Origin of the sequence: Pseudomonas xionganensis (assembly GCF_009763245.1) — a bacterium.
GTDB lineage: Bacteria > Pseudomonadota > Gammaproteobacteria > Pseudomonadales > Pseudomonadaceae > Aquipseudomonas > Aquipseudomonas xionganensis.
Genome location: NZ_WKJZ01000001.1, coordinates 1709076 through 1752371, shown reverse-complemented (window position 1 = coordinate 1752371; position 43296 = coordinate 1709076). Strand labels below are relative to the sequence as shown.

The 43296-nt window shown below is 63.8% G+C and carries 44 protein-coding genes, 1 tRNA gene and 2 pseudogenes (1 of these 47 cut by a window edge); 26 read left to right on the top strand and 21 right to left on the bottom strand.

Translation table 11 applies throughout. The features are described from left to right. From GJV18_RS18575 to GJV18_RS08060, 4 genes are all read left to right on the top strand, one after another. Nucleotides 1-22, top strand: a tRNA-Met gene (locus tag GJV18_RS18575); it begins 155 nt to the left of the window's first position. Between the two features lie 131 nt (nt 23-153). Further along, a complete protein-coding gene (locus GJV18_RS08070) occupies nt 154-702 on the top strand; it encodes a cytochrome b (RefSeq protein ID WP_160344276.1) in 549 nt (182 codons plus the stop codon). Between the two features lie 175 nt (nt 703-877). After that, complete coding sequence (gene rimO / locus GJV18_RS08065) at nt 878-2206, top strand: 30S ribosomal protein S12 methylthiotransferase RimO (RefSeq protein WP_160344274.1); 1329 nt, start codon at nt 878-880, stop codon at nt 2204-2206. Nucleotides 2207-2272: 66 nt separating this feature from the next. Then, nucleotides 2273-2695, top strand: coding sequence for a hydrogenase (locus tag GJV18_RS08060; protein ID WP_160344272.1), 423 nt, complete (start codon nt 2273-2275; stop codon nt 2693-2695). A gap of 12 nt (nt 2696-2707) precedes the next feature. Here the strand turns inward: GJV18_RS08060 and pfkB are convergent, their stop codons facing one another. Further along, nucleotides 2708-3637 carry a 6-phosphofructokinase II gene (gene pfkB, locus GJV18_RS08055; protein WP_160344270.1) on the bottom strand — a complete coding sequence of 310 codons (930 nt, stop codon included), beginning with the start codon at nt 3635-3637 and terminating at the stop codon, nt 2708-2710. 104 nt (nt 3638-3741) lie between these two features. Between pfkB and GJV18_RS08050 the strand changes: the two genes are divergently transcribed. The 3 genes from GJV18_RS08050 to GJV18_RS08040 all read left to right on the top strand — a co-directional run bounded on the left by GJV18_RS08050 (nt 3742) and on the right by GJV18_RS08040 (nt 7229). Continuing rightward, nucleotides 3742-4410 (top strand): hypothetical protein, encoded by a 669-nt coding sequence (locus GJV18_RS08050; protein WP_160344268.1) that lies wholly within the window; start codon nt 3742-3744, stop codon nt 4408-4410. An 87-nt stretch (nt 4411-4497) separates the two neighbouring features. Then, a complete protein-coding gene (gene gap / locus GJV18_RS08045) occupies nt 4498-5496 on the top strand; it encodes a type I glyceraldehyde-3-phosphate dehydrogenase (protein WP_160344265.1) in 999 nt (332 codons plus the stop codon). 113 nt (nt 5497-5609) lie between these two features. After that, entirely contained in the window at nt 5610-7229 is a 1620-nt protein-coding gene (locus tag GJV18_RS08040; RefSeq protein ID WP_160344263.1) for an NAD(P)/FAD-dependent oxidoreductase, read from the top strand. An 89-nt stretch (nt 7230-7318) separates the two neighbouring features. Here the strand turns inward: GJV18_RS08040 and GJV18_RS08035 are convergent, their stop codons facing one another. From GJV18_RS08035 to GJV18_RS08005, 7 genes are all read right to left on the bottom strand, one after another. Then, complete coding sequence (locus tag GJV18_RS08035; RefSeq protein ID WP_160344261.1) at nt 7319-7651, bottom strand: Na+/H+ antiporter subunit G; 333 nt, start codon at nt 7649-7651, stop codon at nt 7319-7321. A 155-nt stretch (nt 7652-7806) separates the two neighbouring features. After that, a complete protein-coding gene (locus GJV18_RS08030; RefSeq protein WP_160344259.1) occupies nt 7807-8076 on the bottom strand; it encodes a K+/H+ antiporter subunit F in 270 nt (89 codons plus the stop codon). Continuing rightward, on the bottom strand, nt 8061-8573 hold the full coding sequence (locus tag GJV18_RS08025) for a Na+/H+ antiporter subunit E (RefSeq protein ID WP_233280081.1): 513 nt from the start codon (nt 8571-8573) through the stop codon (nt 8061-8063). The genes GJV18_RS08030 and GJV18_RS08025 overlap by 16 nt, the downstream gene beginning before the upstream one ends. Beyond that, entirely contained in the window at nt 8570-10075 is a 1506-nt protein-coding gene (locus GJV18_RS08020) for a monovalent cation/H+ antiporter subunit D (protein ID WP_160344257.1), read from the bottom strand. Before GJV18_RS08020 ends, GJV18_RS08025 begins: the two co-directional genes overlap by 4 nt. After that, entirely contained in the window at nt 10075-10401 is a 327-nt protein-coding gene (locus GJV18_RS08015; RefSeq protein WP_160344255.1) for a Na+/H+ antiporter subunit C, read from the bottom strand. The genes GJV18_RS08020 and GJV18_RS08015 overlap by 1 nt, the downstream gene beginning before the upstream one ends. Continuing rightward, nucleotides 10401-13193, bottom strand: coding sequence for a monovalent cation/H+ antiporter subunit A (locus tag GJV18_RS08010; protein WP_160344253.1), 2793 nt, complete (start codon nt 13191-13193; stop codon nt 10401-10403). The genes GJV18_RS08015 and GJV18_RS08010 overlap by 1 nt, the downstream gene beginning before the upstream one ends. 748 nt (nt 13194-13941) lie before the next feature. After that, nucleotides 13942-14406, bottom strand: coding sequence for an outer membrane lipoprotein (locus tag GJV18_RS08005; protein WP_160344251.1), 465 nt, complete (start codon nt 14404-14406; stop codon nt 13942-13944). Nucleotides 14407-14592: 186 nt separating this feature from the next. Between GJV18_RS08005 and GJV18_RS08000 the strand changes: the two genes are divergently transcribed. After that, a complete protein-coding gene (locus tag GJV18_RS08000; protein ID WP_160344249.1) occupies nt 14593-14829 on the top strand; it encodes a hypothetical protein in 237 nt (78 codons plus the stop codon). A gap of 102 nt (nt 14830-14931) precedes the next feature. Here GJV18_RS08000 and pdxH read toward each other — a convergent pair whose 3' ends face one another. The 3 genes and pseudogenes from pdxH to GJV18_RS07985 all read right to left on the bottom strand — a co-directional run bounded on the left by pdxH (nt 14932) and on the right by GJV18_RS07985 (nt 17534). Then, complete coding sequence (gene pdxH, locus GJV18_RS07995; RefSeq protein WP_160344247.1) at nt 14932-15579, bottom strand: pyridoxamine 5'-phosphate oxidase; 648 nt, start codon at nt 15577-15579, stop codon at nt 14932-14934. 77 nt (nt 15580-15656) lie between these two features. Beyond that, nucleotides 15657-16274, bottom strand: a pseudogene (locus tag GJV18_RS07990) (OmpA family protein); the annotation flags it as partial. Between the two features lie 114 nt (nt 16275-16388). Beyond that, entirely contained in the window at nt 16389-17534 is a 1146-nt protein-coding gene (locus GJV18_RS07985; RefSeq protein ID WP_160346041.1) for a serine hydrolase domain-containing protein, read from the bottom strand. Nucleotides 17535-17734: 200 nt separating this feature from the next. Here GJV18_RS07985 and mbhE point away from each other — a divergent pair, with 200 nt between their 5' ends. From mbhE to mnhG, 6 genes are read left to right on the top strand one after another with little or no spacing between them, the layout of a single operon-like run. After that, nucleotides 17735-20455 (top strand): hydrogen gas-evolving membrane-bound hydrogenase subunit E, encoded by a 2721-nt coding sequence (mbhE, locus tag GJV18_RS07980; RefSeq protein WP_160344243.1) that lies wholly within the window; start codon nt 17735-17737, stop codon nt 20453-20455. Beyond that, nucleotides 20455-20859, top strand: a complete 405-nt coding sequence (locus GJV18_RS07975; RefSeq protein ID WP_160344241.1) for a sodium:proton antiporter — start codon at nt 20455-20457, stop codon at nt 20857-20859. Before mbhE ends, GJV18_RS07975 begins: the two co-directional genes overlap by 1 nt. Continuing rightward, the gene (locus tag GJV18_RS07970) at nt 20856-22352 is read left to right on the top strand and encodes a proton-conducting transporter transmembrane domain-containing protein (RefSeq protein ID WP_160344238.1); all 1497 of its coding nucleotides are present in this window, start codon (nt 20856-20858) and stop codon (nt 22350-22352) included. Before GJV18_RS07975 ends, GJV18_RS07970 begins: the two co-directional genes overlap by 4 nt. After that, entirely contained in the window at nt 22352-22849 is a 498-nt protein-coding gene (locus GJV18_RS07965; protein ID WP_160344236.1) for a Na+/H+ antiporter subunit E, read from the top strand. Before GJV18_RS07970 ends, GJV18_RS07965 begins: the two co-directional genes overlap by 1 nt. Continuing rightward, nucleotides 22846-23160 (top strand): monovalent cation/H+ antiporter complex subunit F, encoded by a 315-nt coding sequence (locus tag GJV18_RS07960; protein WP_160344234.1) that lies wholly within the window; start codon nt 22846-22848, stop codon nt 23158-23160. Before GJV18_RS07965 ends, GJV18_RS07960 begins: the two co-directional genes overlap by 4 nt. Continuing rightward, a complete protein-coding gene (mnhG, locus tag GJV18_RS07955; protein ID WP_160344232.1) occupies nt 23153-23494 on the top strand; it encodes a monovalent cation/H(+) antiporter subunit G in 342 nt (113 codons plus the stop codon). Before GJV18_RS07960 ends, mnhG begins: the two co-directional genes overlap by 8 nt. Before the next feature lie 8 nt (nt 23495-23502). On the opposite strand, the gene dinG is transcribed toward mnhG, so the two are convergent. Beyond that, entirely contained in the window at nt 23503-25647 is a 2145-nt protein-coding gene (gene dinG / locus GJV18_RS07950) for an ATP-dependent DNA helicase DinG (protein ID WP_160344230.1), read from the bottom strand. Between the two features lie 116 nt (nt 25648-25763). Here dinG and GJV18_RS07945 point away from each other — a divergent pair, with 116 nt between their 5' ends. Then, a complete protein-coding gene (locus GJV18_RS07945; RefSeq protein WP_160344228.1) occupies nt 25764-26228 on the top strand; it encodes a CopD family protein in 465 nt (154 codons plus the stop codon). A 42-nt stretch (nt 26229-26270) separates the two neighbouring features. On the opposite strand, the gene GJV18_RS07940 is transcribed toward GJV18_RS07945, so the two are convergent. The 4 genes and pseudogenes from GJV18_RS07940 to GJV18_RS18630 form a co-directional block, all read right to left on the bottom strand. After that, nucleotides 26271-27032 (bottom strand): collagen-like protein, encoded by a 762-nt coding sequence (locus tag GJV18_RS07940; protein ID WP_160344226.1) that lies wholly within the window; start codon nt 27030-27032, stop codon nt 26271-26273. Next, entirely contained in the window at nt 27025-27330 is a 306-nt protein-coding gene (locus tag GJV18_RS07935; RefSeq protein ID WP_160344224.1) for a DUF1145 domain-containing protein, read from the bottom strand. The genes GJV18_RS07940 and GJV18_RS07935 overlap by 8 nt, the downstream gene beginning before the upstream one ends. Before the next feature lie 243 nt (nt 27331-27573). Beyond that, a complete protein-coding gene (locus GJV18_RS07930) occupies nt 27574-28329 on the bottom strand; it encodes an OmpA family protein (protein WP_407692336.1) in 756 nt (251 codons plus the stop codon). Between the two features lie 99 nt (nt 28330-28428). Continuing rightward, nucleotides 28429-28782: pseudogene (locus GJV18_RS18630) on the bottom strand (OmpA family protein); the annotation flags it as partial. A 553-nt stretch (nt 28783-29335) separates the two neighbouring features. Between GJV18_RS18630 and GJV18_RS07920 the strand changes: the two are divergent. Beyond that, nucleotides 29336-29833 (top strand): DUF6231 family protein, encoded by a 498-nt coding sequence (locus tag GJV18_RS07920; RefSeq protein WP_160344220.1) that lies wholly within the window; start codon nt 29336-29338, stop codon nt 29831-29833. A gap of 4 nt (nt 29834-29837) precedes the next feature. After that, nucleotides 29838-30311: a YchJ family protein gene (locus GJV18_RS07915; protein ID WP_160344218.1), complete on the top strand. Its 474-nt coding sequence runs from the start codon at nt 29838-29840 to the stop codon at nt 30309-30311. Nucleotides 30312-30347: 36 nt separating this feature from the next. Here GJV18_RS07915 and GJV18_RS07910 read toward each other — a convergent pair whose 3' ends face one another. Then, nucleotides 30348-30911, bottom strand: a complete 564-nt coding sequence (locus tag GJV18_RS07910; RefSeq protein ID WP_160344216.1) for a hypothetical protein — start codon at nt 30909-30911, stop codon at nt 30348-30350. Nucleotides 30912-31023: 112 nt separating this feature from the next. Here GJV18_RS07910 and GJV18_RS07905 point away from each other — a divergent pair, with 112 nt between their 5' ends. The 5 genes from GJV18_RS07905 to nadE all read left to right on the top strand — a co-directional run bounded on the left by GJV18_RS07905 (nt 31024) and on the right by nadE (nt 36013). Then, nucleotides 31024-31518, top strand: a complete 495-nt coding sequence (locus GJV18_RS07905; RefSeq protein ID WP_160344214.1) for an LEA type 2 family protein — start codon at nt 31024-31026, stop codon at nt 31516-31518. Between the two features lie 6 nt (nt 31519-31524). Further along, entirely contained in the window at nt 31525-31722 is a 198-nt protein-coding gene (locus GJV18_RS07900; RefSeq protein WP_160344211.1) for an SEC-C metal-binding domain-containing protein, read from the top strand. A gap of 7 nt (nt 31723-31729) precedes the next feature. Beyond that, on the top strand, nt 31730-32191 hold the full coding sequence (locus tag GJV18_RS07895; protein WP_160344209.1) for a DUF2489 domain-containing protein: 462 nt from the start codon (nt 31730-31732) through the stop codon (nt 32189-32191). A 93-nt stretch (nt 32192-32284) separates the two neighbouring features. Beyond that, nucleotides 32285-34822: a penicillin acylase family protein gene (locus GJV18_RS07890; RefSeq protein ID WP_160344207.1), complete on the top strand. Its 2538-nt coding sequence runs from the start codon at nt 32285-32287 to the stop codon at nt 34820-34822. Nucleotides 34823-35185: 363 nt separating this feature from the next. Then, nucleotides 35186-36013: an ammonia-dependent NAD(+) synthetase gene (gene nadE / locus GJV18_RS07885; protein WP_160344205.1), complete on the top strand. Its 828-nt coding sequence runs from the start codon at nt 35186-35188 to the stop codon at nt 36011-36013. 244 nt (nt 36014-36257) lie between these two features. Here the strand turns inward: nadE and dcd are convergent, their stop codons facing one another. The 3 genes from dcd to GJV18_RS07870 all read right to left on the bottom strand — a co-directional run bounded on the left by dcd (nt 36258) and on the right by GJV18_RS07870 (nt 38708). Beyond that, nucleotides 36258-36824 (bottom strand): dCTP deaminase, encoded by a 567-nt coding sequence (gene dcd, locus GJV18_RS07880; RefSeq protein ID WP_160344203.1) that lies wholly within the window; start codon nt 36822-36824, stop codon nt 36258-36260. Between the two features lie 205 nt (nt 36825-37029). Beyond that, complete coding sequence (locus tag GJV18_RS07875; RefSeq protein WP_160344201.1) at nt 37030-37821, bottom strand: hydroxypyruvate isomerase family protein; 792 nt, start codon at nt 37819-37821, stop codon at nt 37030-37032. Then, nucleotides 37818-38708 (bottom strand): NAD(P)-dependent oxidoreductase, encoded by an 891-nt coding sequence (locus GJV18_RS07870; protein ID WP_160344199.1) that lies wholly within the window; start codon nt 38706-38708, stop codon nt 37818-37820. Before GJV18_RS07870 ends, GJV18_RS07875 begins: the two co-directional genes overlap by 4 nt. A gap of 125 nt (nt 38709-38833) precedes the next feature. On the opposite strand from GJV18_RS07870, the gene GJV18_RS07865 reads away from it, so the two are divergent. From GJV18_RS07865 to phnE, 4 genes are read left to right on the top strand one after another with little or no spacing between them, the layout of a single operon-like run. Next, nucleotides 38834-39685 carry a putative selenate ABC transporter substrate-binding protein gene (locus GJV18_RS07865; protein ID WP_160344197.1) on the top strand — a complete coding sequence of 284 codons (852 nt, stop codon included), beginning with the start codon at nt 38834-38836 and terminating at the stop codon, nt 39683-39685. Further along, nucleotides 39682-40485, top strand: a complete 804-nt coding sequence (locus GJV18_RS07860; protein WP_160344195.1) for a phosphonate ABC transporter ATP-binding protein — start codon at nt 39682-39684, stop codon at nt 40483-40485. The genes GJV18_RS07865 and GJV18_RS07860 overlap by 4 nt, the downstream gene beginning before the upstream one ends. Then, entirely contained in the window at nt 40479-41306 is an 828-nt protein-coding gene (locus GJV18_RS07855; protein ID WP_160344193.1) for a PhnE/PtxC family ABC transporter permease, read from the top strand. The genes GJV18_RS07860 and GJV18_RS07855 overlap by 7 nt, the downstream gene beginning before the upstream one ends. Next, the gene (phnE, locus tag GJV18_RS07850) at nt 41303-42079 is read left to right on the top strand and encodes a phosphonate ABC transporter, permease protein PhnE (protein WP_160344191.1); all 777 of its coding nucleotides are present in this window, start codon (nt 41303-41305) and stop codon (nt 42077-42079) included. Before GJV18_RS07855 ends, phnE begins: the two co-directional genes overlap by 4 nt. Here phnE and GJV18_RS07845 read toward each other — a convergent pair. Beyond that, entirely contained in the window at nt 42076-43041 is a 966-nt protein-coding gene (locus tag GJV18_RS07845; protein ID WP_160344189.1) for an integron integrase, read from the bottom strand. The genes phnE and GJV18_RS07845 overlap by 4 nt on opposite strands. Nucleotides 43042-43296: the final 255 nt, after the last annotated feature.

Below are 43296 nucleotides of genomic sequence, written 5' to 3'. Positions count from 1 at the left end.
TCAAATCCGGCTCCCGCAACCAGATACTCAGAAAAGGCCACTCAATCGAGTGGCCTTTTTTGTTTTAGCTCCGCGGATACCTGCAGAGGCTTCAGCTCGACTTAAGCTTGGCTCGCGAGAATGGCATCTCCTTTCTCTCAGAGCCCATGAAGCATGAACTGGAAAAACACCGCGACCCGCTATGGCAACCTGTCCATCGGCCTGCACTGGCTGATGCTGCTGTTGATCATCACCGTCTACTGCAGCATGGAATTGCGCGGCCTCTTCCCCAAAGGCAGCGACGGGCGCACGCTGATGAAGCTGACGCACTTCACCCTGGGCATGACCATCTTTAGCCTGGTATGGATTCGCCTGATAGCTCGCCTCGGCGCCCCCAAACCGCGTATCCAGCCAACCCCGCACGCCCTGCAGGACACCGCCGCCAGGCTGATGCATTGGGCGCTCTATGCCCTGATGATCGTTACCCCCATGCTCGGCTGGCTGTATTTCAGCGCCGAAGGCAAGTCGGTACCGCTGCTCGGCCTGGAGCTGCCGGCCCTGCTCGACAAGAATCACGACCTGGCCGAGAACCTCGAACATTGGCACATACAGATCGCCCAGCTTGGTTACTGGCTGATTGGTTTGCATGCGGCCGCAGCCCTACTGCATCACCATGTGCTGCACGACAATACCCTGCGCCTGATGCTGCCACGCCGCCGATAAACCTCAGGCCCAATGCACGACTGGCCAGTCCCGGGCCGCAGCGAGGCCGACCCAGGCATCGCACAATGCTCAAGAGGGCTGGCCAAGGCCTGGACAGATCGCTAGAATTGCGCACTTTTTGATCAGCGGCGCAACCAGCGCCCGGCATCCCCTGTACGCGCCTGAGGTTACCTGCATGTCCACCCCCACCACGCCGAAAGTCGGATTCGTTTCTCTGGGTTGCCCCAAGGCCCTGGTGGACTCCGAGCGCATCCTGACCCAGCTGCGCATGGAAGGCTATGAAGTGGTGCCGACCTATCAGGATGCCGATGTGGTGGTGGTCAATACCTGCGGCTTTATCGACAGCGCCAAGGCCGAATCCCTGGACGTGATCGGTGAAGCAATCAAGGAAAATGGCAAGGTCATCGTCACCGGCTGCATGGGCGTGGAAGAAGGCAGCATCCGCGACGTACACCCCAGCGTGCTCTCGGTCACCGGGCCGCAGCAGTATGAGCAGGTGGTCAATGCCGTGCATGAAGTGGTACCGCCACGCCAGGACCACAACCCGCTGATCGATCTGGTGCCCCCCCAGGGCGTCAAGCTGACCCCGCGCCACTATGCCTACCTGAAGATTTCCGAAGGCTGCAACCACAGCTGCAGCTTCTGCATCATCCCGTCGATGCGCGGCAAGCTGGTCAGCCGCCCGGTGGGCGAGGTGCTCAGCGAAGCCGAGCGTCTGGTCAAGGCCGGGGTCAAGGAACTGCTGGTGATCAGCCAGGACACCAGCGCCTATGGCGTGGACATGAAGTACAAGACCGACTTCTGGAACGGCCAGCCGGTCAAGACCCGCATGACCGAGCTGTGCGAGGCACTGTCATCCATGGGCGTCTGGGTGCGCCTGCACTATGTCTACCCCTACCCCCATGTGGACGAGCTGATCCCACTGATGGCCGCCGGCAAGCTGCTGCCCTATCTGGACATTCCCTTCCAGCACGCCAGCCCGAAAGTGCTCAAGGCCATGAAGCGTCCGGCCTTCGAGGACAAGACCCTGGCGCGGATCAAGGCCTGGCGCGAGATCTGCCCGGAGCTGACCATCCGCTCGACCTTTATCGTCGGCTTCCCAGGCGAAACCGAAGAAGACTTCCAGTACCTGCTGGACTGGCTGAGCGAAGCCCAGCTGGATCGCGTCGGCTGCTTCCAGTACAGCCCGGTGGAAGGCGCCCCGGCCAACGACCTGGATCTGGACGTGGTACCGGATGAGGTCAAGCAGGAGCGCTGGGAGCGCTTTATGGCCCACCAGCAGGCCATCAGCGCCGCCCGCCTGCAACTCAAGGTTGGCAAGGAGATGGACGTGCTGATCGACGAGGTGGATGGCGAAGGCGCCGTGGCCCGCAGCTACGCCGACGCACCAGAGATCGATGGCAGCGTGTTTATCGACTCCACCGCGGTCAAGCCCGGCGACAAGGTGCGTGTGCGCATTGTCGATGCCGATGAATACGACCTGTGGGCCGAGCTGATCGGATAATCCACCCGCTCCGGGCGATGCACGTTCAACTACCCTGAAGTCAGTTGAATGCCCCACGAGGTTCCCATGCATCGCCCATTGCTGCGCCATGGCTTTATCCTGATCCTGCTGGCGCTGCTTTCCGGCCTCGCCATCCCGAGCCTGAGTATTCCCCGTCTGGGGTTGTCCGCGCATACCATCGGCATCCTCAGCGGCACCCTGCTGATCGCCATAGGCGCCATCTGGAAGCAGTTCAGGCTGGGCAGCCGGCAACAATGGCTGATGTATTGGGCCTGGTTGTATGCCAGTTATGTCAACTGGCTGGGATGCCTGCTCGGGGCCACCCTGGGCGCAGGGCAAACCACCCCGGTGGCCGCCGCAGGCACCCAGGGCGCGCCCTGGGCGGAAAGCCTGGTGGCAGGCCTGCTGATCAGTGTGGCCCCGGCCTCCCTGCTCGCCATTACCCTGGCCCTTTGGGGCATACGCGGCCAAGCGCCCGCCCAGGACTAAGCGCTTGCGCGCTCAACCCTGCATCCAGGCAAACAAGCGCTCGGCATCTTCACGGCGGCACAGCTCAGTACCCGCGGTCATGATCGCCGCACTGCCGGCGGCTACCCCATAACGGGCCGCTTCCAGCAGGTCGGCGCCAGAGACCAGCTTCAGCGTCAAAGCTGCCACCATGCTGTCACCAGCGCCCACCGTGCTGCGCTTGCGCACCGTGGGGGCGGCGATGGTGGCGCTGTGCTCGGCACTGACCAGCAGCGCCCCCTGGGGCCCCAGTGACACCAGCAAAGCCTGGCACTTGCCCGCCGCGATCAGTTCACGGGCAATACCCAGCAGCTGGGTGGAGTCGAGAATATCCTCCCCCACCGCGGCGCTGAGCTCATCGATATTGGGCTTGAGCAGAAACACCCCGCCGATATCCAGCACCTGCAGCAAGCCGTCCCCCGAGCAGTCGACGATGCAGCGTACGCCCCGCGCCTTGGCCGCGCCCAGCAAGCGCGGCATAAAGTCACTGGCCAGGCCCTCCGGCAGACTGCCGCTGACCACCAGATACTCGGGGGTCGGCAAGGCCTGCACAGCGGCCAGTAGCTGCTCCTGTTCCACTTCGCTCAACCGCGCCCCCGGCATGATCAGCCGATACTGCTGGGCGCTGGCCAGCTCGGTGAGGTTCAGGCTCTCGCGGGTCCACTCCTGAATGGGCAACGCCTGATGGTTCACGCCACAGGCATCGAGCAGCTGACCCAGATGCTCACCGGTGGAACCTCCCGCCGGATAGAGGGCCAAAGCCCTGCCACCAAGGATATGAATGGCCCGCGCCACATTGATCCCCCCGCCGCCGGGGGCATAGCGGGGGCGCTGGCAACGCAGCTTGTCATCCGGGTACAGACGCGCCACCTCGGTGGCCACATCCAGGGACGGACTCAGGGTCAGGGTGACAATGCCGCTCATCGGCGTTTCCTTCTTTTGCCCACTTCCCACAGCGTAGCGCCGCCATGCCTTGCCCTGCCACCTGAGCCGCGGGTAACGTGGCCGCATTTTCCAGGAGACCTGTCATGCACCCGAGTCGTTTCTGCCTCCTCGCCCTGCTGCCGCTGTTCACCGGCTGCCAGTTGCTGGCACCGGGCACACCCAGCCAGCCCAGCCCAGCCCCGCGCCTGCAGGGTGAAATCAGCCAGGCTGGCAGCCAGCTGCTATTCCGCCCCTGCCTGGAGCAGCGCCACTTTGTCCTCAGCGATACGGCCAACAGTGCACTGCTGCGCAACAGCCAGAGCCTGCTGAGCGACGGCCACAGCGTGCTGTTCGCCGATCTGCGCGGCACCCTGAGCGCCAGCGCGGAAAACAACCACGATGGGGCACTGGCCGTCAGCCAGGTGTATCGCCTGCAAGGTGAAGGCCATGGCTGTGAGGATGCCAATTTCAAGCAGACCCTGCTGCGCGCCAGTGGTCACGAACCAAGCTGGAGCCTGCGCGTCGGCAGCCAGGGCATGGTGCTCCACCGCCCCGGCCAGGAGCCGCTGGCCCTGCCCTATCTGGAAGAACAGCTGCCCGAAGGCCGTCTGCACTTGAGCAGTGAAGCCAATGGCCAGCGCCTGGGTCTGTGGCTGACCCCGCAGACCTGCCGCGACAGCATGAGCGGCGCCGTACAGCACCTCAGTGCCGAGCTGCGCCTGAATGACCAAGTGCTGCGCGGCTGCGGCCACTTTGGCGGTGCCCGGCAATAAACCCATACATCTCAGCGGTGCCATTCGTCGGGCAAGCCTGCCGACCTCGCCTAAGCTGAAAGGACAAGAGCATAAAGGGGTATCAACATGCTGCGAGTTGCCATCAACGGATATGGACGAATTGGCCGGGCGCTGGTGCGCGCCTTGTTTGATCGGGATCTGGAGCACAAGATCCACCTGTGCGCCATCAATGACCTGGGTGACCCTGCCACCCTCACCCACCTCACCCGCTTTGACTCGACCTTCGGTCGTTTCGCCGCCCGCGTTTCGCAGCACGATGACCTGTTGCAGATCGACGGACAGTCGATCCACCTGCTGCGTGAGCGCGAGGTGGTCAACCTGCCCTGGGCCGAACACGGCATCGATCTGGTGCTGGAGTGCTCGGGCAAGGTGAAGAAGCGTGAGCAGGTCGAACAACACCTGACCGCCGGCGCCTCTCGGGTGCTGCTTTCCCACCCCATGGACAGCGCCGACCTGACTGTGGTCTACGGCGTCAACCATGAGCTGCTGGGCAACCAGCAGATCGTTTCCAACGCCTCCTGCACCACCAACTGCCTGGCGCCACTGGCCAAGGTGCTGCACAAGGCAGTGGGTATCCGCAGTGGCCTGGTCAACACCATCCACGCCTACACCAATGACCAGAATCTGCTGGACAAGACCCACAGCGACCTCTATCGCGCCCGCGCGGCAGCCCTGTCGATGATCCCCACCAGCACCGGCGCGGCCAAGGCCATCGGCCTGGTGATGCCGGAACTGGCCGGGCGCCTGGACGGCCTGTCGGTGCGCGTGCCCACGCCCAATGTATCGCTGGTGGACCTGAGCTTTATCAGCGAGCGCCCCACCACGCCCGCGGCCATCAACGCGGCCCTGCGCGAAGGTGCACTGCAACTGCCCCTGGGGGTCATGGAGTGCAATGAACTGCCGCTGGTATCCAGCGACTTCAATGGTCACCCGATCTCCTGTGTGGTCGATCTGAACCACACCCGGGTTCAGGGTGATCTGGTCAAGGTACTGGCCTGGTATGACAACGAATGGGCCTTCGCCAACCGCATGCTGGATGTGCTGCTAGCCTGGACCCGACCGTAGGCTCCTTGCCCCTGCTGTAACCGTTGCCCAGCGCCAGCTGGGCCGGTTCGCAGGTATAATCGCCGCCCTCTTTATTTGCCGGGTTGCCTCCGGCCTCATTGTGGACTGCTGCCATGCTGCGCATCACCGAACTCAAGCTGCCCCTCGACCACCCCGAGGAGGCACTGCGCCCTGCCATTGTTCAACGCCTGGGGATTGCCGATAGCGAACTGCTGGACTTCAGCCTGTTCAAGCGCAGCTACGATGCGCGCAAGCGTTTCGGCGAAATGCCCTTTATCTACACCATCGACTGCAGCCTGGCCGACGATGCCGCCGTACTGGCCCGTTTCGCCAATGACCCGCATATCAATCCGGCCCCGGATACCCGCTACAAGCCGGTCGGCCAGGCGCCGGCTAGTGGTCTCGATGAGCGCCCCATCGTGGTCGGGTTCGGCCCTTGCGGCATCTTCGCCGCGCTGATTCTGGCCCAGGCCGGCCTCAAGCCCATCGTACTGGAGCGCGGCAAGGAAGTGCGCCAGCGCACCAAGGACACCTGGGGCCTGTGGCGCAAGAACGTGCTCAACCCCGAATCCAATGTGCAGTTCGGCGAAGGCGGTGCCGGTACCTTCTCGGACGGCAAGCTGTACAGCCAGATCAAGGACCCCAAGCACCTGGGCCGCAAGGTGCTGGAAGAATTCGTCAAGGCCGGTGCCCCGGAGGAAATCCTCTACGTCAGCAAGCCGCATATCGGCACCTTCCGCCTCACCGGCGTGGTCGCCACCATGCGTGAAGAAATCAAAGCCCTGGGCGGCGAAGTGCGCTTCCAGCAGAGAGTCAGCGATCTGCTTCTGGAAGATGGGCAACTGCAGGGCGTGGTGCTGGACAACGGCGAGCAGTTACGCAGCCGTCACGTGATCCTGGCCCTGGGCCACAGCTCGCGCGACACCTTCCGCATGCTCCATGCCCGCGGCGTGTATATGGAAGCCAAGCCCTTCTCGGTGGGCTTTCGTATCGAACACCCGCAAGGCCTGATCGACCGCGCGCGCCTGGGCAAATATGCCGGCCACCCCAAACTGGGCGCCGCCGACTACAAGCTGGTGCACCATGCCAGCAACGGTCGCTCGGTCTACAGCTTTTGCATGTGCCCGGGCGGCACCGTGGTCGCCGCCACGTCCGAACCCGGGCGGGTGGTGACCAACGGCATGAGCCAGTACTCGCGCAACGAGCGCAATGCCAATGCCGGCATCGTCGTCGGCATCACCCCGGAGCAGGATTACCCCGGCGACCCCCTGGCCGGCGTGGAGTTGCAGGAGCGTCTGGAGTCCCAGGCCTATCTGCTCGGCGGTAGCACCTACGAAGCCCCGGGGCAGCTGGTCGGCGACTTTATCGCCGGCAAACCCTCCACTGCCCTGGGCAGCGTCGAGCCGTCCTACAAGCCTGGAGTAAAGCTGGGCGACCTGGCACCCTCGCTGCCAGGCTTTGCCATCGAGGCCATCCGCGAAGCGCTGCCGGCGTTCGGCAAACAGATCAAGGGCTTCGACCTCAGCGATGCGGTGCTCACCGGCATCGAAACCCGCACCTCCTCGCCTCTGCGCATCACCCGCGGCGAAGATCTGCAGAGCCTGAACACCAGAGGCCTGTACCCGGCCGGGGAAGGCGCAGGTTACGCCGGCGGCATCCTGTCTGCCGGGGTCGATGGCATTCGCGTGGCCGAGGCGGTGGTGCGGGATATGCTGGGCATAGTCGAGGCCTGACCTGGCGCCTCCCAGATACGAGCGGTAATGGGTTATGGCACCTCGCGCAATGCTGAATCAGCTGGCGCCTACCCACACCAGGTCCGCCACTACTGCTCCCAGGGCCGACCGCGGGTCTTGTCGCTCAGGCGCAGCTTCTGCTGCAGGGCGGCCTTGGCCAGCATATGGGCGCTGACCGGAGCAGTGATAAAGAGAAACAGGGTAATCAGCAGCTCATGCAGGCTCAGACCATTACCCTGATTGCTGAAATACAGCATGGATGCCACCACCATGCCGCCCACGCCCAGGGTGGTGGCCTTGGTCGGGCCATGCAGACGCATATAGAAATCCGGCAGCTTGTACAGCCCCAGGGCGCCGATCAGGGCAAACAGGCTGCCCAGCAGCAGGCTGATGGCCACCAGGCCTTCTATCCATGGATTCATTAAGCAGTCTCCGTAGAACGTGTTTACGATCTCGCGAGCTAGAGCCATGCAAGGCAAAAACAGGCGAGGAAGCGGAGTTTACGAGCTGTAAATGAGCATTCCGAGCCTGTTTTTAACGCAGCAGGGCCGACGCGCAGCAGATCGTAAACTCGTTCTCATTCGATGATATCGCCGCGCAGCAGATACTTGGCCACCGCCACCGTACCGACAAAGCCCATCACGGCGATCAACAGCGCCGCCTCGAAATACAGCTCCGAGCCCAGCCAGATGCCGAACAGCACGATCAGGGCGATGGCGTTGATATACAGGGTATCCAGGGCCAGGATGCGATCCGGCAGATCCGGCCCCTTGATCAGTCGCAGCAGAGTCAGGATCAAGGCTAGCGTCATGATCGCCAGACACAGGGGAATCACGTAGGCGAGCATGTGAACACCTCCTTGAGTGGGGCCTCGTAACGCTGCTTGATCTCACGGATCAGCGCCTCCTCATCGGCCACATCTAGGCCATGCACCAGCAGAGTCTTGCGATCATCGCTGAGATCGGCCGAGACGGTGCCGGGGGTCAAGGAAACGATACTGGCCAGCATGGTCAGGGCCAGGTCGTCTTCCAGTTCCACCGGCACCTCGACAAAGGCCGGGCGCAACTTGCTGCTGGAGCCAACGATCAGCTTGGCCACCTGCAGGTTGGCGAACACGATATCGCCAAGGATGCGCAGAAAAAACAGACACAGCTTGAGCGGCTTGTACAGGCGCGGTGTGCGCTCCCAGAACAGCTGGGTCAGCAGCGGAATCACCCAGCCGAGCAAGCCGCCCAACAGCCAGTGGCCGAAACCCAGGTCATTCATCAGCAGCAGCCAGATAAACAGCAGGCACAGGCTGAGCAGCGGCTGCGGCAACCAGCGATTGGCGAACAGGGTCATCATGGCCTTTCTCCTGCGGGCACCAGTTGCATATAGGGCGCCAGATCAAGCAACTGCGCCGCGGTAGCCTGCACATAGGCCAATACCGGCGCGGCAAAGAGCACCAGCAGCACGGCACTGGACAGCAGACCAACCGCTGCCAGAGTACGCCCGTCATCACGCTCGGCCCGTCCCAGCACGTCACGCCCGGTGCGCCACAACAATGTGCTGCCGGCACGGCTCAGGGCCACCAGGGTAAGCAGCCCCCCCAGCAACAGCACCGGCCACAGCAGCAGGGCCTCAATGCCCGGTGCCGCCGCACGCAGCAGCAGCAGCTTGCCGAAGAAACCGGAAAATGGCGGCAGGCCGGCCAGGGCAATGGCACCGATAAAGAACAGGGCACTGAGCAACAACGGCTGCAGCAACATCGGCCCCTGCACCAGATTGCCGGCCTTGTCGCCGCGCTGCCGACTGATCAGGTCGGCCACCAGAAACATCGCACCCGCAACCCAGGTGCTGTGAATCAGGTAGAACAGCGCCGCGCTCAGCGCCTGCTGTGTGCCCAGTGCCACGCCCGCCAGCAGGCTGCCCACCGAAGCCACCACCAGATAGGCCAGCAAGCCTTGGATGCTCGCTGCCGCCAGGGCCCCGACCACACCACAGAGAATAGTCAGCAGCGCCAGGGGCCACAGCCAGTCAGCGGCCAGATTGGCGATGCTGCTGGCCTGCTCGCCATAGATCAGGATGTACACCCGCATGATCGAGTACAGGCCGACCTTGGTCATGATCGCAAACAGCGCCGCCACCGGTGCGCTGGCCGAGGCATAGGCCCGTGGCAGCCAGAAGTACAGTGGCACAAAGGCGGCCTTGAGACCGAAGACCACCAGCAGCAGCAGACCCGCAGCGCCCAGCAGCGCCGCATCATCAGCCGACGCGGCAGCCACCTTGACCGCCATATCGGCCATGTTCAGGGTGCCGGTGATGCCGTACATCACCCCCACTGCCAGCAAGAACAGGCTGGAACCGAGCAGATTGAGCACCACGTAGTGGATACCGGCACGCACCCGCTCGGCGCCGCCACCATGCAGCAGCAAGGCATAGGAGGCGATCAGCAGGATCTCGAAGAACACGAACAGGTTGAACAGATCGCCCGTGAGAAAGGCGCCGTTGATGCCCATCAGCTGGAACTGGAACAGCGAATGGAAATTCTTGCCCCGGGCATCATCACCGCGCACCGCATAGATCAGGGCGAACAGCGCCAGCACGGCCGTAACCACCAGCAGCAGCGCACTGAGGCGATCAAGCAGCAGCACGATGCCAAAGGGCGCCTGCCAGTTACCCACGGCATAACTGTGTAAAGCGCCCTGGTCAGCCAGGCCCAGCAGGTAGGTGCCAATCAACAGCACCAGCAGGGTCGACAGCAGGCCCAGGCTGCGTTGCAGCGTCAGCGACAGGCGCGGGGCGAACAACAGCACGCTGCCGACAAACATCGGCAACAGAACCGGCAGGATCAACGCATGGTTCATCAACGCGGCTCCTTGCCATCGACATGATCGGTTTTCAGTTCACCCAGACCGCGCAGGGCCAGCACCAGAATAAAGGCGGTCATGGCAAAGCCGATCACGATGGCGGTCAGCACCAGAGCCTGGGGCAGCGGATCGGCATACTCGGCGCTACGGCCGATCACCGCCGGCATGCCGGTCTTCAGCCGGCCCATGGCAAACAGAAACAGGTTGACCGCATAGGACAGCAGGATCAGCCCCATCACCACCGGGAAGGTGCGCGCGCGCAGCAGCAGATAGACGCCGCTGGCGGTCAGAATGCCCAGGGTTGCGGCAAATAGCGCTTCCATCAATGCACCTCCTTGGCGGGGTCGTCCTGGGTCAGTTTGCCCAGGTTGGCCAGAATCAGCAGGGTGGCGCCGATCACCGTCAGGTACACACCCAAGTCAAACAGCATGGCACTGGCCAGCTCGATTTCACCGACCAGCGGAATATGGAAATGACCGAAGGTGGTGGTCAGGAAGGGATAACCAAAAATCCAGCTGGCCAGGCCCGTGACACCCGCCACCAGCACCCCGACACCGGCCAGTTGGTGATAATTGAGAGCCAGGCGCGAACGCGTCCACTGCACGCCATTGGCCACATACTGCAGGATCAGGGCAATCGAGGTGATCAGTCCGGCGATAAAGCCGCCGCCCGGCAGGTTGTGCCCGCGCAGGAAGATAAAGGCGGAAATCAGCAGCGCCAGCGGCAACAACAGACGCGACAAGGTGGCCAGGATCAGCGGATGACGATCCCGCGCCCAGGCGTGACCGTCGGCATCCTGCTTGGGCTGGAACAGTTGCAGGCCGCCGAGCAAGGCATAGATGCCCATGCCGGCGATGGCCAGCACGCTGATCTCGCCCAGGGTATCGAAGCCGCGGAAGTCCACCAGGATGACGTTGACCACGTTGGTACCGCCACCGCCCGGCACGCTGTTGGCGATAAAGTAGTCGGCGATGGTCTCGTAGGGACGGGTCAGCACCGCGTATACCAGCAGCGCCACCAGGGTGCCGAAACCGCCGGCCAGAATAAAATCGCGCAGACCACGCAGACTGCTGGACTCACCCGGTGTGGTGGGCGGCAGGAAGAACAGTGCCAGCATCAGCAGCACCATGGTGACCATTTCCACCGACAGCTGAGTCAGGGCCAGATCCGGCGCGGAGAAGCGCACGAAGGCCAGGGCCACCAGCAGGCCGACCACGCTGAGCATCAGCAGGGCCACCAGGCGACGCCGGTGGAATACCACGGTAATCAGCGCCGACAACGCCAGCATGCCCATGCTCAGGCCGGTCACCACATCCACCGGGCCCAGCGCCTGGGGCCCCTGCAGGCTGGACAGCGGCCCCAGGGCCACTGTCACCACCGCCAGGGAAGCCAGCAGCATCAGGGCCAGATAGCGTTGCAGCGAGCCGTTTTCCAGCAGCTGCGTGCACCATCTGGCCGCTGCAACCACCCCCTGCACAGCATTCTCGAACACCAGCTTGGCATCCAGCTGCGGCAAGCCGGCATACCAGCGAAAAAGCGGCTGGCGGAAGGTGTAGACCAGAATGCCGCCGATCAAGGCAATCACACTCATCAGCAGCGGCAGGTTAAAGCCGTGCCAGATCGACAGGCTGTACTCGGGCAGCGGACCGCCCAGGGTTGCAGACGCCGCCACGGCCAGCAGGGGCGCCACCGTGTAGGCCGGGACGATGCCCACCAGCAGACAGAGGAACACCAGCACCTCCACCGGCACCTTCATATAGCGCGGCGGCTCATGGGGCGGGTAATGAGGCAGGTTGACCGGCTCACCATTGAAGAACACGTCATGGATAAAGCGCAGCGAATAGGCCACCGAAAACACCCCGGCCAGGGTCGCACCAGCGGGGATCACCCAACTGAAGCTGCCCAGCAGGTGCTGGTTGAGGGTCTCGGTAAAGAACATTTCCTTGCTCAAGAAACCATTGAGCAAGGGCACCCCGGCCATGGCCGAGGCGGCCACCATGGCCAGCAAGGCCGTATGCGGCATGTACTTCCACATGCCATTGATGCGCCGCATATCACGGCTGCCGGTTTCATGGTCGATGATGCCGGCGGCCATAAACAGCGAGGCCTTGAAGGTGGCGTGGTTGATGATATGGAACACCGCTGCCACTGCGGCCAGGCGCGTATCCAGGCCAAACAGCAGGGTAATCAGGCCCAGGTGGCTGATGGTCGAGTAGGCCAGCAACCCCTTGAGGTCATGCTGGAACAGAGCCATGCCCGCCCCCACCAGCAAGGTGGTCAGGCCGGTAATGCTGACCAGGTAGAACCACCACTCGCTGCCGGCCAGGGCCGGGTACAGACGGGCCAGCAGAAAGACCCCGGCCTTGACCATGGTCGCCGAGTGCAAGTAGGCGGAAACCGGGGTGGGCGCGGCCATCGCGTGGGGCAGCCAGAAATGGAAGGGAAACTGTGCCGACTTGGTAAAGATGCCTAGCAACACCAGAATCAGCGCCAGGGGATAGAGTTCATGGGCGCGGATCGCATCACCGCTCGCCAGCACCTGGGACAGTTCGAAGCTGCCGGCAATCTGGCCAATCAGCAGGATGCCGGCGAGCAGTGCCAGGCCACCACCACCGGTCACGGCCAGAGCCATGCGCGCGCCCTTGCGGGCATCCGAGCGGCTGTTCCAGAAACTGATCAGCAGGAACGATGACAGGCTGGTCAGCTCCCAGAACATCAGCATCAGCAGCAGGTTTTCCGACAGCACCACCCCGAGCATGGCGCCCATAAACAGCAGCAGGAAGGCATAGAAGCGCCCCGCCGGCTCGCTTTTGCTCAGGTAGTAACGGGCGTAGAGGATGACCAGCAGGCCAATACCTAGGATCAGCAGGGCAAACAGAAAACCCAGGCCATCCAGGCGCAGGCTGAGGTTGATACCCAGCTCCGGCAGCCAGCTGTACTTGCTCAGCACGACCTCGCCGGCAAATACCGGGGCGCGCTGCTGCATCAGCAGGACCAGGCCCAGCAGCGGCGCCACAGCCGCGGCCGTGGCGCAGGCCGAACGACCCAGGCGCTCGGCCAGCAGCGGAAGAATCACTCCAAGGAATGGCAAAGCGATAATCAGCGCAAGCGCCATAGATAGAACCCCTTGTGCGCGCCCGCCAGTTCCCCGGCCACGGCTCGATTAGCATCCAAACTTCTGCAGGATCACCCCAACACCGGCCAACCCCAGAGGCCAGATTTGGGGCCGATGTGGATTATCCATATCTATCGATGGACTGTCATGGATAGAAACATTCAGAAAGGCAGAAAAGCCGCCGCAGCGCGACAGAGGCCTGAATTCTAGTCACAAAAAATGCCCGGGAGCCATTCTTGACGTCGCGCTGATACAGCCCGAAGGGCAGATGCCATTGATGTGCGGCCACAAAAAATCGCCGGGAGCGATTTTTAACGTCGCGCCGCAACGCTCCGCAAGGTGGCTGCAATGGATGGCGAGCCATTAAAAACTGCCGGGAGCAGTTTTTAATGTCGCGCAGCAACGGTCCGCAGGGTGGCTGCAGTGGATGGCGGGCCATAAAAAACTGCCGGGAGCAGTTTTTAACGTCGCGCAGCGACGGCCCGCAGGGTGGGCGCCATGGATGGCAGCCCATAAAAAAGGCTCTGTACCAATCATGTGTTGCATCAAGGATCGGCTCAGGCTTGGCGCCTGTAGGTAGGGTGCGCTGTGCGCACCAAGCTTGGCCGCGCAATAACGGTGCGCACGGCGCACCCTACAGATCCAACCCAGCCTAAATTCAGTGAAGCTGAGCGAACGCAACAGGCTATTGGGACATAGGCATAAAAAAGCCGAGCCAGCAGTTACTGGCTCGGCCTGTCACAAACACTCAATGGGAAACGCGGCTGGTGCCATTGACCGTCAGAATGCGCACCCGCTGCCCCACGCGGAAAATCTGGTTCGGCTCCACTTCCTGAACATAGGCCCGCAGGCTGCCGTCGTCCTCACGCACGGTGATCTCCACCCCCTGGGTACGCGTCAGCCCTTCTTCAGCTGCAGCCCCGAGCATGCCACCGGCTACCGCACCGATCACCGCCATTACCGCACTGCCGCGACCACCGCCGACCGAACTGCCGCCAATACCACCGATCACCGCACCGGCACCGGCGCCTATCGGGGTCTTGGTGCCTTCGATCTGCACCGGCCGCAGCGCCTCGATGGTACCCATGCGCACGGTCTGCACAGTGCGCGCCTCGGCCCTCGAATAGGTGTCGCCGGTCAGCTTCGATGCGCAACCGGCCAGCGCCAGCAGGCTCGCCAACAGCGCCGTCGTCATCATCATTGTCTTACGCATCGTGCAACCTCCATGGAATGTTATCGACAGCCATTAGACCGCGCCGTTGTCCACCTGTCATGGGCAAATTACGGCAAAACTTTACCCATTTGATTCATTACCCGGTCATGGCCACTACCGCGACATTGCGTCGCCTTCAGCACAGGTTCAGACTGGATTAGCTTACAGGGACTTAACGAGGAACTTATGGACTACCTGATCGTCGCACTCACCAGCCTGGCCGGCTTGTACTTCCACTGGTGGCTGTACGTCCGCATCAAACTATGGATGGCTCGCGATCTGGCGCTCTCCTTCGCCGGGGATAGCGTGGCCAAGCGTGGTTATATGCTCGACAGCCTGCAGCAGGCGCAGCACGCACGCCTCAAGGGCAAGGCCCTGCTGACCCACCTGGAAGACGCCGCGCAGCGTTATCCAAACAGTTAAAACACCGACAGCGCGTATGCGCTTGGGTCTTTCTCAGCATGGCACCCTTGGGGGCGCCCTCCGCCGCACCACGCAGCCCGGACGCCCAATCGGGTGCAAGCCTCAGGGCGCCAGACGCTCGCGCAGCCAGGCATTGCCCTGAAGGCGGTAGTTGAGGCGATCATGCAGCCGGCTGGCGCGGCCCTGCCAGAACTCGATGCGCTCGGGCAGCAGTCGGTAGCCACCCCAGTGCGGCGGGCAGTGCGGTGCACGGTCGAGAAAACGCTGTTCGGTTTCGGCCAACAGCTGCTCCAGTTCCTCGCGACCACTGATCACCTGGCTCTGCGGCGAGGCCCAGGCACCCAGACGACTGCCCAGGGGACGCACCTGGAAATAGGCGTCGGATTCTTCGGCCTTGACCCGTTCCACCTGCCCTTCGATACGCACCTGGCGCTCCAGGCTGGGCCAGAAGAAGGTCATGGCGGCAAAGGGCCGGGCTGCCAGCTGCTCGCCCTTGGCACTGTCGTAATTGCTGAAGAAGGTAAAGCCGCGCTCATCCAGGCCCTTGAGCAGCAGCACTCGGCAGTGCGGCCGGCCCTGCTCGTCCACCGTGGCCAGGGTCATGGCATTGGGTTCGACCGGCGGCTGTTCGGTTTTCACCGCGTCGGCAAACCAGTGCTGGAACAGGGAAAAGGGTTCGAGCGGGGCATCGGCCTCGCTCAGGCCATCGCGGGTGTAGTCGCGGCGCATATCGGCCAGGGTCTGGGTCATGGGCATATCCTCAGGCGGAAATGCCCACTAGCTTAACCCTGCCCGCGCCCTTTGGCTTGATCCAAAGCAAGGCGTTACGGCTTGCGGGCGGGTTTCTCGACCACAGCCACGGTGGCGGCCGGAGCCGGGGCGGAATACTTGGCCACCAGGGCGGCCATGGTGTCCTTGGCGGTCAGGATAATTTCCACGCGGCGGTTGAGGGCGCGGCCTTCGGCGCTGTCGTTGGCTGCACGCGGCATGTCCGAACCCAGGCCCTTGACCATCAGGCGGTTGGACTGCAGGCCGCTCAAGCGGAAGATCGAGGTCACGGCGCGGGCGCGCTGATCGCTCAGCTCGCGATTCTGCGCGGCAACACCGCTGCTGTCGGCATGCCCCAGCACCAGCACGGCCATCTTCGGGTCGGTTTCCAGCAGCTTGGCGACACGGGTCAGCGGACCCAGTACCGCCGGCAGCATCATATGCGGTCGGTCGGGGTTGAAACTGCCCTGCACCGGCGCCGTCACCACCAGGACATTCTCATGGCGATGCAACTCGAAATGACTGCCACTGATGGCGGCCTTGATGCGCGGCTCATAGTCATCCAGCCAGGCCTGGGTCTGTGCCGGCGGCGGCATGGGTACAGCGGCCACGGCAGCTTTTCTGGGCGCTTCGGAGCTGCTGCAGGCCGAAACCAGCAGGCACAGGGCAAAGGTCATGGAAAGTTTGGCAAGCATCGGACACCACGCATGTTGCAGATAAAAGAATCCGGGGCTTCGGACGCCGGGTTCCCCCACAGCCCCTCGTTGTGGTCAGCAGTGTAGCCGAGGCCGCTAGCAACAATCAGCCAACAAGCGCGCAAGTTTCTGCGCGCGGGGGTCCATTAAGACGAACGGCCCTAGATTGTTGGTGACAAAGCCGAAAGCCAGCTCCCGCTCGGGGTCGGCAAAGCCAATCGAGCCCCCCGCGCCGGGGTGACCGAAGGCATAGCGGCCCATGCCGTAGGTGGCATTGGCCACCTCGGGCTGATCGAGCATACAGCCCAGACCGAAACGGGTGCGGGTGAGCAAGGTCTTGTCCTCACCCACGGCATGTTCGCGGGTCAGTTCGGCCAGCAGCGCGCTGTCGAGCAAGCTGCCATCGAGCAGACCGCTGTAGAAACCGGCCAGGCTGCGGGCATTGCCATGGCCATTTGCCGCCGGCTGCTGCATGCGCCGCCACTCGGGCTTGTTGGTGCTGGTCATGATCGACGGCGGGTTGGTAAAGGCCCGCGTGCTCATGGCCGCCGGCTCGCTCATCATGGTCTTGAGCAAGCGCTGGGCAGCGGCGTCGCCCATATTGCCCTTGCCGCGCGAGATATGGGCGACGCGCTCAAACTCCGCGTCAGCCAGGCCCACATGGAAATCCAGCCCCAGGGGCTTGGCGGTGCGCGCCACGATGCTCTCCCCCGGCCCACGCCCTTCGACCCTGCGCAGCACCTCACCCAGCAGCCAGCCGTAGGTGATGGGGGCATAGCCATGGCCTTCGCCCAGGGGCCACCAGGGTTCCTCGGCGGCGAGGGCCGTGGTCATGGCCTGCCAGTCATACAGCGCTTCGGCCGGCAACATCTGGCGCAGGGCCGGCAACCCGGCCTGATGGCTAAGCAAATGACGCAGGCTGATGCGCTCTTTACCGGCGGCGGCGAACTCCGGCCAGTAGCGCGCCACCGGCGCATCCAGATCGAGCTTGCCCTCGCCCACCAGCTGCAACACGGCAACGGCGGTAAAGGTCTTGGTGCAGGAAAACAGGTTGAGCAGGGTATCGCTGTGCCAGGCCTGCTGGCCGTCCTTGTCCATCACCCCGGCCCACAGGTCCAGCACGGTTTCCCCGCCGATCTGCACACAGAGCGCGGCCCCACGCTCCTGGGGAGCGTCGAACAACGCGGCAAAGGCATCCTTGACCGCTTCGAACCTGAGATCGAAATAACCCTGAACCTGTATCACCTGCAGCGCCTCCTCAGCATGACCATCAATAACCGGCGCAGAGCATACCGCGCCCAAGCCGTGCAACGTTCTGAAACCTCACCGAATAGCCTGCGCATGGTTCGATTCACTATTCTCAATAGCAATCCACTTTCATTCTCTCCGATGTGCCTCTGCTTGCGCAGAGTGCCACTGCGCCGGGAAAACTGGAGATTGCCGTGCTCTATCTGCTGTGCCTGATTGCCCTGGCCGCCCTGTTGGCGCCGCTGCTGACCCGCATGCTGGGGCAGCGTGCCGGCCTGTTGCTGATGCTGGCGCCCCTGGCCGCCTTTATCTGGTTTGTCAGCCAGATGGAGGTCGTGGCGGACGGTGGCACCGTGCTGCAAAGCGTGAACTGGATACCGGCCCTGGGCATCAGCCTGAGCCTGCGCCTGGATGGCCTGTCGCTGCTGTTCGCCCTGCTGATCAGCGGTATCGGTGCGCTGATCGTGCTGTACGCCGGCAGCTACCTGTCTGGCCATACCCATCTCGGACGCTTCTACGCCTATCTGCTGATTTTTATGCTGGCCATGCTCGGCCTGGTACTGGCCGATGATCTGGTGGCGATGTTCGTGTTCTGGGAGCTGACCAGCATCGCCTCCTTCCTGCTGATCAGCTTCCAGCACGAAAAGGCCGTGTCGCGCCGCGCTGCCCTGCAATCGCTGCTGATCACCGGCGGCGGTGGCCTGACCCTGCTGGCCGGGCTGATCCTGCTCGGCAGCGCCACCGGCAACTGGCAGTTTTCCGCGCTCAGCGCCGAGCAGATCGAAGGCCATGTGCTGCTGCCGGCGATCATTATTCTGGTGCTGCTGGGCTGCTTTACCAAGTCGGCGCAGATTCCCTTCCACCTGTGGCTGCCCAATGCGATGAACGCGCCGACCCCGGTTTCGGCCTATCTGCACTCGGCGACCATGGTCAAGGCCGGTATCTACCTGCTGGCGCGGCTTAACCCGGTGCTCGGCGGTTCCATCGGCTGGGGCACCCTGCTGATCACCTTCGGCGCCGCCACGGCGGTACTCGGCGCCTTTCTGGCCTTTCGCCAGACCGATCTCAAGCGCCTGCTGGCCTACACCACGGTGACCGTGCTGGGCCAGCTGACCATGCTAATCGGCACCAACACCAGCTACGGCCTGCAGGCCTTCGTCCTCTATCTGGTGGCTCACTCCCTCTACAAAGGCGCGTTGTTTATGGCCGTGGGTGCGGTGGACCATGCCACCGGTACCCGCGAGCTGCACCGGCTCGGCGGTTTGATCCGCTATATGCCGCTGACCGGGGCAGCGGTGGCCCTGGCGGCGTTTTCCAATGCCGGCCTGCCACCCTTCTTCGGTTTTATCGCCAAAGAGTTCAAGTACAGCGGGCTGATGGAGATGGGCTCGATCGGCTGGGCCGTGACCCTGGTGATGATCCTCACCAATGCCCTGCTGTTCGCCGCCGCCGGCCTGGTGTTTGTACGCACCTTTCTCGGCAAGCGCGGCGACTACCCGCGCACGCCCCATGAAGTGAGCCTGCCGATGTGGTTGGGACCGATGCTGCTGGCCATTGGCGGCTTCCTGCTCGGCGCCTGGAATGCCTGGCCGGAAACCTGGCTGGTCAATACCGCCGTGCAGGCAGTGGCGCGCGGGCCGGTGGATGTGCATCTCTATCTCTGGGGCGGCATCACCCCGGCGGTGCTGGCCAGCCTGCTGACCATGACCCTCGGGGTGTTCTTCTACCTCTGCCGCGACCGCCTGCGCGCCCTGCTGGAGCGGGCCCATGCGGTGTGGAATATCAGCGGCGACCTGATCTGGGACCGCCTGCTCAAGCGTATCTTCCACCTTGCCGGGCTGCTCGCTGCGCGCTTCCAGCATGGCTCGTTGCGTCAGCACCTGGTGCTGCTGGCCCTGGCCGTGGGCGGTTTGCTGGCAGTGGGTCTGTTACCGGCGCTGCCACAGTTGTTCCAAGGCAGCTACAGCCCGATTTCCCTGCTTGGCCTGGCCGGCTGCCTGCTGGCCCTGGCCGGCGGCGCGGCGGCGGCCTTTCTGCCGGGGCGCCTGACCCTGCTGGCCGCCCTGGGCGCCTGTGGCCTGGGCCTGGCCCTGGTGTTTGTGGCGGTGAATGCGCCGGATGTGGCCATGACCCAGCTGATGGTGGAAACCCTCAGCCTGATCTTCCTCGCCCTGGTATTTCGCAAGATGCCCACGGTGCCGCCCAGCGGCGCCCGGGCGCCCTGGAAGCGCCGCCTGCATGCCGGCGTGGCGGTCCTCTTCGGCCTTAGCGTTACCGGCGCCCTGCTCCTGGCGGTAAGCCAGCCGCTGCCGGGCACTATCGCCCAGTGGTACCTGGACAACAGCCTGCCGGGCGGCCACGGGCACAATGTGGTCAACGTGATTCTGGTGGACTTCCGCGCCTTCGACACCCTCGGCGAAATCCTCGTGGTGGCCCTCTCGGCCCTGGCTGCCGCCACCCTGCTCGGCAGCGGCCAGCGCATCGGTGGCGAAGGCCGCGGCGAAGATGCCTTTACCTCACCCCTGCTGCGCCAGGGCCTGCGCCCACTGGCCTGGCTGATGTTGGGTGCGTCCCTGCTACTGCTCTGGCGCGGCCACAACCTGCCCGGCGGCGGCTTTATCGGCGGTCTGGTGGCGGCCTGCGGTTTGATCCTGCTGGTGCTGACCTACGGCCACGGACAGATTCGCCGGGTGCTGCCCGTTGGCCCGGCGCAGCTGATTGGCATTGGTCTGGGCATCGCGGCGCTGGCCGGCATCCTTGGTCTGCTGAGCGGCCAGGCCTTTCTTCAGGGTCTGTGGACTTTCCCCGGCGGCCTGCCGCTGGGTACACCGCTGCTGTTCGATGTCGGGGTGTTTCTCACCGTGTTCGGCTCCGCCCTGCACATGATCGACAAGCTGACAGGAGTGCGTCACTGATGGAATGGCTCGCCGCAATCACCACCGGGGGCCTGGCCGGGCTGGGCCTGTGGATGCTGCTGGACCGCAATCTCAAGCGCGTGGTGCTGGGGGTGGCGGTGCTGGGTAACGCGATCAACCTGGGGGTACTCACCGCCGGGCGCTTTATCGGTGAGCGCGCCGCTTTCGTCGAAGCGGGCAACAGTGCCGCTGCGGCCAATCCCCTTCCCCAAGCCTTGGTGCTAACCGCCATCGTCATCGGCTTCAGCCTGTTCATTTTTGCCCTGGCCCTGCTCAAGCGCACCCGCGAACTGCATGGCGACAAGACCACCGACTCGGTCAGCGCCATCACCGAACAGCCGGCGCCGGACTGGCATGCCGGCGAGCACGAGGCCGATGGCACCGGCGTGGAGGCACGTCGATGAATCAGGCATTACTCGTTGCCCCGGTGCTGATTCCGCTGTGCAGCCTGGTGCTGGCCCTGCTGCTGCGCAACCATCTGAGCCTGGTGCGGGCACTGAGCCTGGGCGGCACCACACTGCTGCTGGCGGTGGGGATCAAGCTGGTCTGGCTGGCCGCTGGCGGCACCGTGCTGGCCGGCCAGGTCGGCGGCTGGCAAGCGCCGTTTGGCATCAGCCTGGTGATCGACCGCCTGTCTGCGGTGATGATCGCCATCAGCGCCCTGATCGGCCTGGTCACTCTGCTCTATGGCGTGGCCCGGGACAGTGATACGCGGGTAGGCCGGGATTTTCACCTGTTCGTCCAGGGCCTGCTCACCGGCATCGGCGGCGCCTTTATCACCGCCGACATCTTCAACCTGTATGTCTGGTTCGAGGTGCTGCTGATCGCCTCCTTCGCCCTGATGGCCCTGGGCGGCGGCAAGCGCCGGCTGGCTGGGAGCATGACCTATGTGGCGCTGAACCTGTTCGCCACCCTGATTTTCCTGCTCTCTGCGGGCCTGGTGTATGGCGCCAGCGGTACCCTGAATATGGGCGAGCTGGCCGTGATCATGCGCAGCGGTGAGGCACCAGCGGGCGTCACCCCGGCGCTGCTGCTGATGCTGCTGTCGTTCGCCATCAAGGCCGCGTTGTTTCCGGTGTTCGGCTGGCTGCCGGCCACCTACCACGTGGCCCTGACCGCAGTATCGGCGATGTTCGCCGGGCTGCTGACCAAGGTCGGGGTGTACGCCCTGATCCGCCTGGTGACCCTGCTCTGGCCGGAGTATGGCCTGCCCCATCAGTTGCTGCTGTGGGTGGCCTGCGCCACCATGCTGGTGGGCGTGCTGGGCGCAGCGGCGCAGACCGAGGTGCGGCGCATCCTGTCGTTTCATATCGTCAGCCAGGTCGGCTACATGGTCCTCGGCCTGGCCCTGGCCACACCGCTGGCCCTGGCCGGCGCAGTGTTCTATCTGATCCACCATATCGTGGTGAAAGCCAACCTGTTCTTTATCGGTGGCGTGGCAGCGCGTATCTGCGGCTCCGAGCGCCTGGCCGATATGGGCGGGCTATACGGCCGCCTGCCCTGGCTGGCGCTGTTGTTCGCCATCCCGGCGCTATCGCTGGCCGGTATTCCGCCGCTGTCCGGGTTCTGGGCCAAGTTTCTGCTGGTCAAGGCCAGCCTGGATGCCGCCGCCTGGTGGGCCGCCGGTATCGCCCTGCTGACCGGGGTATTTACCCTGCTGTCGATGAACAAGATCTGGAACGAGGCCTTTCTCAAGGCCCACCCCAAAGGCGAAGCGGCCCTGCAACTGTCTACCAAGAGCCGCGCCGCCTGGCTCGGCATGGCCGGCCTGGCGCTGCTCACGGTGCTGATCGGCCTGGGTGCCGGCCCCCTGATCGACTACGCCATCGCCGCTGCCGAACAGTTGGGTAACCCAGAGGCCTACCTGCAACCCTTTAGCCCGGCAGGAGGTGCCTGATGTTTTTCCTGATCCATCTGCTCGCCAGCGTAGCCCTGGCCTGGGGGCTGGGTTTTGCCCACCTGGGTGGTGGCCTGACGGCTTTCGCCCTGCTCTATCTGCTGGCCCGTCTGCTGGGCCTGGGGCTGCCGCGTCTGAGCCGCTACGCCAGAAGCCTGGAGCTGGGCCTGTGGTTCTGCCTGTGGTTTATCGGCCAGATCCTGCTGGCCAGCTATCACGTCGCCAGCCTGGTGCTGGCGCGCCGGGTCGACGTGGCACCGGCGGTGCTGGCCTATCCGCTGACCCGGCGCGATGCCAACACGGCCACCCTGCTCGGCGCGCTGCTGACCCTGACCCCTGGCACCCTGGCCCTGGAATACGATGAAAGCAGCGGCCTGCTGTATATCCATGCCCTCGATGCGCGCCAGCCTGAAGACGTGACTCAGATGCTCAGCGAACTGGAACGGCGCCTGCTGGCCTGGCTGGATGCCAGCAAGAGCCAAGGAGTACAACCATGACCCTGCACCTGGCGGGCGCTGCCTGGGTATTGCCCTTGGCCGCTATCCTGCTCGCCCTTAGCGGGCTGATCATTATCTATCGCCTGCTACGCGGGCCGAGCCGGCCCGACCGCGCCGTGGCCATCGACGCCCTGACCCTGCTGGCGGTGGCGGCCATGGCCCTGACCTGCCTGATCGGCGGCCAGGCGGTGTTTCTCGACGTGGCCGTTCTACTGGCCCTGGTGTCCTTCCTCGGCACGGCGGCCTTTGCCTTTCTGTTTGACGATGCCTATTGCGCCACGCCGGTGAAACGGGAGAACGAGCATGAATAATCTACTGAGCTGGCTGGCCTCGGCCCTGGTACTGGCTGGTGCGCTGATTTCCCTGCTTGGTGCCATCGGCATTCTGCGCCTGCCGGACAGCTACAGCCGTATGCATGCGGCGAGCAAGGCCGGCGTGCTGGGCGCGGTATTGCTATTGGGCGCGGTGGCCCTGGCCAGCAGCGGCGAGCTGGCCCTGGAAGCATTGGCGGGTTTGCTGGTCCTGCTGGCCAGCGCGCCCCTGGCAGCTCACGCCATCGCCCGCGCCGCCCACCGCGCCGGGATCAAACCAGTGCTGGGGCCGCTGGGCGACGAACTGGAGCGAGATCAGCGCGAGGATCCATAAGCACCGCGTCAGTCAATTTGCCGACGAAACGGCGGCAGCGCATTAAGAATTGCCTTGCCGTAGCGCTGGGTGACCACGCGCCTATCCAGCAGGGTGATGGTGCCGCGATCGGCCTCGGTGCGCAGCAGGCGGCCGCAGGCCTGCACCAGACGCAGGGAGGCATCGGGCACGGCGATTTCCATAAAGGGGTTGCCGCCTCTCGCCTCAATCCATTCGGCCAGGGCCGCCTCCACCGGATCATCCGGCACGGCGAAGGGAATCTTGGCGATCACCACATGCTCGCAGTAGGCACCGGGCAGGTCGACGCCCTCGGCAAAGCTGGCCAGGCCGAATAGCACGCTTTCCTCACCGGAATCGACCCGCGCCTTGTGCTTGTTCAGGGTCTCCTGCTTGGACAGGTTGCCCTGGATAAACACGCGGCGACGCCAGTCGCGTTCCAGGCCGTCGAACACCTCCTGCATCTGCTTGCGCGAGGAGAACAGCACCAGGGTGCCGCGACTGCCCGCCACCAGGCCCGGCAACTCGCGGATAATCGCCGCGGTGTGCACCGCCGCCTCGCGGGGGTCGGCCTTGAGGTCCGGCACCCGCAGCACACCGGCGTCGGCATGGTGAAACGGACTCGGTACCACGGCGGTGACCGCCACCTTGGGCAGCCCGGCGCGCATGCGGTAGCGGTCAAAGGTGCCCAGGGCCGTCAAGGTGGCCGAGGTCACCAGGGCGCCATGGGCGACATTCCACAGATTACGGCGCAGGGTCTCGGCGGCCAGGATCGGGCTGGCGTTGACCTCGATATCGAACAGCGCTCCGCTCTCGGCCAGGGTCAGCCAGCGCGCCATGGGCGGGCTTTCTTCCGGGTCCTCGGCGGTAAAGGCCAGCCACAGCTCCCAGTTGCCCTTGGCCCGGGCCAGCAGGCTGCCGAACAGCGGATACCACTCCTCGGCCTGGTGGCTGGCGATGCCGTTGGCGCCTTCGCCGTCCATGGCCTCCTTGAGCAGTTCGGTGACGCCGGTGAACAGGTCATTGAGCTTGGAAAAGCCCTTCTTCAACTCCAGACCCAACTCGCTCAGATGCTCCGGCACCACACCGCCGACAAAGCGATGGCGCGGGCGCTCACGGCCTTCCATATCCTCGCCGGGTTTGAAGTCGGCGACCTGCTCACAGGCGCTGAACATAAATTGCTGCTGAGTCTTGAGCTCCCGGGCCAACTCCGGCACCTGTTCGATCAGCCGGCCGAGATCGCCCGGCAGCGGGTTCTGCGCCAGCAGCTTGGTCAGGTTCTTGTCGATCTGGGTCAGCCAGTCGGCCGTGCTGCGCAGGCGGGTAAAGTGGGCGAAGTGGCCGATGGCCTTGTCCGGCAGGTGGTGGCCCTCGTCGAACACATAAAGGGTCTCGCGCGGATCGGGCAGCACGGCGCCGCCGCCCAGGGCCAGGTCGGCCAGGACCATATCGTGGTTGGTGACAATCACATCGACCTTGCCCATGCCTTCGCGCGCTTTGTAGAAGGCGCACTGCTGGAAGTTCGGGCAATGGCGGTTGGTGCACTGGCTGTGGTCGGTGGTCAGTTGCGACCAGCGGCTGTCTTCCAGCTCCTCCGGCCAGCTGTCGCGGTCGCCGTCCCACTTGTTGCCGGCGAGTTTTTCGATCATCGCGGTAAACAGCTTCTGACCCTGCTCATCCACATCGATCTTGAAGCCTTCTTCTTCAAACAGCTGAGCGGTGGCGCTTTGCGCCTGGCCGTCCTGCAGCAACAGGTCAAGCTTGGACAGGCACAAGTAGCGGCCACGGCCCTTGGCCAGGGCGAAGCTGAAGTTCAGCCCGCTGTTGCGCAGCAGATCCGGCAGATCCTTGTGCACGATCTGCTCCTGCAGGGCGACCGTGGCGGTGGCGATCACCAGGCGCTTGCCGGCAGCCTTGGCGGTGGGAATGGTGGCCAGGCTGTAGGCCACGGTCTTGCCAGTGCCGGTGCCCGCCTCCACCGCCACCACGGCAGGTTCGCCCAGACGCTTGCCCTCGTCGTCGGTCTTGATCGCGCCGAGCACCTTGGCGATTTCGGCGATCATCAGGCGCTGGCCATAGCGCGGCTTGAGCGACTTGGCTTCGAGAAAACGGGAATAGGCGCCCTGAATCTGGGACTTGAGTTCGGTACTGAGCATGGGATCTGGGCGCGAAAAGGCTGGATAAATTTTCAGTGTTTGGCGGTCGGCGGCTATCATAGCGCGCTAATCGATCCGGCGCAGACTCCATCGCGCCCCTCACTCGGAGATTGCCCATGACGCCCTATGCCCTGACCTATGTTCTGCACCTGCTGGCGGCCCTGATCTGGGTCGGCGGCATGTTCTTCGCCTGGATGATCCTGCGCCCGGCGGCGGTCGAAATACTCGATGCACCGGCACGTCTGCGCCTGTGGCTGAATGTATTCAAGCGCTTCTTCGTCTGGGTCTGGCCGGCGGTGCTGGTGCTGCCAGTAACCGGCGTGGGCATGCTGCACCTGGGCTTTGCCGGTTTCGACAATGCGCCGCGTTATGTGCAGATCATGATCGGCCTGTACCTGGTGATGCTGGCGCTGTTTCTGCGCATCCAGTTACTGCAGCTGCCACAGCTGCGCCGCGCCGTGGAAAGTGAGGACTGGCCAGCCGGCGGCGCCGTGCTGGGCAAGATTCGCCGTCTGGTGGGCAGCAACCTGATTGTCGGCCTGCTGCTGGTGAGCCTCGCCGCCGCCCGCCCGACCTTCTAAGACGCAGGCCCGGCTCGGCGAGCCGGGCGCATGAGCAAGCGCTTAGAAACGCACCAACTCCAGCTGCCCCGCTGGCCCCGGAGCGCCGGCCTTGCCAGGTTGCCCCGGGCGGCCATCGGCAGCGCCCTCAGTGCTGTACAACCAGCAGCCCTTGCTGACACCGCCGCGCCCGCCCTTGCCGCCGGGGCCGGCCGCGCCACCCTCGCCGCCGTCCACACGGATCTGCAGCAGCTCTGCGGGAACGTCCAGCGGCAACTCGACGCGCACCCGAGCCCCCGGGGCCCCGGCCTGGCCATCGCCACCGTCATGACCGTCATGGCCACGGCTGGCCTGACCCCAGGTGCAACCGCCCGCTTCACCATCGGCGCCATCCAGGCCGGAATAGCCCGGCGCCCCGGCACCACCCCGGGCATCCACCAACAACATGTCGGCAGACAGACTGTGTAGCCGCAGGATCAGGCTGCGTCCGGGCTGCGCCGGCTGTTGCGCCGTACCCTTGGCGCCACGGGCGCTGATCTGCGCGCCCGTGGCCACCTGGCCACTGTCCACCAGTAGCTGCAGGGGCTGCTCGCCGGGCGCCAGGGCGATACGCGCCTCACTGCCCAGCTGCAGTTCATCGACACGGATTTCACTGACGCCAGCGGGAATCAACAGCGTGCCACGCTCGGCGATCGCCAGGCGCTGCAAATGCAGTACCTGGCTGCTGGTCGGCAAACGTATCAGGCTGTTAGCCCCGACCTCAATCACGCTCTGAGCCAGTGCGATAGGGCTGCACAAGGCCAGCAGGAGTAGGCCGTTACGCATTTTCCGCCTCCATGGGCAAGCCCTCGGCTGGCGTTTTCTCAGTCTGCTCATGCGCCAGGCCAAGCAGGTGAAAAATGCCGAACAGCAGTACCTGGAACATATCCATTGCCGGCTTTTGTCGACTGGCCAGACGCTGTTTGAAGATCAGGTACTCGGCGCCGTGCAGAAGCAGGACAGCCCCCCCCATCACCTGCAGGAGCAAGGCAAAGGGCTGCGCGAATGGCTGCAGCAGATTGGCCAGCACTACCCCCCAGAACAAGGCAGTCAAGCCCTTGCCCAGCATCATCAGAACTTTCATCCGGTCGAGCCCCCGCTGATTTGTTGTTTGCACGCACCTTAACCGCTTTGCCAACGCACAGCCAGGGGCCGGCCGCGCGGGGCAGTTGCAGCGCCGATCGCCAAGCTGCTCATCACGCTGCCGGGGACAAACAAAAACGCCCCAATTGCCTCAGCCTGATTCAACGGCTGAAGCAATTGGGGCGCAGCTTGGGGACACGAGTCTTATCTGCCGTACCTGCGCGCAGGGAAACGGCAACAGACCCTAGGGCACCACTTCGACCGCAGCTTCGACGCGACGATTAAGGGCACGGCCCGAATCGCTGTCGTTGTCGGCTATGGGCCTGGACTCGCCGTAACCCACCGCAGAGACGCGGCCACTGTCGATGCCATGCTGATTGACCAACACATCGCGCACGGCATTGGCACGCCGCTCGGACAGGTTCTGGTTGTAGGCATCGCTGCCCACCGCATCGGTATGGCCTTCAACCGTGGTGGAGGTCTGCGGATACTGCTTCATAAAGTCGGCCAGGCTCTGGATATCACCCTGACTGTCCTCCTTGACCACGGCCTTGTCGAAGTCGAACTTCACATCCAGTTCGACCCTGACCGCTTCGGCCATGGGTTCCGGTTCAGGCTCCATCGGAGCTGGAGCACTGGCATATTCCTTGAACGGGCAGCCATTGTGATGGACAGGCGTATTGGGTGGGGTACCGGGGCAACGATCGCGGCGATCGAACACACCATCGCCGTCTTCATCACCATCCTGGGCGTAACAGATCAGCGTGCCGATGACCGCACCGGCCACCGCACCACCGGCTGCCCAGGTGGAACTTTCGATTGCGCCAAGGCCGCCACCGGCCAGACCACCAAGCGCTGTGCACAGGGGCCAGTTCCCTTGGTTCAGCGGCGCATCTCCCGTACTGGAAGTTGTGACGCACCCCGAAAGAACACTGCTGACCAAGAGAATGGGGGCCACCCCCGTTAGAAATCTGGATCTCATGGTGGAATCTCCTGTCATACCGGTCGTTGCCGGTCACTAAGGAGTAAAGACCCAGCAGCCACAATCGACAAGGCCGGCGCTGCGAGAAACTGCAGCGCCGGCCTTTGGGGTTACCGCTTACTGACGGGCTTCGACTTCGGCTTCAACGCGGCGGTTGATGGCACGGCCATCAGCAGTGGCGTTATCGGCCACCGGACGGCTTTCACCGTAACCTACGGCGTTGACGCGTTCGCCACCGATGCCGTACTGGTTGACCAGTACATCACGCACGGCATTGGCACGGCGCTCGGACAGACCCTGGTTGTAGGCATCACTACCCACGGAGTCGGTGTGCCCTTCAACCACGGTGGTGGTCTGCGGGAACTGGCTCATGAAGTCGGCCAGGTTCTTGATGTCGCCATAGCTTTCCGGCTTGACCACGGCACGGTCGAAATCGAACTTGACGTCCAGTTCCACACGCACGGCTTCAGCAGGCTGCTCCATCGGCGCTTCTTCAACCACTTCCTCGACCATGGCCACCTGCTCTTCGCCGGCACCATGCACCCAGCAATAAGCAGCCGCCATACCAGCACCGACCACAGCGCCACCACCGGCCCAGGTCGAGCTTTCAATCGCGCCCAACGCTGCACCACCAACGCCACCGACAGCCGCGCAGGTCGGCCAGTCGGTTTTCTGCAGGCCGGCGCAACCTGTCAACAGGGTGCTGGCGACAATCAGGGGTAATGCTTTCCTAGTGATGCTCATAAATTACGTCTCCTATTGGTAAATCGGCTTAAACCGATAACGTTGAAGTAAAGACCTCTGTCTGCAAAAAAGCCAGGCTTTATAAGGCCTGCAGCGATATTTCATGATGCCAATCAATATTCAACAGGCAAATTCACACCGAGCCATCACGCCAGCCTGGATACAACTCACCCGAATACTTGCTACAGCCAATACAAACGATGCGAACATATGCGACAGCGCTTAGGTTCCAACGCACACTGCCTCAGAACCGTGTTGACGCAACGCCCGAGGATGATTGATGACCGCCCAGCTTTCCACCCGTACTCCCCAGCAGGCCATCGCTGCCCTGCTTGAGCGCTATCGACCCGAACACTTGCTGCTACTTGGCGCCAGCGAGCTGCCCGCCGTGACGGCCTTTGCCCAGGCCCACGGCCACTGTCAGATCACCCAGGCCCCCGCCGCGCCCCTATCAGTCGAGCTGGCCAGCCGGCGCTACGACCTGGCCGTGGTGGTCGACTGCCTGGAGCATCTGCCCAAGCGCCAGGGCCTGGAGCTGCTCGGTGGCATTCGCAATCTGAATGCCAGCCGCATGGCGGTGCTGGTGGACCTGGCGGCCTGCGCCTGGCAGGAAACCGACTTCTTCGCCCTGGCCCTGCAGGCCGCCGAGAAGTTCCAGCGCGAAGGACAGACCCTGCACCTGTTTACCTACGATCTGCTCGACTACAAGCAGGTTCCGGACTGGCTGAATGCCAAGTTCTGGGCCAACCCGGAGAATTTCGGCAAGTACTGGTGGTAAGGCCATGAACAACGCGCCCTGCCCCTGCGGCAGCGAAATACCACTGCCACAGTGCTGCGGCCGTTTCCACGACGGCCAGCGACCAGCGAATGCCGAAATGCTGATGCGCTCGCGCTATAGCGCCTACGCGCTGGGACTGGTCGATTATCTGGTACAGACCACCCTGCCGGCACAGCAGGCCGGACTGGATCGCCAGGCCATCAGCGCCTGGAGCCGGAACAGCGAATGGCTGGGCCTTGAAGTGGAAAGCCATGAACCGCAAGGCGGCAATCCTGCCCACGCCTATGTGACCTTCGCCGCCCACTGGCGCGACGCTCAGGGTGAACACAGTCACCGGGAGCGTTCAGCCTTTGTTGAACACAACGGTCACTGGTTTTTTATCGACCCGACCGTGCAGCTCAAGGCAGGTCGCAATGACCCATGCCCCTGCGCCAGCGGGCAGAAATTCAAGAAGTGCTGCGCGGCGTACTTCAGCTGATCGCGATCAAGCCCGGGCCACCTCGAAGGCAGCCTCTCATTCCTGCAGTTTGATATGGGAAATATCCGGCGGTGGCCCCGCCGGCGCCTTTTTCGCCTCGCCCATATCGCTGCCCACCGGAGCCAGGCTGAACTGGGACAGATCCAGCGGCGGAGCATCCACATCCGGCTTGTCGTCCTGCAGGTCATCGCCCAGGGGGGCGATGCCAAAATCGGGGGCATCGACACCGACAAAGGCCGCCATATATTCATCCCGTGGCACAACCTTCAGTCGCCCCGGCGCCCCTTGCGCCGGCGCGGCCGCTGGCTGAGTCGGCGCGGGTGCAGCCAGCGGCTCAGGCGGTGGTGCCAGTTCGATTTCCTCGATCTCCTCGGCCAGGGCACAAACCTCGACCAGGGCGCCGGCACGCTCCAGGGTGGAGCGGTATTTTTCCGCCGCCGCTTCATCCAGATTGCTCTTGATCACGATGCGTCGACCGGAAAACAGCAAGGCCAGGCGCTGGGCATCGGCCTGAAACAGCTTGGCCAGATTGGCCTTGACCGACTCCAGCTGCGCCCCTGGCATCAGCTGCGCAGAAAAGGCGATCTCGTAACGGGCCATGGTCATACTCCTGTCCTATTTGCACTCCAGTATGGCGCAGGTTTTTTTGCCCCTACAACAGGTTGCAGGCGGGCACTTGCTTGTTACACTGATGCGTCATTCGGAGTATGCAATGTTTTATCAGGCGCAAACGATAAGAATTCTTAGCCTATTGCTGTTGTTCTGCTTCCTCGCGGGTCTCGGCGGCTGTTCAAGTACGTCAGGAAACTTCAAGGATCCGGAAGTCCGCCTGGTCAAGGTGGATGTGGTCAAGGCCAAATTGCTGGAGCAGCGCTTCAACCTGCGCTTTCGCATCGACAACCCCAACAGTTTCAGTCTGCCAGTGCGCGGCCTCGACTACGTGGTGCATCTCAACGGCGTGCCGCTGGCCACGGGGGAATCCACGGCCCGCTTCACTGTCCCGGCCCATGGCCATCACAGCTTCAACGTGCCGGTACGGACCAATCTCTGGCGTCATCTGCGGCAGATCGTCAAGGCGCTGGAAAAACCGGACAAACCTATCCCCTATCGCCTGCAGGGCAGCGTCAAGACCGGCTGGATGTTCGGCCGCAGCGTGCATATGTCGCGCAATGGCGAGATAATTCCTGGCGATTACATCCCGGAGTAGTTCTGCATGACCCAGCAACCCCACGTTCACGGCCCCGACTGCAACCATGATCACGATCACAGCCATGATCATGGTCATGTGCATGGGCCGCACTGCAACCATGGCCACCAGGAGCCGGTGCGCAACGCCCTGAAGGACGTTGGTCGCAACGATCCCTGCCCGTGCGGCAGCCAGAAGAAATTCAAGAAATGTCACGGCGCCTGAGCCAAGCATGAACGCCCTGCATCTAGCCTGGTTTCTCGGCAGCCTGCTGATTGTCGGCCTGGCCGGCTACGCCCTGTATCTGTGGCGCCAGGTCTGGGCGCGCCAGCGCGCCCAGACCCAGGCTGAACGCGAGCGCCAGGAGCGCATCGGCGGCGATCTGCAAATCCTCGCCGGCAGCCTGCTGGAAGGCCAGCTGCCGTTGATCGAGGGCGCCATCCGCATCAAGGTGCTGCTGGATAACTACGACAGCCAGCTCAGCCGCGACCAGCGCTGTGAAGTGTTCCACCTGCTCTTCGAGGCCACCGCCGAGGTGCCGACCCATGCGGCCTGGAAGGCCCTGGACAAGCAACAGCGCCGTCAGCATGAAAAGCGTTTCAACGAGCTGGAGCTGCAGCACAAGGCCGCCGCTCGCAGCGCCGCCCGCTGGCTGCTGGATGAAGGCCTGGAGCAGCCGCGCAAGCGCGCCTGAATCGGCCTTGCCAGGGCAGTGATGACTGTCTAACGTGTGATCCACCCAAGCCTGGCATTGCCAGGCTTTTCTCGTTCTGCAAGGAGCTGCAGCATGCCTGCGCGTGCGTTTCGTCCCCTGGCCCACCTGGGCCTGATTGCCAGCCTGAGTGGCGCCATTGCCCTGAGCGGTTGCCAGTCCTTCCTCAACAGTCGCTATGCCGCCAGCGTGCCCCCGGACCAGGGCAGCATGCAGGTCAAGGGGCTGGCGCAGAGCGTGGTGATCCGGCGCAATGCCTTAGGGATGCCGCTGATCGAGACCAATACCTTCCATGACGCCCTGTTCAGCCTGGGCTATGTGCATGCCAGCGATCGCCTGAGCCAGATGGTCGGCCTGCGCCTGATGGCCGAGGGGCGCCTGGCGGAGATGACCGGCCCCGGCGCATTGGAGATCGACCGTTTTATGCGTGCGGTCAATCTGCGCGCCAGCGCCGAACAGCTGTATCGCGGCGCCTCGCCACGGCTCAAGCGCTTCTTCGAGGTCTACGCCCGCGGCGTCAACGCCTACCTGTTCCGCTACCGTGACAAACTGCCGATGGACCTGGCCGAGTCGGGCTACCGCCCGGCCTACTGGACGCCCGAGGACTCGGTGCTGGTGTTCTGCCTGCTCAACTTCGGCCTGTCGGTCAACCTGCAGGAAGAGATCGCCAGCCTGATCCTGGCCCAGCGCGTGGGCAGCGACAACCTGGCCTGGCTGCTGCCCAGCTACCCGGACGAGCCGCTGCCCTTCGAGGAGGCCAAGAAGCTCAAGGGCCTCAACCTCCAAGGCGAACTGGCTGGTCTGGAAAGTATTGACGCCGCACTCAGCCAGTTCAGCCAGGCCCATATGCTCGGCGTGGCCGCGTCCAACAACTGGGCCATCGCTCCGCAGCGCAGCCGTGGCGGCAAGAGCCTGCTGGCCAACGACACCCACCTGCCGCTGTCGCTGCCCTCGGTGTGGAACTTCGTGCATATCCGCTCGCCCAAATACTCGGCCGCCGGGGTATCCATCGCCGGGGTGCCGGCGGTGGTGGCCGGCTTCAACGGCAAGCTGGCCTGGGGCATGACCATGGTCATGGGCGACAACCAGGACCTGTTCCTGGAGCAGGTCAAGCGCCAGAACGGACGCCTCTACTATCTGGCCGATGGCCAGTGGCTGCCGGCCCGGGAGCGCCAGGAAACCTTCTTTATCAAGGGCCAGCGGCCCATCCGCGAAACCCTCTACGAAACCCGCCACGGGCCGCTGCTCAACTCGGTGCTGGGTGAGCGCAAACACCCACTGCAGCCCCTGCAACTGCAAAGCGGCTATGGTCTGGCCCTGAAGACCGCTCAATTCGAAGCCGACCAGAGCCTGGACGCCTTCTTTGACCTGTCCCGCGCCCAGTCGGTGGAACAGGCCTTCGACGCCGCCCGGGAAGTGCGCGCCATGCCGCTGAACATCGTCTTCGCCGACGAACGCCATATCGGCTGGCAGGTCACCGGTCGCTACCCCAACCGCCGTGCCGGCCTGGGCCTGATGCCCTCCCCTGGCTGGGACAGCCAGTACGCCTGGGATGGCTACGCCGACCCCATGCTGCACCCCTATGATCAGGATCCGCCGCAAGGCTGGCTGGGTACCGCCAACCAGCGCACGGTGCCGCGTGGCTACGGCATGCAACTGTCCAACTCCTGGTACTACCCGGAGCGCGCCGAGCGAATCGCCGAACTGGCCGGCAGCGGCCGCCACGACCGGCAGAGCATGATCGCCATGCAGTACGACCAGACCTCGCCCTTCGTCGCCAAACTGCAGGCCGTGTTCAACGCTCCGGGCATGCATGACCCGCTGCGCCAGGCCATCGCCGCCCTACCGGCTGCCGAGCGGAGCAAGGCCGAGGAAGCCCTGCAGCGCCTGCAGGCCTTCGACGGCAAGCTGAGCGCCGACTCCGCCGATGCCGCCCTGTATGGCGCCTTTCTGCATGAAAGTGCCCGGGCCATCTTCCTCGACGAACTGGGCCCGGACACCAGCCCGGCCTGGCAGGCTTTGGTGGAAACCGCCAACGCCTCCTATTCGGCCCAGGCCGACCACCTGCTGGGGCGCGACGACAGCCCGTTCTGGAACGATGTGCGCACTGCGCAGCGCGAAGACAAGCCGGCCATTCTCGCCCGCAGCCTGGCTGCCGCCGTCAGCCTGCTGGAACAACGCTTCGGCGCGGATCGACGCGCCTGGCAGTGGGGCAAGCTGCATAGCTACGAATGGGTCAGCGACAGCAGCAAGATGGCCCCCCACCTGAGCGCCAGCCAGCGCAGTAGCCTGGGTGCGCTCAAGGGCTATCTGGATCGCGGCCCCTACCCTGCCGGTGGTGATCACAGCACTCTGAACGTCTCGGCCTACAGCTGGGGGCAGGATTTCGACACCTGGCTGATCCCGGCCATGCGCATCGTCGTCGACTTCGCCGCTGCCGAGCCGCTGATCGGTCTCAACAGCTCCGGCCAGTCCGGCAACCCCGCCAGCCGCCACTATGCCGACGGTATCGAGGCCTGGCGCAAGGGCCAGTACATGACCTTCCCCTTCCGCGCGGAGAATCTGGACAAGGCCTATGGCAACCGCCGGTTGATCCTGCTGCCGGCCCGCTGATGACCGTTCGTCGGCATCACTGAACTAATCCGCCGAAGCGCCAGTCACAGTATTCGACTTACTCCATAGATCATCGTTTAAGGCGCCTCTGGCGCCTTTTCTTTTTTGCAGCCTCCGCACCTGCGACGCGGGCCGCGCTGCAAAAATAATGGCCATTTCATATCAACGCACTGAACTTTCCTGACCAGGGCCACTCAGAGACTGTGCATCGTGTGAAATCTCCTGGCGCCTCTGGCGCCTATTTTTTATCCCGCCTTTTATCCAGCCCCTCTGGCCTGCCCATTCGCGCCGGATCACAGTAAGCTTGGCAGCTGTTCGCGCCGCAGCCCCCTGCCGCGCCGCATCTCGCCAAGGACCTCTGATATGAGCAATCGCCAAGCCGAAATCGCCGCCTCCCTCGACGTGGTGCCGCCCTTCGCCGACGAAGCCGCGCTGATCCACGAGATCGAGCGGCGCAAGGCCTTTATCAAGCAGTGCCTGCGTAACGCCGGGCTCAAGGTGCTGGTACTGGGTATCAGCGGCGGGGTCGATTCCCTGACCGCCGGGCGCCTGGCCCAGTTGACGGTGGAAGAGCTGCGCAGCGAAACCAGCGACAACGCCTACCGCTTTATCGCCGTGCGCCTGCCCCATGGCACCCAGCACGACGAGCAGGATGCCCAGGACTCGCTGCGTTTTATCCGTGCCGACGAGGAAGATACGGTCAATATCTCGGGAAGCGTGCAGGGTCTGGGCGAACAAGTCACCCATCTGCAGCAACTCAGCGAGGCCCGCCGCGACTTCGTGACCGGCAATATCAAGGCGCGTATCCGCATGGTCGCCCAGTTCGCCATCGCCAATGCCAACAATGGCCTGGTGATCGGCACCGACCATGCCGCCGAGGCTGTGATGGGCTTTTTCACCAAATTCGGTGATGGCGCCTGCGACCTGGCGCCGCTGTCCGGCCTGGTCAAGGGCCAGGTACGGGCCATCGCCCGCCACTTGGGCGCCCCCGAGCACCTGGTGATGAAAACCCCGACCGCCGACCTGGAAGAATTGCGCCCGGGCAAGCCGGACGAGGAAGCCCATGGCGTGACCTACGCCGAGATCGATGCCTTCCTGCATGGCCAGCCCGTCAGTGAACAGGCCTATGCCAGCATCGTGCGCACCTATGACGCCACCCGGCATAAGCGCGAACTGCCCCTGATTCCCTAAAACCAACATGCAGCAAAAAGCCGGGCAACGCCCTAATGCTGTTCATTTAAGGCAGCGCACGCTTAGCGCCCCTCTCCCATTTATGGGAGAGGGGCTGGGGGAGAGGGCTGGAACGCGGCAAAACCGCCAGCTTCCCCCTCTCCCTAACCCTCTCCCCAGAGGGGCGAGGGGACTGATTGCGTTCCACCGTTTCTTATGTGAACAGCATTAGGGCAACGCCCAGCTTTCTCACATTTTAAAAGGCTCAGGCCTTGGGCAGAGTCACACCCAACTGCCCCTGATACTTGCCACCACGGTCCTTGTACGACACCTCGCAGGCCTCATCCGACTGCAGGAACAGCATCTGCGCCACGCCTTCATTGGCGTAGATCTTCGCCGGCAGGGTGGTGGTGTTGGAAAACTCCAGGGTCACGTGACCTTCCCATTCCGGCTCCAGCGGCGTGACGTTGACGATAATGCCGCAACGCGCGTAGGTGCTCTTGCCCAGGCAGATGGTCAGCACATCCCGGGGAATGCGGAAGTACTCCACGGTGCGGGCCAGGGCAAAGGAGTTGGGCGGAATAATGCACACGTCGCTCTTCACATCGACAAAGCTCTTCTCATCGAAGTTCTTCGGGTCGACGGTGGCCGAATTGATATTGGTGAATACCTTGAATTCATCGGCGCAGCGCACATCGTAACCGTAGCTGGACACCCCGTAGGAAATCAGTCGTTCATCACCTTCGGTGCGTACCTGGCGCTCGACGAAGGGTTCGATCATGCCGTGCTCTAGGGCCATACGGCGAATCCACTTATCCGATTTGATGCTCATACGGGCTTCCTGAATGGGCTGTTAATAAAAGTCGGGCGTTCCTGATCAAGACGGATCCAGCCCACTGAGAGCCGCACGGATACGCTTCCCCATACGGCCTGCACCTTTGGCGCGAACCAGCCGAAGCTGACCGGCACTGATTCGGCCCGCGATCTTATCACTATGGGCCAGGCCCCTCACAGGCTCGGTCTCGACGGATTGTTCTTTAACCCTGCAGCTGTGCGCGCCACTGTGCCAACCAACCCAGCCCGGCCTGGGTACCCGCCGAGCCCGGTCGATACTCGGCGCCCAACCAGCCCTCGTAATGAACGCTGCGCAAGGCCTCGAGCGCGGCAGCAAAATCCACGCTCCCCGAGCCCGGCTCCCCACGGCCCGGACAATCGGCGAACTGCACATGGCCAATACGCGTGCCCAGCAGTTCGATACCGGCGCCCAGGTCCAGGCCCTGGCGAGCCATATGGTAGAGGTCGAACTGCGCCGCCAGGTTGGGCTGATCCACCGCCCGCAGCAGCTCGTCCAGTTGCTGCGGGGTATTGATCAGAAAGCCCGGCATATCCAGGGGATTGATGGCCTCGACCAGCACTTCGATGCCAAGCCGGGCAAAGGCCTCGGCCGTCTGCTGCAGATTGCCGATCAGGCAGGCCATGGCCTGCTCGCGGCTGACACCCTCGGCCAGACGCCCTGCCAGCACATTGACCTTGGCCGGGCGCACCATGGCCGCGTAGCTCAGGGCCTGCTGCAGGGCCGCGTCGAACTCGGCCTGGCGCGCCGGTACCGCCGCCAGGCCAGGGCCACCGCTCATCAGATCGCCCGCTGGCAGGTTGATCAGCACCAGGGGCAAGTCGGCGGCCGCCAGCAAGTCCTTGAGCAGCAAAGACGGCAGCTCGTAGGGGAACTGGATCTCCACCCCGGCAAAGCCGGCGACCCGCGCCGCCAGGATGCGCTCGCGCAGGGGCAGTTCGGTAAACAGCAACGACAGGTTGGCGGCGATCTTCACGGCTGCGGCTCCCGGTACAGCTGTACCAGGGTGGCCGGGTCCTGCTGCAGATAACCCTGGCTGCCATGCAGACGCATCAACTGCGCCGCCAGGCCGCTGATGGGGGTGGCGCTGCCCTGCTCGCGGGACAGTTTGACTGCCGTATCCAGGTCCTTGAGCAGGGTGCGCACATGCCACTTGATCGGTTCGAACTCACTGGCGGCCATCTGCGGGGCGAGAATCTGCAGTGGCTTGGAGTCGGCAAAGCCGCCAGCCAGAGCCTCGGCCAACAAACTCGCATCCACCCCGCTGCGCTCGGCCAGGGCCACCACCTCGGCAATCACCAGAGCATTGCAGGCGACGATCATCTGGTTGCACACCTTGGTCACCTGGCCGGCTCCCACTTCGCCCATACGGGTCAGGCGCTGACCCAGATGGGCCAGGATCGGCCGTGCCCGCTCGATATCCGCCTCACGGCCACCGGCCATGATCGCCAGGGTGCCACTGGCAGCCCCCGGCGTACCGCCAGACACCGGCGCATCCATCCAGTGCATGCCGGTACGCGCTTCAAGCTCGGCGGCCATTTCCCGGGTCGCGGCCGGCTCCAGGCTGGAAAAGTCCACCAGCAACTGGCCGGGGCGCGCGCCCTCGACGATGCCGCCGGGGCCGAAGACCACCTCGCGCACCACCTCGGTATTGGCCAGGCAGAGCATGACGATATTGGCCTCGGCACAGAGCTCGGCCGGAGTTTCCAGCACATGGGCACCCTCGGCCTGCAGCGGCGCACATTTGTCAGGACTGCGGTTCCAGACACTCAGAGGATAACCGGCGGCGAGCAGGCGACGACTCATGGGCAGGCCCATCAGGCCAATACCGGCAAAAGCCAGGGCAGGCAGAGAGGTGGACATAGGCGAACTCCGGCAAGGTGATGCGGCTATCTTAACCCAGCATAATGCCGCCACCGGCTGCTCGCCGGACATGGATTGCTTTATACTCCGCCGGCTTTCCCCGCTATTGAACCGGAGAACCCACCATGCTCAAACACACCCTGGCGCTCGCCGCCGGTTTCGTCCTGTCCGTTTCCGCCGTATTCAGCCACGCAACCGATGTCCTCAGGGTCTCGGCTATCCCCGATGAAGCCCCCACCGAACTGCTGCGCAAGTTCAAGCCCCTGGGCGCCTACCTGGAACAGCAACTGGACATCAAGGTGCAGTTCATTCCGGTCGCCGACTACGCGGCTGTGGTCGAGGCCCTGGCCGCCGACCGTGTCGATCTGGCCTGGCTGGGCGGCTTCACCTTCGTCCAGACCCGCCTCAAGACCGGCAACGCCGTGCCTTTGGTGCAGCGCGCCGAAGACGAGAAGTTCACCAGCAAGATCATCAGCGCCGACCCGGCCGTGCAATCGCTGCAGGACCTCAAGGGCAAGACCTTCGCCTTCGGCTCGGTGTCTTCCACCTCGGGCAGCCTGATGCCGCGCTTTTTTATGCTGCAGGACGGTATCAAGCCGGAAGATTTCTTCAGCCGCATCGCCTACTCCGGCGCCCATGACGCCACCGCAGCCTGGGTGCAGGCCGGCAAGGCCGATGGCGGCGTGCTCAACGCCGCGGTGTGGGACAAACTGGTTGCAGCCGACAAGGTGGACACCGACAAGGTGCGCGTGATCGCCACCACCCCGCCCTACTACGACTACAACTGGACCGTGCGCGGCAACCTTGACGCCGAGCTGCAGGAAAAAATCCAAGCCGCCTTCCTCGCCCTCGACCCGGCCAACCCCGAACACAAGGCGATCCTCGACCTGCAGAGCGCCAGCCGCTTTATCGAGACCCGCGCAGAAAACTACCAGGGCATCGAAGAGGCAGCCCGCGCGGCCGGCCTGTTGAAGTGAGCATCCGCCTGTCTGGCGTGGGCCTGACCCACGCCAACGGCCAGGCTGCGCTCAGCGCAATCGATCTGCAGGTCAACCCAGGCGAGCGCCTGGCCATTATCGGCCCCTCCGGTGCCGGCAAGACCAGCCTGCTGCGCCTGCTCGCCACTGCCCTGCAGCCCAGTGCCGGTCAACTCGAACTGCTCGGGCAAACGCCCTGGTCGCTCCCGACCCGGGCGCGCCAGCGCCTGCGCGCGCGCATCGGCCTGATCCACCAGGCGCCACCCCTGCCACCCCGGCAGCGCGTGGTCACCAGCGTGCTGGCCGGCAAACTGGGGCAATGGTCCCTCGCTCGCGGCCTGCTCAACCTGCTGCATCCGCTGGATATTCCCGGCGCACGCGAGGCTCTGGCACGCCTGGATCTGGCCGACAAGCTGTTCCAGCGCTGCGACCAGCTCTCCGGCGGTCAACTGCAACGGATCGGCATCGCCCGGGTGCTGTATCAGGCCCCCGAGCTGATCCTCGCCGACGAACCGGTCTCGGCCATGGATCCGGTGCTGGCTGGGCACACCCTTGGCGTCCTGAATGATGAAGCGAGCCAGCGCGGCATGACCTTGCTGGCCAGCCTGCATGCGGTGGATCTGGCCCTGGCGCACTTCCCGCGCATCATCGGCATCCGTGAAGGGCGCATCCTGTTCGACTTGCCACCCGCGCAGATCAGCCAGGCCCAGCTCGACGCTCTGTACGCCAATGAACAGCTGCAACCCCTGCCGAGTTCGCCATCGCCTGCGCCCCTATGCATCCAGATTCCGCGATGTTGAAACCCGACCACCACGACCCGGCCGCCCTGCCGCGCCTGCTGCTCACCCTGCTGGCGCTGTTGCTGCTGTGGCCAGGCCTGCACCTGAGCGAGCTGAACCCGGCGGTGCTGCTGGAGCCAAACAATGCGGCCAATATGGGCGGTTTTCTCGCCGACTTCTGGCCGCCGGCCCATGATCGCGAGTTCCTCGCCCTGCTCGGTCGCGCCACCCTGGAGACCCTGGCCATCGCCACCGCAGGGATGGCCCTGGCTCTGCTGATCGCCCTGCCCGCGTCGCTGTTGGCCAGCCGCGCCCTGTCACTCTCGGCCATACACCGGGGTGGCCGTCCGGCCGGGTGGGCACGGCTGGCGCGTTGGCCGGTGCGAGGCCTGCTGATCGTGCTGCGCAGCGTGCCGGAAATCGTCTGGGCTCTATTATTCGTCCGCGCCGTGGGCCTGGGCCCGACCGCCGGGGTGCTGGCCATCGCCATCACCTATGCCGGCATGCTTGGCAAGGTTTACGGAGAAATCTTCGAATCCCAGGACCCGCGCCCCAGCCACGCCCTGCAGGCCGCCGGTAGCGGCCGCCTGCTGGCCTTCGCCTATGGCGTACTGCCCAGCGCCAGCGCGGAGATGCTGTCCTATACCGTGTACCGTTGGGAATGCGCGATTCGCGCCTCGGTGATCATGGGTTTTGTCGGAGCCGGCGGCCTGGGCCAGCAGATCGACCTGTCCATGCGCATGTTTGCCGGTGGCGAAGTGGCCAGCATGCTGCTGACCTTCCTCGCGCTGGTGCTGCTGGCCGATCAGATCAGCCGCCTGCTACGCACGAGACTGCTATGAAGGCCCCCATCCGCTGGCCCACCTACGCCCTGTTGCTGGCCCTGCTACTGGCGGTGGTCTCTTCATTTCATTTTCTCGGCATCGACCTGAGTGCCCTGGCGAGCGGCGACAGCCTGCAGCAGATGGGACTGTACGCAGCCGGATTTATGCGCCCGGACTTTTCCCCTGGGCACCTCAAGGCCATCACCCAGGGCGCCCTGGAAACCCTCGCCATGTCGGCCATGGGCACCCTGCTCGCCGCCCTGCTCGGCCTGGCCCTGGCATTGCCGGCCGCCGGACGCTTCGGCGCGCTGGCGCTGCACCTGAGCCGCCTGATACTCAACGCCTTGCGCGCCATCCCCGAGCTGGTATGGGCCGCCCTGATGGTGCTGGCTGCCGGCCTTGGCCCCAATGCCGGCACTCTGGCCCTGGCCCTGCATACTGCCGGCGTGCTGGGCCGACTGTTCGCCGAAACCCTGGAAAACGCCCCAACCGAACCGGCCGACGCCATTCGCCTGAGCGGCGGCGGCGCCATCAGCGCCTTCTGTTACGGCACCCTACCAACGGTGTGGCCACAACTGCTGGCCTACTCCCTGTATCGCTGGGAAAACAATATCCGCATGGCCAGCGTACTCGGCTTTGTCGGCGCCGGCGGCCTGGGACAGATGCTCTATGTATCGCTCAGCCTATTCCAGGAAGCCCAGGCCGCCAGCGTAATCCTGGCCATGCTCTTGCTGGTACTGGCAGTGGACGCACTCAGCGGCTGGGCACGGCAGCGCTGGGTCAGCCACTAGCCCAGGGGGCTTTGCACCCCGGCAAAGGCCTGGCCGAGGACATGGGTGTAGATCTGTGTGGTGCGGACATCGGCATGCCCCAGCAACGTCTGCACCGTGCGGATATCGCTACCGCGACGCAGCAACTCAGTGGCAAAGCTATGACGAAAGGTATGACAGCCGGCGGACTTGTTAACACCCGAGCGACGCACCGCCTGCCTGACCGCCTTCTGGATCGAGCTGACATGTACATGGTGGCGCACAATGCTGCCGTCTTCATCCGCGCACAACCCGGATGAAGGAAACAACCACTGCCACTCGAACGACATTGCCGCCGCCGGATACTTGCGCCTCAAGGCAAAAGGCAGACTGACCGGGGCCTGATAAAAGCTATCTTTCTGCTTCCAGGCCTCGAACATGCGCTGGCGCCGCTCAAGCAACGGCTTGATCAGCGATGCCGGCAGCAAGGTGGTGCGATCCTTGGCCCCCTTGCCATCGTGCACGGTGATCACCTGCCGATCAAAATCCACATCCTTGATCCGCAAACGTGCCGCCTCCACCACCCGCAGCCCCGCCCCGTACATCAACGCAGCTAACAGTTGATAGGGTTGAGCCAGCAAGTCGATGATCTGCGTGGCCTCGACATGAGTCAGCACCACGGGGATGCGCCGCGCCCGCTTGGCCCGCACCACCTCACCCACTTCACCCAATGGCTGCTGCAACACCCTGGCGTAGAGAAACACCAACGCATTCAGCGCCAGATTCTGCGTAGCAGCGGCTACCTCGCGCTCCACCGCCAGCCAACTGAGAAAAGCATTAACCTCCACCGCCCCCATCTCTGCGGGGTGGCGCAATTTATGAAAGCGGATAAAGTAACGAATCCAATACCAGTAGGCCTTCTCTGTACGGATACTGTAGTGATGCAAACGCATCACCGCCCTCACTTGCTCACGCAACCGAGGCTTGGAGACTGAACCATCCATGCCGAGCCCCTTAAGCTGTATTTCCATACAGTAGTAATGGTAGAGCAAAAAGCGGAAGTCAAGCGAATACATGCTTACGCAGACAGCATGAGCCTAAAATGTTGATATAGAAGGACTTTTATGAGGGCCAGCGATCATTCAAAACGGGATTATGCAGAAGGCACGGCCTTAGCATTAACGAAGAATTCCATCTAATCACTGTTAAGTGTCTTCAGGAAGAAATCATGGAATTCAAAGTAGGAAGTTTCACCTTCG

What these genes read in the sequence shown, in the direction of transcription:
- GJV18_RS07975 (WP_160344241.1), top strand. Translation starts at nt 20,455, where the DNA reads ATGGAATGGCTCGCCGCAATCACCACCGGGGGCCTGGCCGGGCTGGGC.
- GJV18_RS07915 (WP_160344218.1), top strand. Translation starts at nt 29,838, where the DNA reads ATGAACAACGCGCCCTGCCCCTGCGGCAGCGAAATACCACTGCCACAG.
- GJV18_RS07935 (WP_160344224.1), bottom strand. Translation starts at nt 27,330, where the DNA reads ATGAAAGTTCTGATGATGCTGGGCAAGGGCTTGACTGCCTTGTTCTGG.
- GJV18_RS08010 (WP_160344253.1), bottom strand. Translation starts at nt 13,193, where the DNA reads ATGGCGCTTGCGCTGATTATCGCTTTGCCATTCCTTGGAGTGATTCTT.
- GJV18_RS07865 (WP_160344197.1), top strand. Translation starts at nt 38,834, where the DNA reads ATGCTCAAACACACCCTGGCGCTCGCCGCCGGTTTCGTCCTGTCCGTT.
- mnhG (WP_160344232.1), top strand. Translation starts at nt 23,153, where the DNA reads ATGAATAATCTACTGAGCTGGCTGGCCTCGGCCCTGGTACTGGCTGGT.
- GJV18_RS07890 (WP_160344207.1), top strand. Translation starts at nt 32,285, where the DNA reads ATGCCTGCGCGTGCGTTTCGTCCCCTGGCCCACCTGGGCCTGATTGCC.
- GJV18_RS08040 (WP_160344263.1), top strand. Translation starts at nt 5,610, where the DNA reads ATGCTGCGCATCACCGAACTCAAGCTGCCCCTCGACCACCCCGAGGAG.
- dinG (WP_160344230.1), bottom strand. Translation starts at nt 25,647, where the DNA reads ATGCTCAGTACCGAACTCAAGTCCCAGATTCAGGGCGCCTATTCCCGT.
- GJV18_RS07845 (WP_160344189.1), bottom strand. Translation starts at nt 43,041, where the DNA reads ATGGATGGTTCAGTCTCCAAGCCTCGGTTGCGTGAGCAAGTGAGGGCG.
- GJV18_RS08020 (WP_160344257.1), bottom strand. Translation starts at nt 10,075, where the DNA reads ATGAACCATGCGTTGATCCTGCCGGTTCTGTTGCCGATGTTTGTCGGC.
- GJV18_RS08015 (WP_160344255.1), bottom strand. Translation starts at nt 10,401, where the DNA reads ATGGAAGCGCTATTTGCCGCAACCCTGGGCATTCTGACCGCCAGCGGC.
- gap (WP_160344265.1), top strand. Translation starts at nt 4,498, where the DNA reads ATGCTGCGAGTTGCCATCAACGGATATGGACGAATTGGCCGGGCGCTG.
- GJV18_RS07960 (WP_160344234.1), top strand. Translation starts at nt 22,846, where the DNA reads ATGACCCTGCACCTGGCGGGCGCTGCCTGGGTATTGCCCTTGGCCGCT.
- GJV18_RS07970 (WP_160344238.1), top strand. Translation starts at nt 20,856, where the DNA reads ATGAATCAGGCATTACTCGTTGCCCCGGTGCTGATTCCGCTGTGCAGC.
- nadE (WP_160344205.1), top strand. Translation starts at nt 35,186, where the DNA reads ATGAGCAATCGCCAAGCCGAAATCGCCGCCTCCCTCGACGTGGTGCCG.
- pfkB (WP_160344270.1), bottom strand. Translation starts at nt 3,637, where the DNA reads ATGAGCGGCATTGTCACCCTGACCCTGAGTCCGTCCCTGGATGTGGCC.
- GJV18_RS07945 (WP_160344228.1), top strand. Translation starts at nt 25,764, where the DNA reads ATGACGCCCTATGCCCTGACCTATGTTCTGCACCTGCTGGCGGCCCTG.
- GJV18_RS07965 (WP_160344236.1), top strand. Translation starts at nt 22,352, where the DNA reads ATGTTTTTCCTGATCCATCTGCTCGCCAGCGTAGCCCTGGCCTGGGGG.
- GJV18_RS08060 (WP_160344272.1), top strand. Translation starts at nt 2,273, where the DNA reads ATGCATCGCCCATTGCTGCGCCATGGCTTTATCCTGATCCTGCTGGCG.
- GJV18_RS07920 (WP_160344220.1), top strand. Translation starts at nt 29,336, where the DNA reads ATGACCGCCCAGCTTTCCACCCGTACTCCCCAGCAGGCCATCGCTGCC.
- pdxH (WP_160344247.1), bottom strand. Translation starts at nt 15,579, where the DNA reads ATGACCCAGACCCTGGCCGATATGCGCCGCGACTACACCCGCGATGGC.
- GJV18_RS07895 (WP_160344209.1), top strand. Translation starts at nt 31,730, where the DNA reads ATGAACGCCCTGCATCTAGCCTGGTTTCTCGGCAGCCTGCTGATTGTC.
- GJV18_RS07910 (WP_160344216.1), bottom strand. Translation starts at nt 30,911, where the DNA reads ATGGCCCGTTACGAGATCGCCTTTTCTGCGCAGCTGATGCCAGGGGCG.
- phnE (WP_160344191.1), top strand. Translation starts at nt 41,303, where the DNA reads ATGAAGGCCCCCATCCGCTGGCCCACCTACGCCCTGTTGCTGGCCCTG.
- GJV18_RS08035 (WP_160344261.1), bottom strand. Translation starts at nt 7,651, where the DNA reads ATGAATCCATGGATAGAAGGCCTGGTGGCCATCAGCCTGCTGCTGGGC.
- GJV18_RS07940 (WP_160344226.1), bottom strand. Translation starts at nt 27,032, where the DNA reads ATGCGTAACGGCCTACTCCTGCTGGCCTTGTGCAGCCCTATCGCACTG.
- GJV18_RS08050 (WP_160344268.1), top strand. Translation starts at nt 3,742, where the DNA reads ATGCACCCGAGTCGTTTCTGCCTCCTCGCCCTGCTGCCGCTGTTCACC.
- GJV18_RS08005 (WP_160344251.1), bottom strand. Translation starts at nt 14,406, where the DNA reads ATGCGTAAGACAATGATGATGACGACGGCGCTGTTGGCGAGCCTGCTG.
- GJV18_RS07855 (WP_160344193.1), top strand. Translation starts at nt 40,479, where the DNA reads ATGTTGAAACCCGACCACCACGACCCGGCCGCCCTGCCGCGCCTGCTG.
- GJV18_RS07900 (WP_160344211.1), top strand. Translation starts at nt 31,525, where the DNA reads ATGACCCAGCAACCCCACGTTCACGGCCCCGACTGCAACCATGATCAC.
- rimO (WP_160344274.1), top strand. Translation starts at nt 878, where the DNA reads ATGTCCACCCCCACCACGCCGAAAGTCGGATTCGTTTCTCTGGGTTGC.
- GJV18_RS07930 (WP_407692336.1), bottom strand. Translation starts at nt 28,329, where the DNA reads ATGACAGGAGATTCCACCATGAGATCCAGATTTCTAACGGGGGTGGCC.
- GJV18_RS08025 (WP_233280081.1), bottom strand. Translation starts at nt 8,573, where the DNA reads ATGATGACCCTGTTCGCCAATCGCTGGTTGCCGCAGCCGCTGCTCAGC.
- dcd (WP_160344203.1), bottom strand. Translation starts at nt 36,824, where the DNA reads ATGAGCATCAAATCGGATAAGTGGATTCGCCGTATGGCCCTAGAGCAC.
- GJV18_RS08070 (WP_160344276.1), top strand. Translation starts at nt 154, where the DNA reads ATGAACTGGAAAAACACCGCGACCCGCTATGGCAACCTGTCCATCGGC.
- GJV18_RS08030 (WP_160344259.1), bottom strand. Translation starts at nt 8,076, where the DNA reads ATGCTCGCCTACGTGATTCCCCTGTGTCTGGCGATCATGACGCTAGCC.
- GJV18_RS07905 (WP_160344214.1), top strand. Translation starts at nt 31,024, where the DNA reads ATGTTTTATCAGGCGCAAACGATAAGAATTCTTAGCCTATTGCTGTTG.
- GJV18_RS08000 (WP_160344249.1), top strand. Translation starts at nt 14,593, where the DNA reads ATGGACTACCTGATCGTCGCACTCACCAGCCTGGCCGGCTTGTACTTC.
- GJV18_RS07870 (WP_160344199.1), bottom strand. Translation starts at nt 38,708, where the DNA reads ATGTCCACCTCTCTGCCTGCCCTGGCTTTTGCCGGTATTGGCCTGATG.